The sequence below is a fragment of the Paenibacillus sp. EB106-06-01-XG199 genome (assembly GCF_058791575.1).
This window is the reverse complement of the sequence record NZ_JBYTDQ010000015.1, coordinates 1-57,671: the sequence shown is the minus strand read 5'-3', so window position 1 is coordinate 57,671 and position 57,671 is coordinate 1. Positions and strand designations below refer to the sequence as shown.

The window sequence follows — 57,671 nt, the reverse complement described above, 5'->3', positions numbered from 1 at the left end:
GTGCACACAGGTTTACGAGGCGACCCCCGGGGGAGTTATCCGTTTCATGGCCATTTTTCTGCTGGTGTATGGCTTAAGACTGGGTCTGGAAACCCTGGGACGGGCGGCCCAGATTTTCCTCCCTTTCTTTACGGTTTTTCTGATCGGTCTGCTCGCTCTGCTGATTCCCGATATGCGTATAGAGCAGATCTATCCGATTATGAATACACCGTTTCCTGACTTGCTGCACACGGTCTTTTTCGGGGTATTTTATCCGTTTGGGGAATTATGCGTATTTTTAATGGTGTATCCCTATGCCAAAAAACAAAGCAATACAAGCCGGGATATATTCATCGCCCTGGTCATCGGAGGGGTTGGACTGAACCTTATTTTGTTTCTTTCCCTGACGGTGTTGGGCGCTTATTTCTCCGAGCACAACTTCTATGCAGCCTATATTCTTGCCCAAAGGATCAACATCGGCAATTTTCTGCAGCGGCTTGAGGCATTAATGGCTACCACATGGATTATTAGCACCTATTTCAAAACAGCGCTTTACTTCTACGCCTTTGTCTTAGGGACCGCCCAGCTGCTGAAGCTGAAATCATACCGTCCCCTAATTTTTCCGGTGGCATTTTTGCTTTACGGGCTGACCCATCTGATTGCAAAAGATATTATTTTCTACGTCAAAGAAGTCCCCGCCTACTGGGTAGACTGGGACTTCACTTATTCCATCGTATTCCCGCTAATGCTGCTCATTGTCTATCACATCAAAAAACGCATCTGAACTTACGCCCGTCCCGTACTGTAGCTCTCCTCCGGCCCAAGGCAGGTATAGGGCAGCGTACGAACCCTTACGGGACCCCAGAATTTCCGCATAACTGGATGCATGAGGCTGCTTCGGGACAGGACAGCTTCAAGCTGACGATAACAAGCAAAAACCTTATTCTGGTATACAAGAATTCAGGCAGTCCCGAATTTGGAAAAGCGGACATTCTCGTCGATGGCAAACTGGTTATCACTGCTGATCCGCATGAGAACAACTGGACACATTGCAACCCGGTTATCCTGTACCAGAATGAGCTTAACTTGGAGCATGTGATAGAAATAAGAATGTCCGCTGGTGATGAGGACAAATGCTTCACGATCCTGGGCTTCGGCTATAACGTATAAGAGCTGAATATCTGTACAACCCATCAAGACAAATATCAAAAAGAATCAAACAACCCGAATAAGGCGCTGTTTGATTCTTTTTGATAGTCCTCGTACAAATCAGCCAGCGGGCCATTACCACTCAATAAGAAACGGCCTTAACCGTGGCATCAATCAAGTCGTTGCTGCTCATTTTCAATGTATGCAATAAACCGCTTGGCAGTTGGAGAAATATGACGATCCTCTCTCCACTTTAAGCCTATTTCCCAATACCAGCCCTCATCAGTAATCGGAATCCACACAAGTTCATCCAACATCAAGCCCATAGTCTTAGGCAGGACAGATACACCGAGATTTGACTTAATAAATCCGGCTACTGTGATTAAGTCCTCGGCTTCATACGCCGAATCAAGGACAAAACCAGTATGTTGGAAACGTGACATAATCGTCGCTTTTAATCCGCAGTTATTCTTCAAACCAATGAATGGTTCGCCCGACAGCTCTGCCAAACTCAAAGCCGGACGATTCGCTAAATGATGCTGGGAGGATACAACAATAAACAATGGTATATTTTGCATAACCACCCATTTATGATTGTCTAAAGTAGATTCCTTCGAGGTAATCATAAGATCCGAGTGGCCTTGTTCCAAATGATCATCTATATCTCCAAGATTTCCTTGTGTCAATTCAAAGCGGACTTTGGGATAGTCTAATTGGTAACTTCGGACTAAATGGGGAATTAAGTCAACGCCAAGAATATTGAGATAGGATAAAGTAATAACCCCCGTATCCGGATTAGACCATTCTTCGATTTCTTTTACGCCGTTTTCAATATTTTGCAATGCTTTGCCGACCCATCTAGAGAACATTGCGCCATTACGGTTCAGCTTCACATTTCGCCCATTGCGCTCAAACAAGGGAGCGCCGATTTCGTTCTCAAGTTTGGCAATCGCATGACTTAGCGCTGGCTGGGTAATGCCGAGTGCCTTTGAAGCCATCGTCATGTGTTCTAACCGTGCAACAGTCATAAAGTACTCTAATTGTGTAAGCTCCATAACATGACCTTCTTTATATTAATATTATTCATAAGTTTTATGAATATAATAAATTGGACGTTATAAAAGAGTCAAGTGTAATATTATATCCAGCTCCTCTTGAACATTACATAAAGGTTTAAGGGACAGAGCGCTGAACACACAAATTCAGTTATTCATAATAAGGAGGTAAAGATATGAGTAGATCATTTGAGTACTCGGCCACAGAATTTAAAGGCAAGAAAGTGCTTGTAACGGGCGGAACAAAAGGAATGGGACAAGCTGTTGTGAATAGACTTGCAAGCAGCGGAGCAACAGTCCTGACAACGGCCCGTTCCGTTTCTGCTGACATGGCACATTCGGTTAAATTCGTTCAAGCTGATCTTGTGTCACCTGAAGGGGTAGAGCAAGTGATTACAGCAGTGAAAGAACAGCTTGGCGGTATCGATATTATTGTCCATTGTGTAGGCGGATCAACTACTCCGCCAGGTGGCGCTCTTGTTCTTAGCGATGACGATTGGCTGCAGGCCTTAAATTGGAATCTTCTGGCTGCAGTCCGGCTTGATCGCGGCCTTATTCCATTAATGCTGGGAAATAAATCAGGTGTTATTCTTCATTTCACCTCAATCCAAAGAAGGTTGCCCCTTTATGAAACTACATTAGCTTATGCAGCAGCTAAAGCTGCTCTCGCTAATTACAGCAAGGGACTTTCTAATGAATTTTCTCCCCGTGGCATTCGGATTAATTCATTGTCTCCTGGTTTTATTCAAACTGAGGCAGCAGATGCGTTAATTAATCGGATGCAAACTACAACAGGAAGCAGAGAAAGTGCGCTCCAGCACCTTATGGATTCGCTCGGAGGTATTCCAATTGGCCGGCCGGGATTACCTGAAGAAGTCGCTGAGCTGGTTGCATTTTTGGTTTCTGACCGTGCAGCATCTATTACAGGAAGCGAATATGTCATTGATGGCGGTACCATTCCGACAGTTTAATTGTTCAAACTAAATCCCTGCTGCGATCAGTACATTTATTGATGCATCAAATAAGCTCGATCTGGAATCATTTGTAAATTTATTTTCAGAAGATGCCGTTGTGTTGGATGAAGGAAAAAAACGGATTGGCCAAAAAGCGATTAAAAAATGGAGTGATCAATTTTTGGAGCAAACGTAACGTTAGAGCCAAAAGCAGTAAAAGAAAATAAGGATGAGGTTGTTGTAACATGCAAGTTGGATGGAACTTATGACAAAACAGGTTTACCCGATCCGTTATTGCTGGAATATCACTTCAGCATTGTAGATGATAAAATTGTGAGCTTATCCATTCTCTAAGATTGGCGATGTCTTCATAGAGGCCGGCCAGCGGATCGCCCTGATACAACCAACAAAACGAGCAGCCCGGCTTGGGCTGCTCGTTTTGTTCAGCTTGTTTACATAAGCCTTAGTCATTTAAATCCACAATAACCATTTTCGCCCCATATGCTATGAGAAATTGAACTGCTTCTTATGGTGCAAGGACCTTATCCAAGAGACGGATGATCATCACTACTGATTCGGCGCGGGAAGCAGCTTCGTTCGGTTTGAACGCTCCGTTGCCTTTACCCGATATGATACCTGCATTAGCAAAGGCATTGATTTGCTCTGCTGCCCAGTTCGTAGAGACGTCGGAAAATTGCGTCGATGTGCTAGTAACATAGTTCGTAAGACGAGCCAGCATAGTCACAATCTCCGCACGGGTTATCTCCTGCTTGGGATGGAACGAACCATCGGCGTAGCCCATAATCACTCCATTAGCTTGAAGCGCAACAATCGCTTCCGAAGCCCAATGCCCTTGCGTATCGGAGAACCCGGTCCCCCCCGAAGCTGTCACACCAAAGGCTTTTACAAGCATTGCAGCAAACTCAGCGCGTGTTACTTTGGCGTCAGGACGGTATGAACCATCCGCATAGCCAGTTACAATCCCCATCAGGACCGCGCGTTCAACGAACGCTGCACTCCACAGAGCTGCAGGTACGTCCGGGAATTTAACAACAGAAGCTGTTCGCTCTTTCGCCACGATAGCTTTAACCTTATCAATGTTTACTCTATCGTTGAACACAGGTTTCGCTCCGGTTGGCTTCGCAGGCTCGGCAGTTACAGCTGGTGTCGGCGTCGGTGTCTGTATCGGTGTTACTGTCGGCATTGATGTTGATGTTGGTGTCGGTGTTGCTGCCGGTGTCGTGCCTCCATTGTTGTTGCCTGTGGCCGCCGCTACCGAAACCGAAATCTCCTTCTTGATTCCCCCAAAAGATACTACGATTGAGGCCGTTCCTGTGCCAGCTGCTGTCACTACCCCTGTTTCACTCACAGTAGCCACAGAAGTCGCACTCGATACATAATTCGTATCCAAGGTCTTAAGGGCAGTAGAAAGATCCGAATACTTCGCCGTCACCGACAAGGCTTGCGTTTGACCTGCTTTCAAAGAGAGCGAAGCAGGGGTTACAGCCAGATCAACTAAGGTCAGAATTGGAACCTCAGTAACCACAATTGGAATCGCAATTGATTTGCCGCCGAACGAAGCCGTGATCGTTACCCCTTCACCCGCTGCAACGCCCGTAATAACACCCTCACCCGATACCGTGGCAATGGCAGGGTCCGAAGTCGTCCAAATGACCTGATCCGTTACAACTGTATTCACTGCATTGTCATATACTGCCGTGATAACAGAAGCAGCAGTCTGACCCGCTTGCAATGTGTGAGTGCCTGGATCGGCTGTCAGCTTAAGCAGAACAGGAACCGTACCTTCGGCCTGAACGGTTACAGAAATATTGACTGGCGACATGTTGCCGTAACCCGCCTGGATTGTAGCCCCGCCAATTCCAACAGCGTGAATGATGCCTTTGGCATCTACCGTAGCTACACTCTCATTCGAAGAAATCCATGTTGCTTGATTCGTGACATCGGCAAAGGAGTTATCGCTATAGGTAGCGGTAAGTACAGTCCCACGCTCGTCACCGACATTTAACGTCAGTTGGGCCGGTGATACTGCTACGGAAGTCACCTTTAGCTCATCCTTCTTCTCAATCGTGTAGTTGTCGATCAATTCTTCGCTTTCCGTAGTACGGGCTTGAATTATAATTTTATCATGGCTAACTTGAATTGCAGAGTATACCGGAACATCATCGTCAAACATGAAATTCAGATACTCATATTTTGTTCCATCGTAGAACTTCCAGCCAGATGCGCCTCCGTCCAAATAGACAGTCCCCTGCTCTCCGTTCAACAATGGCTTCCCTTCGCTCATTGGATAGGTGCGCGCGTACACGTGGTCGTGGCCTTCCAGCACCAAGTCTACTTTCAATTCTTCCAAAATAGGGGCAAAATATGTTTGTGTATATTCGATCATATTGCCGCGTCCATCTTCGGTATGATAAGCAGGTTTATGGAACATAACAATCTTCCATTTTTTATTGCTTTTCTGAATATCCTCACGAAGCCATGCTGCTTGCTTGTCCATGGTTACTTCGTCTGCTTCGGAGTTCAGCACAATGAAATGCACCTCACCTGAATCGAACGAATAGGCATACTCCTTCTGGATATCAGGCCCATTATTTGGAAGATCTAATCCCTTGGCAAAAATATCTTTGCCTTCCCCTTTAACATCATGATTCCCCATTGTGTAACTAGAAGGAATAGAGGATGCGTAGATCGATGAAGCTTCCCAGAACTGGTTCCACTCATTCAAGACCGACCCATCGTCAACCATATCGCCGCCATGCATAATGAACTGGGTGTCCGGATAATGAGTTAAAGCATTGCTGATCAATTGTTGATAAATTGCAAGCCCATTATCACCTTTGGTATGCGAATCGGTTACAAATACAAAAGAAACGGGATGATCCGGTACTGCCTCCAATGTCTTGTAATCGTACCATGTGCTCCAATGTCCTTCATAGCCGACTCTGTAATGATAATCCGTACCTGACTCGAGGCCAGTAACCAATGATTTATGGAACTTAATTTCGCCCAGAGGCCCACCTGCGACTTCATGAATGACCTCCACATCAGAAAGCGCAAGCTGCTCTATCGCTTTTTCTGGTGCATTAGTCAAGTCACTATTAACCAAATCGCTATCTTTCACATATTGGATAGATGTTTCTTGAACTCTAGGTGCCGTCTGCCACCCTACACTCATCATCGTACGCATATCTTCAGTAACAAAGGTTTGTACATATTTGGGATTGTCTCCACCAAACTGAGAAACAACGGTCATGCGGATACTCTCGCTGGTACCGCCATCCTTGACCGCTTGCACTTTCCAGGTGCCAATTGCAAGGTTAGCTAGTGACGTATGGATCTCCCCCTTGGCATCCGTCAAGCCCAACCCTTCGGTAAGATCCTTCTGCTGTACATCAGCGGATGGTATGTAACCGGTCTTGGTTCCATCCGGCAGATACACTTTTACGAATCCGGATGTATTTCCTGTTGCGGCGAAAAATTGCCCGTTTTTCTCTGCCGCCAGCAACACTGCGGACGAACTATCAGCGCTCGTATATATAGTGGAACCCTCAGCTGTTACGGTCACATAAGTCTGAGGGCCGCTTGCATCGGTAAAATCAATTTCCGCTCCTTCTACCGGATCTCCTGCGTGAGTTGTGACAGTGATTATATTCTGTGTTTGCAGGCCTGATCCCTTAACTTTTAGAGTGTACGGAAACCCGATCTTATAATTAACCGGTGAGGCAAAGGAATTCACCGAAGTGCCGCCTCCATACCCAAAACCGCCACCCACCATGGCAATCTGCTTATACTTCTCGCCACGTTCCATCTTCGCCGATCTACTCACGTCGAAATCGATGATTACCAGAGCATCTGCATGGTCCCCTTGCAGTCCCTCTGCACTAAACTCAACATAACCGCCTGCATTATCGATGGTAGTCTGCACATTGCTTAAATCGGAACGTGCGTTAATAGCATTCGCTTGCAGTGTCTCCGGATCGAACTTGATCTTAGCATGCACGTGCTTGGCTTCGCCTACATCCTTTGCCTTGAGCTTCAACCGGTAGGTCTCGTTGCTGACAGCTTCCGTTGGAGCTTCTAATGTAAACATGGCGCCATGCTCAATATTAAAAGCATAGTCTGCTGCTGCCGGATTGCCGGCCAGATCTTTAACCTCTGCCAGCACTTGATGATAGCCGCCGCCCAGCGGTATATCCGGGTGATAGGTTATCACCTTATTATTCAGATCATATGCATAGGCCGACGGTGCAACAGACTGGCCATCCACAGTTAACCGGATCGAGTCTGGATCGATACCCGACTTAGTATCATCCGCTGACAGGATAATATCGGAGACGGGGGCGTTCAAGATTTGATTGGGAGTGGGTGTAGTTGGACTTAATACGGGGACATCCATATCTTCACCAACCGGTTCATCATATATGAGCCTTACGTCATCAATCCAAATCGAGCCTTTATTCTTTTTGCTCATTTGTCTTTCTTTCATCTGGATGTAGAACGCCAGGGTGCCCGGCAGCGTCAAATCAGCCCCTATTTCAGCCTCTACATACTTCCAGCCGCTCCAGTCTATACCTATCTCTTCACTCCTAATCTCATACGTTTTAGATTTTCCAGTGGCTGAAACGTAGAACTTAGAGGTTAGACCATGTCCTTCGTTATTGGCGTATACCCACATCCCGATTTTTTTGGGAACTCTGTTTGTTAACGCCAACTGCGTTGCAGGCCCTACCGCAACTTGGGATGGATTATCTGTTACGCCAATGAAATCATAATCAATCCGCAAGGACTTTACCCCGTTACGAACGTATTTCGGATTCGTTTCAAGTGCCATACTGCCGCTATAAATGCGCGCACTGTCAAAGGTTAAGTCAGCTAAGCTAACCTTTTCGAAATCTTCTGCCATGACGATACCGCTAGGCTCCGCTGAATCCCCATAGACGGTCGATGACAATGAAAGGGAGGGCGGGATGAGCGGGAGCAGAACCGCCATTGCCAATACGCCGCTCAATACTCTCCTTACAAATGGATGATGATACCTCACTAACTTTCACGCTCCTTGTTGTCTGTTCTTGTTAACTTCTAATCCTTTTTTTAAATAAAATTTTAAAGGATAAGTTATTACAGCATAACGCTGGAACATGTTCGTGAGATCATCGCAATGTAAGCAAGAAAAATTATTGAGGTTATCAAAACTCTTTTTGAATACCCTAATACCGGCTTGTTGCATAGTTAAACCCTTCAATTGGGCATGAACCGGTCCCGCCCGTGCTTTCTCCTTGGCGCTGATGTCATTGTCGAAGATAGTTTTCTATGAAAATCCTCATCCAATAACATTATTTCTGCTTTTTTGCTGACAGCCTGCTTTCCAAGCTTAACATCAGCGTATGGCAGCCAACCATCATACCAGGTTCATTTCGGCTATGACAGGTTCCGCGATCTATAGCGCTGCGCATTACTGGTTTATAAGCGGAGAACAAGATCGAACCGATCTACTTGTAGCTACTGTCCGCTCCTACGTTATGAACGGTTTAAGGCTCTGATCGAAACTGCATTGAACTGTTACCAGAAGAAAAAGAGCCGCAGATACTTCTCTGGGCTCTTCTCTATCATTCTGAATAATTACCTCATGTATACATCTTACTAAAACACCCGCTTCTTCTCCCGCTCATCAATCAATATCTGCACCGATTCCTTAAATCTTAGCGCATGCACAATCTCCCGCTCGCGCAGGAACTTCAGACTGTCCTGCAGGTCGACGTCATCGGTCATGTCAATTAGCCATTGGTATGTAGCCCGGGCTTTCTCCTCAGCGGCAATGTCTTCATAGAGGTCAGCCAGCGGATCGCCTTTGGCTTGGATATAGGCCGCGGTGAAAGGAACACCCGCGGAGTTCTGATAGAACAGCGCATGATCACGCTGCGCGTAGTTAGGACCAAGACCCGCAGCCTCCAGCTCCTGCACAGATGCATCCTTGGTCAGCTTGTAGATCATGGTGGCAATCATCTCCAGATGGGCAAACTCCTCCGTTGAAATGTCCGTGAGTACGCCGATAACCTTATCGGGAATCGCATATCTCTGATTCATATAACGAAGTGCTGCCGCCAGCTCCCCGTCCGCCCCTCCATATTGCTCCATCAAATACCGCGCCATCCGCACATCGCATTTGCCGACACGTACCGGGTACTGCAGTTTTTTTTCATATATCCACATTCGGGAATGAACCCTCCTTATAGTTTTATTCGCCTAGCCGCTTCGCCGGGATCAGCGTACCGCTATACCTGCCAAGGCCAAGGACTCTGGCTCCATTCCCACGGACATTTGGAGTAGGCGCGGCCAAAGTTCTGCAGCGGGCCGTACAGCTCCTGAAATTGATTGGCCAGCCGGGTGCGCTCCTGGGTCAGCTGATTGAACTGTTCAATCGCTCTTAAGTCCTCCGGATGGGTATCCAGATACAGGTTAAGCTCCACCAGGGCAAAATCCAGAACCTGCAGCTGCTCCAGCATTTCATAGTAACGGGGCTCGCAAGGATTTGCTTCCATCGTCCTAAATTCCTCCTTTGCCGGCTTTGGATTCATACGGGCTGAACAACGCGGGCCAAAGTGTACCCGCCCTTAGTGCTTCAGGTAACGGAAACTGCGGCAATCCCGGGGGCTGAAAGGCAATAAATTGGTTAGGCGGCACAACATACGTTTTGAACGGCACCGGCGGACAAGGGTCAAATGGTCCCCTATACGGTGTCCATACACGTTCCTGGGAGTTCAATAGATACACCCTCCTCAAAGTTTTGTTAGCAAATACTTCCTTGATTCAGCTTCGTACAAACCACGCTTAGAAAGCATTCACTTGATTTACTTTTCTTCTGAACGCACATCTCTTCGTAACTAATTTATGACTGGCTGGGGTGGAATCAGAACGCCCACGCAAAAAAACCGCACCTTTGCAAAGAGAAAGATTTCTCCATGCAAAGATACGGTTATTAAAATGTCATGCTGCAATGAACCGGCAAAATCATCAAAGCTTATTCCTTTTCTTCATCTGTCCCGGTATCGTCCTCTTCACTGACAAGTAGCTTTTCCCGGTGGATATTGATTCTTGTAATCCGCAATCGGGTGGATTCTTCTACTTCAAAGGTGACATCGTCCACAACAACCCGCTTACCCTTGGACGGATTGCCCTCCAGCTCTTTGAACAGCCAGCCGCCGATGGAATCGACCTCATCATCCTCAATAATCACACCCGTAAGATCGTTGACATCCTCAATCAGCATCCGGCCCTCAACTGAGATATAATCTCCATTGCGCTCGACGCTCGGACGTTCGTCCTCGAATTCATCATGCAGATCACCGACAATTTCTTCAAGAATCTCCTCAGCAGTCAGAAGTCCGGCTGTACCCCCGTATTCATCGACAACCAATGTAAGCTGGGCTTTGTTCTTCTGCATCAGGCGCAGTGCATGGCTGATCTCCATCGACTCCGGTACGTTCAGAATCGGGCGGACCAGCGAAGCCAGATCATTCTGCTGCTCTAAAGGTGCGAATAACAGATCGGTAATGTGGATGAAGCCGATAATCCGGTCCTTATCCTCGTTGGCAACCGGATAACGCGAATGTTTCGTCTCCGTAATGATCCGCATATTCTCTTCCAGTGTAAGATTGCTATAGAGCACATCCATATCGGTACGCGGAAGCATGACTTCACGGGCAAGCAAATCGGAGAATTCAAAAATGTTATCCATCAGCTTCATCTCGTCTTTATCAATGACACCGCTCTTGGCGCTCTGATTCATCAGAATCCGGATTTCCTCTTCCGAGTGAGCCGCCTCGGCTTCACTGGCCGGTTCAACCCCCACCAGTCTAAGAAGAGCATTGGCGGATGCATTCAGCACCCAGATAAAGGGCAGAAACAGGTTATAGAAGAACATTAGCGGTGCAGAGAGCAGCAGCGCGGAGCCTTCAGTTTTTTGGATCGCCAGGGACTTTGGAGCAAGCTCACCCAGCACAATATGTAAAAATGTAATAATGGAAAACCCGACAATGACAGACACAGTGGAAATCAGTGTATGATCGGTAACGCCGAGCTGAAACATTAGCGGTTCGACCAGCAGCTCTGAAATGGCCGGCTCACCAACCCAGCCGAGACCCAAAGAGGCGAGGGTAATGCCGAACTGGGTCGCTGACAGGTAGGAATCGAGCTTTTTGTTGACCTTCAGCGCGTATCCAGCCATCTTGTTGCCTTCACTAACGAGCTGGGTCAGCCGGGACTGTCTCACCTTTACCAGCGAGAACTCCGCCGCTACAAATATACCATTCAACAATACAAGCACCAGAACCAGCAAAAGATTAAGCAGCAATCTTCCTATGTCAAATTCCGTATGCACCACTATAACAACGCCTCGTTTCTACAGAGTGATCGCTTTCCTTGATTTAAAATCTACCTCTGGATAATACATATCAGCCACCAAAAGGTTAGGCCCGCAGCAGCCGGCTTCATCACAGTGGCAATTCACTTTCTGATTAAGCGGATGCTTAGTCTGCCACTCGGCGAAAATGTCATCCAGCTTGCTGGTGCTGATGTTGCCAAAGGCGGAAATATCGGCAAAATCCGTGACAAACACATCACCTGTAAATAAATTTACATTCACACGGTTTCTTCCGTCCGGATCATTGCGCAGCGTCACATTCTTCTCGGTACGCAATCTGCGCAGCAGCTTTTGATCCTGCTCCAGGAAGCTGCAGGCAAAAAACGGCAGAGTGCCAAACAGCATCCACATCTCCGGATCGCGGTGATCCAGCAGGGAATGAATGGCATTACCCATCTCCTTCAGAGACAGCACAGGGAGCGAAGAGGCAAAGCTGGAAGCGTACATCGGATGCACCTCATGCCGTCTTGCGCCCATATCGCCAATCAGCTTATGAATTTGAGGCAGCTTGGTGTGTGTACGGTAGTTAATCATAGATTCTGCTGAGATCAGCATACCGTCTTCACTGAGCCGCCGTGAATTCTCAAGCATCGTGTCATATAAACGATACGCCGCTTCACGTGACACCGGATGGCCGCTGTTGGCGAAGCCTACCTCATGGAAGTCGTCTCCGTTCACATAATTGAATGAGATATGCATCACGTCAAGATACGGCAGCAGCTGCTCGTAACGGGCGTAGGGCATAGTCAGATTGGAGTTGATCTGCGAACGTATGCCCCGCTCACGGGCATATTTCAGCAGCGGTACGATGATATTCTCTACCGTCGATGCGCGGAACATCGGCTCCCCGCCGGTAATACTGATCGTTTGCAGATGTTCTACCTGCTCCAGGCGGTCCAGCATATTCTTCAGCGGCAGCATTTCTCCTTCTTTCATCGTCAGGCTGTCGCCAACCGCACAATGTTCACAGCGCATGTTGCATAGATTGGTAACCGTCATCTCCACACTGGTCAATACATGCCGTCCATGCTTGCGCAGTGAAGTAATCGGATCCCATGGATCGTAGCTCGGTGACAGTTCACGGACAGTTGTGGAGGATGGTTCTAATATACTCATTTCTTATTGCTCCTTTAGTGCGTATTCCTTATTATTAACCCAAAATAAATCAAAAAGAACGTTGACTTAACCTATATCATACCACGAGCAGCAAAAAAACTGCACTTTCCGGCAATTATGCCGCTCCAAGCGGTGTAATTGCCGGATCCTTTTGTTGCGGCCCGGGGAACCTTTCTTTAGGAAGAGTATAAAAAACAGCGGGGAAGAAAGCAGGCCGCACCGCTGCGTACCCAGCTTTCTTCCTCGCTGCGAAACGGCAGGAAGCCGAAAAGACAGCTCCCTGCCGCCAACATCCGTTAGGTCACCTTCACCATTGATTGATCCTCATCTGACACGCCGATGATCACAACGGAAAGTGCTCTGCCAAGATCCCGTTCAAAGGGAATAACCGCCTCACCTTCGGGGCCGGCAAATACCCGCACAACCGGCCTGTGAGGGATACTGGGATCAATTTTAACCACGACGCCGCTCTCACCGGTGCTCAGCTTCACTGTGAGCCCAAGCGGGTAGATCGCTACACGGTCTCTGAACAGCTCCAGCTGGTTTTGCTCATACAATGTCCCTGATCCGACATACAGCGCCTCTACTGCCTGATGCGGCAGCATCGCTTTTTTATAGATCCGGTTCGAGGTCATGGCATCATAGGAATCGGCTATCCCCAGCCACTTGGCGTATTCATGAATTTGCGGACCGGTCAGCCCGCGGGGGTAACCGGAGCCGTCAATACGTTCATGATGCTGCAGGGCACAATGCGCCGCGAGCAGCGGGATATTCGGCTCATCCTTGAGAATGCGGTATCCGATTTCAGTGTGAGCCTGCATATGGCGGAATTCCTCGTCGCTGAGCATCCCCGGCTTCTGGATGATTTTGACCGGAATCTGCGTTTTGCCAATGTCATGCAGCAGCGAGCCCAGCCCAATTACCCGCAGCTCCTCTTTGCTGTAGCCATGGGCAATTCCAAGCACCAGCGTATACAGACAGACATTAAGCGAATGGACATACAGATAGTTGTCAGCTGTATGCATATCCGCCAGCATAATCATCGGGTCCTCCAGTGATGACATGTCTTCCAGAATGGAGTCCATCATCTTGGAGAATTTTTTGTCGAGATGATAGAACCCTTTAGTTATGCCGGAAGCACCGGACATATCCTGAAACTGGCTCCTAATGACCTTCAGCGCCTGATTGCGCGTCTCATCATGCAGCATTCCAGTAATTACGATATCTTCCGTGATGGCATCCTCTATATAGATATAGCCGATGTCGATCCTAGCCAGCCGCTTAATTAAGGCATCCGTAAGTTCTATTCCGTCCGCTAACAGAACAAGTCCATCATCATTATAAATTTTTTTACCCAGCTTCATTCCCGCCTGAAGCCGATTCACGGATACTAAACGCACCTTGGCTCACTCCTGCCTTTAACGGTAAATTACTATTCTGTTTCAAAATCCTAGGGTCAACACGCTGTGTCTATACCGTTGCCTTGAGCGATCCGGCAAGAAATTTGTGATGAACGGTTACATCCTTGCCGGTACCAAGTTTTTGGAGATTAACGCATAATAAACAGCCAGAAAACAGCTGCGAGGATAAACCGGTAGATCGCAAAGTGCGTCGGTCTGATCTTTTGAATCAGCTTCATGAACAGAATTACGACCACATAAGCGACTATAAATGAAATTACGAATCCAATGGCAAAATCCCAGATAGTATCACTTGTAAAATACTTGTACGAATCCAGCAGCTCATAACCCGAAGCCGCACACATAATCGGAATGGCGATGAGGAAGGAAAAATCCGCCGAAGCCTTATAGCTGACACCGCTCAGCATACCGCCTGAGATTGTAGATCCGGAGCGGGAGAAACCGGGCCAGAGTACGGAAATAATCTGATACATGCCGATAGCCAGCGCCTGCCCGTAAGATAGATCATCAAGCTCATGCGCAGTTACACGGATCTTGCGTTTGTTCACCCATTCTGCAACGATCATTAGAATCCCGCCGGCGACCAGGGCCCATAACACCGTCGTAGCCCCGAAAAGCCCCTTGATAAAGTCACGGGCAAAAAATGCCACGGCCAGCGCCGGAGCAATTCCGAGAATGATATGCACCAGATTGAGACGTGAAGCAGGCATCACACCGCCTCTGCCTTGACGGCTGCGTCCGATCCCCAGCAAATTCAGAACCCGCTGGCGGTAGACTAGCGCAATGGCCAGAATCGCACCGAGCTGAATGACAATTTCGTATGTCTTCATTATCGGCTCTTGCTCGTTATAGCCTAATAGTTTCGTGGTAAGAATCATGTGGCCTGTCGATGAAACCGGAATAAACTCCGTAATCCCCTCTACAATAGCCAGAATAATTGCTGTAATAGTATCCATCTTAGCCTCCTGTTCTTGAACATATGAAACTTGTTGCAGCTTGTTGCTCTAGATTTACATATGTAGGTGGTGCCACATTAAGTCGCTCTGCTCTCCCAGCGGACGAGCATACATTCCTCAAGACTTCCCGGACGCTGCAGCTCCATCCGCAACAGATCGCGCAGAAAATGTGGCAGCAGATACACTGTATCACGCCCGTTAGCGATACTCTCATATCCGCTCCGAAAAGTGAACATGTCCAAAGTCCCTACTTCATATTCCCGGCTTTCCTCCAGCGGTTCTCCATCGACAAAAACGGCAATATCGTTATCATAAGGCATGACCGCCGGATCGTACAAGATTTTTAATCCATCCACAGCCAGGCTTCCCAGCACGTTCCCCCGGAAACCATAGCCAAAGATTGCCTTATTACAGAACTCGTCTGACAGGCTTTGTTCAAGCGCCGTGCGGATGTCTTTGCCGGCAATCTTGATAGTACAAGGATTAATCGGTGAGGGACAGAGCGCATGAAGCATCCCTGCAGTGATATTCCCCTTCGGAAGCGGCCCGAGCAGCTGTCCGGTGTTGACTAATGAGATCGGACTGCCTGTGAAACGCCGCACCGCCTGCGCCAGCAGATTGCCAAAGGGTGATTCGCCCTGCAGATCCAGCGGCAGCCCGCGGTCACTGATCGCCACCGTTTCATCAAGCACTTCAAGACCACGCTGCAAATTCATCTTTACGGCAGGAGCAATAACACCCTCGCTAAGATTGGGATCAACAGCAATGCATCCGCCGTTCAAGAACTTGAACGAATCTCCAGGAGCTGTCCGTTCAAACACAAGCCTTCCTACATAGCGGCCGAATTTCCCCGCACCGCATACGGCGGTCCCGTTAATGAGGAGCGGCGTTTCCAGCATATGATGCGTGTGTCCGCCGAGGATCGCATGCACACCTTCCAGCTTCTCCGCCAGCGCCCGGTCTGCAGGCAGGCCAAGGTGAGAGAGAATAATGACAAGGTCGACCTGCGGGGCCAGAAGACGGCACTCCTCACGCAGCGCCTCCTCAGGGTCCATGACATCCCAGCCCATCAAGGAATAGAAGGAAGTGAAAGCTGCCGTAGCTCCCGTAATCCCGATTCTGATGCCTTCCTTTTCCACAATCGTATGGCGTTTGATCCAGTGAGGAGGTTCTCCTGTCGACGAATCCAGGAAATTACAGCACACCACCGGGCACTGTAGGCCGGTAAATACCGCAGACAATGTCTCTTGCGCATCTCCCTGCGAGAAGGTCAGTCCTTCGTTGTTACCGATGGTGACAGCGTCGTATCCGGTCAAGTTAAGAATATCAATGTTCGCCTGGCCCATAGTCCCTTCGGTTTCCACAGCTGCCCGGTCCATATGATCCCCGATATCCACGAGCAACACGGGATCTTCGCCTGCCTCAGCCTTTAGAAGTTCTATCTGCGCAGCAATCGGACTCATCATTTCGAAGTGGCTATGTATATCATTCGTATGAAATATGGTCAATCTTTGCGGCGCGGATTCCATCAGCTTCTATCCCTCCCACCTGTTTAGCCGTTCTGAATGTAGCGGCAGGTGTCTCATCTTATAAGACCTAGCATAACATTTTCAGGGCTAATATGGTATATTTGAATCATTATCAGAACCTACGAGGTGAATAAACCATGCATCTAACTATACGTCTTTTTGCCGGGCTGGCCGAGGTAATCGGCTCTTCCACCCTGTCCTTTCACATTCACGATAACTCCGTAACTGCGGGCCGTTTAAAGGAGCTTCTCTCTGCCTCCTACCCTGATGCGGCGGCACAGATCAGCGTTTCTTTGGTAGCTGTTGACCATGAATACGCTCCTGATGATACTGAGATCTCCGAAGCCTCCGAAGTCGCCCTGATACCTCCCGTTTCCGGAGGAGAAGCCGAACCCTCAAGGAGCGAGACTGAAGATGGTCTGTTCAGTATTACCAGCCTGCCGCTGAATGCAGAAGCTCTTCTGGATAAAGTGCTTGACAGCGATCACGGAGCTTCCTTGGTCTTCGTCGGAACTACGCGTGAGATGACCGGAGACCAGCGGACAACAGCGCTCCATTATGAGGCTTACATCCCGATGGCGCTTAGCAAGCTGCAGGAAATCGGCAGGGGGGTTCAGGAACACTGGAACGCCCGTTGCGCCATTGCGCACCGGATAGGACTCGTAGGGCTTAAGGAAGCCAGCGTTATTATTGCGGTGTCAGCGGCGCATAGGGATGTCTGTTACGAAGCGAGCCGCTATGCTATCGAGAAACTGAAAGCCTCCGTTCCCGTGTGGAAAAAGGACATCAATGAATCTGGAGAACAGTGGCTCGGTTCTGACCTAAATGCACAGAAATACCAGATAGATTAACCAGTAATTCAAAACCATTGAATATTGCCGACTTTGTTGCTATGCTGGGAAAAATAGCTAATGTAAGGTGGCATATTCATTGAGAGTACACGTCATGGATCTTAAACCGGGTGATTGCCTGCGGATGGACACCTTTAATTCAAGAGGGCTGCATGTATTACCTAAAGGATCATCTCTCCAGATCGAGGAGATAGCCAAGCTGATACAGCATGGCGTTGATTATGTTGATATCGAGGAGGCGCATGTAGAACCGGTCCCAATCAGCAGGTCTTCCATCATTCAGGCCGTAGCCGCCAACTTTGATACAAGTATTGAAGGCTTCGAATCGGTATATACCGAAGCGTTAACCAAAGGGAGCTTTAATCAAACCGTAGTGGACGATATTCTCCAGCCGTCACTGAACTCCTTAGATAAACACAAGGATGTAGTCTCTCTGCTGCTTCTGCTGGACCGGGATGATAATTACACTTATAACCATTCACTTCAGGTGGGCATGCTTTCTTATTATATCTCCTCATGGCTGGGGTATTCCAAGAAAGAGTGCTACGAAATCGGCCGGGCCGGATACTTGATCGATATCGGAAAATGCCGGATCTCCCCCTCCATTCTGAATAAGCCGGGCAAGCTGTCCCCGGAGGAGTATGATCAAGTCAAATTACATACGATTTACGGTCACGAAATTATCCGCAGCTCCATGAACGATCCTCATACCGCATTGGTTGCCCTGCAGCACCATGAGCGTGAAGACGGCTCCGGGTACCCCAACAGCCTTACGAAATCAGACATCCACCCTTATGCCCAGATTGCTGCCGTAGCTGATATCTACAGCGCAATGACCACTCACCGTGTTTATCAATCTAAGCAAGAACTGATCTCCGTACTGCGAGAAATCAACAATCTCAGCTTCGGCAAGCTTAACGGCAGACCTGTACAAGCCTTTATCCAGCATTTAATGCCTAATTTCATCGGTAAACGTGTGCTGCTGAGCACGGGAGACATGGGTGTCATTGTCATGAACAATCCGCTGGATGTTTTCCGCCCGCTTGTGCAAAGCGAAGGCATATTCCTTGATTTGTCCCGCGAGCGCAAAATCGCGGTGGTTGAAATCTATATGGAATAGTTAACTTTGGTTTAAATATCCCCACCAAGAAGAGGTTCCCTTTCGCCAAGACCAAGACGGCTGAGGGAACCTCTTCTTTATCATCCATAGTTTAGTGCTTGTGAGCAGCTCACACTTTTACTCCTGAGTCCTACAATTCCTCACCATTGGTGGCGATGACTTTTTTGTACCAGTGGAAGGAATCCTTTCTGGAACGATTCAAGGTACCGTTGCCGTCGTCATCCAGATCAACGTAGATAAATCCGTAACGCTTGGACATTTCAGAAGTGGACATGCTCACCAGGTCAATCGGCCCCCAGCTGGTATAGCCGATCAGCTCAACGCCGTCCAGCACGGCTTCCTTCATTTGAGCAATATGCTGTCTTAAGTAATCAATACGGTAGCTGTCATGGACTGAGCCGTCTTCCTCAACCTTATCATACGCGCCAAGACCATTTTCCACGATGAACAAAGGTTTCTGATAGCGGTCATACATCGTATTCAGCATAATCCGCAGGCCGATGGGATCAATCTGCCAGCCCCATTCCGAAGCCTTCAGGTAAGGGTTCTTCACACCGCCGAACAGATTGCCCTGTGCGCGTTCTCCTTCCGGACTTACAGATACGGTCAGCGTCATGTAATAACTGAAAGCCACATAATCAACGGTGTGAAGTTTCAGAATTTCATCGTCTCCCGGCTCTTTATGAATAACCACATTGTTTTCCTCGAAAAAGCGCTCCATATACTTCGGATATTCCCCGCGGGCATGCACATCCGTAAAGTAGAGATTCATCTGGTTCTCCTGCTGATTCTTCAAGACATCCTCAGGATTGCAGGTATTCGCATAGCTTTCCATCCGGGCCAGCATACAGCCCATCTGCGAACCCGGGATGATCTCATGTACCAGCTTCGTGGCGAGAGAGCTGGCGACAAACTGGTGATGCAGCGCCTGGTAGATCGTCTGCAGCTTGTTCTCTGCCCGGTCGATTACAACGCCGCCGCCCGTGAATGGACTTAGCGTCATCATATTGATCTCGTTGAATGTGATCCAATATTTCACTTTGTCCTTGTAGCGCCGGAATACGGTCTCCGCATAACGGGTGAAGCAAGCGATAACCTCGCGGCCTGCCCAGCCGTTATATTTCTGTGTCAAGCCCAGTGGTGTTTCGTAATGGGCCAGTGTCACAAGCGGCTCGATGCCATATTTATGCAGCTCGTCAAAGACATTGTCATAGAATTGCAGTCCCGCTTCATTCGGCTCGGCATCATCGCCGTTCGGGAAGATGCGCGCCCAGTTGATCGACAGACGGAACACATTGAAGCCCATTTCGGCGAACAAGGCAATGTCCTCTTTATAACGGTGATAGAAGTCCACCCCTTCACGTTTCGGGAAACGTGCGCTGAATTCCCCGGACAAAATCTGTTCAATCCGCTCGGAGGTGATTTCTATAGCATGGTCATTTGTACGCTCGGGCTTAGGCACGTAGGCAACCATATCCGCACTGGACAATCCCTTGCCGTCGGCATCGTAGGCCCCCTCCAGCTGATTCGCGGCTGTAGCGCCACCCCATAAGAAGTTCTGCGGAAATCCTTTTTTGATCACTGTCATGATTTAATCTCCCTCTTTATTAATTGATAATGGTCAACAGCAGGTCGCCATTTTGTACTTTGGCTGCAGTAGTCTTGAGCACATCCAGATAATTTGCAGAGTTGGTCACGATCACTGGTGTTGCAGTCACAAAGCCGGCTTCTCGAATCGCTGCTACATCGAATTCCAGCAGCAGTTGGCCCTGCTCGACCTTATCTCCCTCTTGTACCTGTTTGTCAAAATGTTTTCCTTTGAGCTTCACGGTATTGACCCCCACATGAATCAGCAGCTCGGCGCCGCTCTCGGAGGTAATGCCAATCGCATGCCCTGTCGGGAATACAGTTGTTACAGTCCCCTTCACCGGAGAGGTCAGCCGGCCTGAATCCGGTTCAATGACGATCCCCTGGCCCATGGCTCCGGAGGCAAAAGCTTCGTCCGGCAAAGCTTCCAGCGGCATAAGTGTTCCTGTCAGCGGGCTGACCACCATCTCCTTGTCAATCCGCGAGGGTGACGATGCGGCAACAGGCCCGGGAGCCTCCTCAGCTGGTACTGCAGGATCATCGAATCCGAACACATACACCAGAATAATCGCTAATACAAAAGCAACAACGATACCGATGATAACCCAGGAGAATCCGTCGCCAAAATAGGTCGGCAGAGCCAATAGGCCCGGTAAGGAGAAGCTTATGGCTTTGGCCCCGCCGATAGCGATGATCGCACCACCGATGGCTCCGGAGATGCAGGCATAGATGAACGGTTTCTTCAGCTTCAAGGTGACGCCGTAGATCGTCGGCTCGGTGATCCCGAACACTGCAGCCAGTGTTGAGGAGCCGGACAATGCTTTTAGCTGCGGATTCTTTGATCTCAGGAACACGCCGAATACCGCACCCGCTTGTGACAAGACTGCAGCAGTAAGGATAGGCAGCATAGTGTCATAGCCCAGTGTGGCAATATTGCTGAGCATAACCGGCACGAAACCCCAGTGTACACCGAAGATTACGAACACCTGCCAGAACGCTCCGGCAATGGCACCGGCAACCAATGGACTTAAATTGTAGAGCCAGGTGTAGCCCGAAGCCAGCCCATCACTGATCAATGAGCCTACAGGACCGAAGGCCAGGAAGGTCAGCGGAATAACGATAAGCAGTGCGAACATCGGAACCAGAATATTTCTAACCGATTCATGAATGAACGAGCGGAACCACTTCTCTATATAGGACTGTACCCAGACCGCCAGAATGATCGGAATGACACTGGATGAATAGTTGATCAGTACAACCGGTATGCCCAAGAAGCTGAGCGGGTCCGGTGCGCTGACTGCGGTTATCACTGCCGGATAGACTAAAGCGCCTGCTACAGCAATGGAGACAAATTGATTAGCCTTGAACTTGCGTGCAGCCGTCACTGCCAGAAATACCGGCAGGAAGTAGAATACGCTGTCCGAAGCCGCATTCAGAACCAAATATGTTCCGCTGGCTGCATTAATCCACTCCAGAGATAAAATTAAGGCGAGCAGCCCTTTGAGGATCCCTGCCCCTGCCAGTGCCCCGAGAATCGGGGAAAAGATACTGGAAATGATATCGACGGCTTTGCCCAGAATACTGGTACTCTCTGAAGACTCGTCGGCTTTGCCGGATTTTTCGGCATCCTGGAGTGAGGTTTCCTTCATAATCTGCTCGAACACCTGGCTTACATTGTTGCCTATGACTACCTGAAACTGGCCGCTGTTCTCCACTACAGTGATAACACCTGGAGTTTTCTCCAATGCGGCTTTATCTGCCTTCCTCGAATCCTTCAGCTTAAATCTTAATCTTGTGGCGCAGTGGAACACGGAATTCACATTGTCTTCGCCGCCTACAAGCGTAATAATCTGTTTGGACAAGTCTTTGCTGCTCATATTAGTTTGCTCCTTTACAGCTTTAGAATGTAGATCGTTGCAGCAAGTATAGGTTGTGCCAGCTGTTGACCTTATACTCCTGCAAACAAGAAAAACCTGAACTCACGGCAAAAAGGAAACGTCATCACACGCCCATTTTGCCATCAGTTCAGGTTTTGCCTGCCTTACCAGTAACACCCTGTCAGATGAACACTATTTTGTTTTCACTTTCAACCCAAGCTTTACTCCAGATTGTTGCGTTCCGTTACCCGCTGGATATGGATGGTCAGATATACGTATTCATCCTTGCTTAAGCTTTGGCTATAGGCCTTTTCCAGATAATCATTGATTTTGTTGGCGCATTCAAACGCCTTCACATAAGTCTGCTTAAGCTGATTGTACAAAAAATCCTCCCCGCTGCTGCTGCTCTCCTTCTTCAGTACGCGCATGGAGAAATATTGCAAATGGGTAAGGAACCGCGAATAATTCAGTGAGCTCTCGTCCAGAACGACCTTGTAGTGGTAAGTGACGATATTCAGAATATTCTGAACAATTTCCGTCATCTTGATCGTGGCCTTCATTTCACTGCCGTCCATTCTGGCATTTACCAGATGCAGCGCGATAAACCCGGCTTCATCCTCGCCCAGCGAAAGTCCGGTAGCCCTTTCAATGATCTTCAGCGCATCCATCCCAATGGAGAATTCCTTCTTATAGAAACGTTTAATTTCAAACAGCATCGCATTTTTCAGTGCAATCCCCTTTTCAAAACGTTGGACAGCAAAATGGATATGATCTGTCAGGGTCAGATAGAGATTGTCGCTAAGCTCTGTACCGAGAACTCCATTTGCATAGGTGACAATTTCATTGGCTAATTCCAGATGAGCCACCGGAATGTCATTCAGAAGTTCAGTCAGTCTGGCCGTGAATTGATTTTCGTTCAGCAAAAAGATTTTATCGACCTTTTCCGGATCTACATAGTCTCCGGCTACTTTATTGAAGGAAATTCCCCTGCCCATCACAATGACTTCCTTGCCTTTCTGGTTCTTGGTTAAGAGCACATTGTTGTTAAGTATCTTCTCTATAATCATCTGTTGATCACCCCCCCGACATTTAGTTTGTACAAAAAAAGCCTAAGCTGATCCCAATATCATTAAAAAAATGATACTCGCATCAACTTAGGCATTGCCCGCCTTACCGGTCACAATCCTTTATTACTGTTATTGTAGCACAAAAAAAAGCGATTTCAAGATTTTTGTGTTCTTTTAGTCAAAATTTTATTATTCCCGGTGATTCTGCATGGTTTGGATTAACCACCGCATGGCGAGGCTTAAAAAGAGGCAGTAATTGAGTTGTTTGCGAAATGCTCACTACCTTAGAGGAGGAATACCTATGCTACCGGTTCATCAGCGTCTAGCAGAGCTTTATACTGCAAGCTGCAGGCGCCCGCTAACGGCGGCCGAAGAAGCCGAGCAGCGCCATTGCCTGCAGGTGAACACCATGTATTGCTGGGAGATGGCAAGACTAACCCATGAAGCTGTTCTTGCTGCACATACGGAGGACACCGAATGGCAGCAGGAGATCAGCGCACAGATGTTTGAAGTGCGTATTTCCGGTAAAGTTGGGAAACGTCGCAATTAGGCATCCCTTCTTATCCGCTATTGTATATAGGATAATCCAAAAAAAGAGCAGCCCCTCCAGCAATTCTCATGGATGGGCTGCTCTTACTTCTATAAGAAGCGGAACTGCGCTTCGATTAAACCGTTATAAATGCCATCTCTCGCGGTAAGCTCGGCATGATTGCCTTCTTCCTTGATCTCCCCGTGATCCAGCACGATAATTTTATCGGCGTGGCGGATCGTTGACAGACGGTGGGCCACGATAAAGGAGGTGCGGCCCTGCAGCAGAATCTTCAGCGCTTCCTGAATTTTGATCTCCGTCTCGGTATCAATACTCGCCGTAGCTTCATCCAGGATCAGAATACGCGGATCGGCCAGGAGTGCCCGGGCAAAGGAAAGCAGCTGACGCTGACCCATGGACAGCGCACTCCCCCGCTCCTCCACCTCAGTTTCGTAACCGCCGGGCAGTTTCATGATGAAGTCATGGGCATCCACTGCCTTGGCGACCTCCTCAACCTCCTTGTCGGTGGCATCCAGCCGCCCGAAACGGATGTTGTCGCGGATCGTTCCTGAGAAGATAAACGTATCCTGCAGCACGATACCGATCTGCTCCCGGAGACTCTGCAGGGTAACCTCACGGACATCCTTGCCGTCGATAGTAATATCGCCGCTCTTAATGTCATAGAACCGGCCGATCAGGTTAATGATCGTACTTTTGCCGGAACCCGTGTGGCCCACAAGCGCGATCGACTGGCCGGCCTTGACGTTCAGATCAATCCCTTTCAGCGCCGCACGGCCCTTTTCATATTCGAAGATGACCTTGTTAAAGCGGATATCCCCTTGAATCTTCGGCAGCGGTGTTGCCCCCGGTTTATCCTGAACCGAAGGCTGCTCATCCAGATACTCAAAGATCCGTTCTGAAGACGCCATAGCCACCAGCAGCTGATTGTACATCTGGCCCAAGCGGTTGATCGGGTCCCAGAAGTTGCTCACATACGTACTGAATGCCACCAGGTAACCGACGGTCAGCTCTCCGGATTGGATTAAGTATGCCCCCAACCAGAACAGGATCATGGTGCCGAACCCGCCTGTTATTTCAATAATCGGGCCAAAAGCCTGGTTCATCGCTGAAGCCTTGTTCCACGATTTCCGGCTGTCCATATTCATGGCATCAAAGTAATGCATATTTTCCTGTTCCTGTGTGTAGGCCTGAGTGACCCGGATACCTTGGATCGACTCATTTAAATGTGAATTGATCCGCGAGTTCTTCATCCGCACATCCTGCCAGGCAATCCGGATCTTCTGCCGCAGCTTGGTTGAAACCAGGAACATAACCGGCACCGTAACCATCACGGCAAGCCCAAGTTTCCAGTTAATCAGCAGCAGAATCACGGTAATGCCGACCAGCTGTACACAGTCGATCATTAAATTGACGACTCCGTTGGTGAACAGATCCTGCAAAGAGTTAATATCATTCGTTACCCGTACCAGTACCGAGCCGGCCGGACGTTTATCGAAAAAGTTAAAAGATAACTTCTGGATATGCCGGAACAGATCCGAGCGCAAATCATAAATAACCCGTTGGCCGATAACATTAGTATATTTGATCCGGTATACCCCTGCGATCCACTGGATCAGGTACAGTACAATTACACTTACCGTAAGTGTGTACAGTAACGTTAAGCTGGGGTTCCCCTCTTTCGGAGCAATTGCCTTGTCAATAGCCATACTGGTCAGAAAAGGGACCGTGAGCTTCGTGACTGTGCCCAGAACCATCAGCGCGGAGACGAGCGGAAGCATCTGCTTCGCGTAAGGCTTCATATATCCGAACAATCTCGTGAACTGCTTCCAGTCAAAGGATTTGTCGATCTGGTCGTCATCCTTGTATACAAAGCGTTCCTCAAGCGTCTGTTCCTCGGTTTTATTGTGCTTTGCACTAGCCGCTGTGGCTTGTTTGGCTTCAAGCTTCATGCTGAATCCCCTCCCCTCTCACCGTATTCCGGGACAGATAATCGGCGTATTGAATCCGGTATACATCCTGATACGGGCCGGGAACTTCAATCAGCTCCGCATGCGTTCCCTTTTGAACCATCCGTCCTTCATCCATCACGATGATCTGGTCGGCATGACGCAGCGAGGAAATCCGGTGGGCAATAATCAGAGTGGTCCGTCCGCGCATAACCTCTTGGAAGCCAGTCTGGATCTCATGTTCTGTCTCCATATCCACGGCACTCGTGGCATCATCCAGAATGAGGATACGCGGATTCTTGAGCAAAGCACGGGCGATAGCAATCCGCTGCTTCTGTCCGCCCGAAAGTCCCATCCCCCGCTCGCCGACAACCGTGTCATATCCATCAGGCATCTCCATGATAAAATCATGCGCTTTGGCAAGCTGTGCCGCCCGGATGATTTCCTCCATGCTCACATTCTTGAGGCCGTAAGAGATATTATTACGGATAGAAGAGGAGAACAGGAACGTCTCCTGAAACACTGTCGAAATCTGCGAACGCAGGCTGCGAATATTATATTCCCGGATATCCACGCCATCCAGTGTAATGCTTCCTTTATTTACGTCATAGGCGCGCATCATCAACTGGGTAATCGTCGATTTGCCTGAGCCGGTACCGCCAAGGAACCCGATAACCGCACCCGGCTTCGCTTCGAAATCAATGTCCTTTACAGCCGGCATTTTATTCCCGTACGCAAATGTAACATGGTCGAAAATGACCTCGCCCCGTACCTCGGAGGATACTAGCTCGCGGGCATTCTCCTTATCCTTTACATCAATCTGCTGGTTAAGCACTTCAAGTACACGTTCTCCCGAAGCTTTGGATTGCGTATAGTTGTTGATATGGAAGCCAAGACCCCAGACCGGACCGATAATATACCAGATCAGACTGAAGAAGGCGACCAGTTCACCCAGTGACATGTGGCCCTTGATGACCAGCGTTCCGCCGACACCGAGCAGAATGGCTATACTGACGGAGGCCAGAAGCTCCATGACCGGGAAAAATTTGCTCCACAGCTCGGCGGCAAAAATCTGGTTATCCTTATAACGTTCATTACGGTGCGAAAATTTCTCAACTTCATAAGCCTCTCTGGCAAACGATTTGACCGTCCGTACCCCTGTAATATTCTCTTGAACAGCCGTGGTCAGAGAGCTGAGGGCAAGCCGCATCTCCTGAAAGGCCGGATGAATTTTCGATTCGAATCTGAGTGCTACTGCAGCCAGAAAAGGCATAGTGATCAGTGTGACGAGCGTAAGCTGCCAGTTGATCGTGAACATCATAATAGACCCAAACAGCACCATAAAAAATACATTCAGCAATTGGGCGAAGCCGAAGCCGATGAAATTCCGGATCGCTTCAAGGTCCCCGGTCAGCCGGGACATCAAGTCGCCAGTCTTTGCCGTATCATAGTAGCGGAAAGACAGAAATTGCAGCTTCTCATAGCAGGCATTGCGCAGCCGGTAGGCCAGAAAATTACCCAGCCGTCCTCCAAAAAAACCATGCGCAAACTGCAGGCAAGCTTTGACGATTACCACGGCCAGTACAGATAGAGCGAGTACGGGCACCTCAGTAAACTTCAGGGGAACAATCACATCATCAATTAACCTTCGTAGCAAATTCGGGGTAATAAGCCCCACTGCAGTTGCGGCAGCCAAGCATAAAATCGACAGAATCAGATAGTGCAGCTTCTCCCGATAAAAACCCCGCAGTTGCCTGAGAACATCCATATCTCTCCTCCTTAAAGCTTTACGAAGTAAAGCTTACTTCGTAAGCATGAACTTGGCTTTACGAAGTAAAGCTTACTTCGTAAGCATGAACTTGTTCCTACTGGGCGGCGCCTGCCCCGTAAGATACATTTGGCTTGCGATGCAAATCTCACATCGCAAGCCAGCTTTTTTAGCGCTTCCATTTTAGGGACTTTAAGCAGTTTATCACCCATATTTTAATGCGGCAAAGGGTAGAATACGCCGTTTTCCACGTTTTTCCCGAATAAAGGTGGCTTATATGATGATAAAAGGATACCTATAGCTTTAATTGCTTCCATTTCCTCGCAAATACTGTTCAATTAAGCAAACACAAGATTCGGGGTGTATTTTTATGCATATTTCATCCATTTCCGTGAAGCTTGTTACAACAAAAAAAAACGCAACAGCCAAAACATGGGGTTCATGTTCCAGCGGTAGCGTTTTTGCATTGCATTTTGCTGTTTCCTCAGCTGTACAGCTCTTAGTTCTTTGCAGGCCGGTAGCAGACTACTGCCACACCGGAAGAGAAACGCTTAGTCTGCACCAACTCAAAACCCTGCTTCTCCAGCCCTTCTCCAAAGAGACGTTTGCCCTTGCCCAGCACCACCGGAAACACCATCAACCGGTACTCATCCACGAGACCCAGCGAGATCAGGGACTGCACAAGCGTGCAGCTGCCAAACACGAGAATGTCTTTGCCGGGCTGCTCTTTCAGCTTCGTGATTTCTTCCACCAGATTGTTCTTAATCAGAGATGAATTGTTCCACCCGGCTTCTGTCAGGGTTGTGGAGATTACATGTTTGGCATAACCATTCATCATCTCGCCGTATTCCCCGGTCTGCTCCAGCATATTAGGCCAGGCAGCCGCAAAGCCTTCATAGGTTACGCGCCCCAGCAGCAGCGCGTCGGCAGCTTTTAACTCCGCGAATTTAAACTGATCCTGCTCATCCGAGCTGTATTGAAAGGTCCACTGCGGGTCCTCCATTACACCGTCAACAGTTAAAAATTCAGACACAATCAAGTTTCTCATGTGGGCCTCCTGGATACGTAGTGGGCAAAAGCAAAACATGTGCCCGGCAGCCCTGAAAAATGAGAACATCAGGGCTGCTGCGGACACACATTATGGTGATAACTATAAATACTAATTTAAATTGTGGGAAGGTGAAAACCTTAGTACAACAAGGTTATCCGATACTTCCTTCCATTTCGAATTTGATGAGACGGTTCATTTCGACCGCATATTCCATCGGCAGTTCTTTGGTGAACGGCTCGATGAAGCCCATGACGATCATCTGTGTGGCTTCGGCTTCCGTGAGACCGCGGCTCATCAGATAGAACAGCTGCTCTTCGGAAACTTTGGATACCGTGGCTTCATGCTCCAGCACGATATTATCGTTCATGATCTCATTGTATGGAATCGTGTCCGAAGTAGACTGGTTATCCAGAATGAGCGTATCACATTTGATATTCGATTTCGCACCATCCGCCTGACGGCCGAAGGAAGCGAGTCCGCGGTAAGTTACCTTGCCGCCGTGCTTGCTGATTGATTTGGATACGATCGTGGAAGTCGTGTCCGGTGCCAAGTGAATCATCTTGGCGCCTGCATCCTGGTGCTGGCCTTTGCCTGCCACGGCAATCGACAATACGGAACCTTTGGCTCCGCGGCCTTTCAACACAACTGCAGGATATTTCATCGTCAGCTTGGAACCAATGTTGCCGTCCACCCATTCCATGGTGGCATTCTCTTCGGCAACCGCACGTTTGGTTACGAGATTGTAGATATTTGGTGCCCAGTTCTGAATAGTAGTATACCGAACACGGGAGTTCTTCATACACAGAATTTCAACAACGGCACTATGCAGGGAATTGGTGCTGTAGATTGGTGCGGTACAGCCTTCTACGTAATGCACGAAGCTGTCTTCATCCGCGAGGATCAGCGTACGCTCGAACTGACCCATGTTCTCGGAGTTAATACGGAAGTAAGCCTGCAGAGGCACTTCGCATTTCACACCCTTAGGTACGTAGATAAAGCTGCCGCCCGACCACACGGCACTGTTCAATGCAGCAAACTTATTGTCTGTCGGCGGAATGATCGTGCCGAAGAATTTCTTTAACAGCTCAGGATGCTCACGCAGCGCAGTATCGGTATCGGTGAAGATTACCCCTTGGTCTTCAAGGCTCTTCTGCATGCTGTGATAAACAACCTCAGATTCATATTGTGCCGATACACCGGCGAGGAACTTCTGCTCCGCTTCCGGAATACCCAGCTTATCGAAGGTTTCTTTAATCTCGGAAGGAACTTCCTCCCAAGTTTTTCCTTGCTTCTCGGAAGGTCTTACATAGTACTGAATGTCTTCGAAATCCAGATCATCCATGTTGCCGCCCCACTGAGGCATCGGCATCTTGCGGAATTGCTCCAGAGCCTTCAGGCGGAAGTTCAGCATCCATTCCGGCTCGTTTTTGATTGCGGAGATTTCCTTCACAATTTCGGCCGTAAGTCCTTTACCAGACTGAAATATCGACTTGTGCTCATCACGGAACCCGTACTGGTATTCCTCCATATCAGGCGCTTTCTTAGCCATGGTGTCAGCCTCCTTGTTATCTAATGTTGTTGGTGTTCTTCTTCGACGTCTATTCCTTTGCGAAGCGCGTTCCATGCCAGTGTGGCACATTTGATCCGCGCCGGAAATTTATTAACACCGGAAAGGGCTTCTATGTCCTCATAGTCTCCGAAATCTACTGTCTCACCCTTCATCAGGGAGGAGAACTTGTCAGCAAGCTCAAGCGCATGCTCTATAGTCTGTCCTTTGACAGCTTCCGTCATCATGGAAGCCGACGACATGCTGATCGAACAGCCTTCGCCGCTATACCGGGCATCTTTGACGATGCCGTCCTCTACCTTAAGCTGCAGCGTAATGCGGTCGCCACAGGTCGGGTTGTTCAGCTCAATCTTCACAGCGTCGTCTGCAAATGAACCACGGTTCCGGGGATTTTTATAATGATCCATAATTACGCGTCTATACAAGTCATCCAAGTTCATAGGCGAAATACTCCTTTGCCTTGATTAAAGCTTGGACCAGCGCATCTACATCCTGTTCCGTATTGTAGAGGTAGAAGCTGGCCCGTGCCGTTGAGCTGACCTCAAGCCAGCGCATCAGCGGTTGGCAGCAATGATGGCCGGCGCGGACGGCAATACCTTCCGCATCCAGCACCGTCGCCACATCATGCGGATGCACATCACCCAGATTGAATGTGACTACACCCACCTGACGATTACGCGGGCCATACAGCGTCAAGCCGTCAACTGCTGCAAGACGCTGCTCCGCGTAAGCGGCAAGCTGGATTTCATGACGGTGAACTTCATCCAGTCCGATCTCCTGCAGGAAATCAATTGCTGCTCCCAATCCGACGGCACCGGCGATAATCGGTGTCCCGCCTTCGAACTTCCAAGGCAGCTCTTTCCAAGTAGATTCATAAAGACCGACGTCATCAATCATCTCGCCGCCAAACTCAACCGGCTCCATAGCTTCCAGCAATGCCTTCTTGCCGTACAAAGCACCGATGCCGGTCGGGGCCAGCATCTTGTGACCGGAGAACGCATAGAAATCGCAATCCAGCTCCTGGACATCGACCTTCATATGCGGAGTGCTCTGTGCTCCGTCCACCACGATAACTGCACCCTTGCGGTGAGCAATAGCTGCAAGCTCTTTCACCGGATGGGTAACCCCCATAACATTGGATACATACGCGATGGCTACGATTTTGGTCTTGTCCGTAATCGTATTCTCGGCATCCTCCAGTGTGATCGTTCCATCCTTCTGCAGCGGTAGAAATTTCAGGGTTGCCCCAGTCTTTTTGGCCAACTGCTGCCATGGAATAAAGTTGCTGTGATGCTCCATCTGGGTGATAACAATTTCGTCGCCTTCACTAAGAACAGCAGGGCCGTAAGAAGAAGCCACTATATTTAACGCTGTCGTTGTGCCGCGGGTAAAGATAATTTCCTTCGTGCTGCGGGCATGAATGAACTTTGCAACCTTCTCGCGGGCTCCCTCATAAGCATCCGTAGCCCGGCTGCCCAAGGTATGCACACCGCGGTGGACATTGGCGTTATCCCATTCATAATAGGATTTCACCGCTTCAATGACTTGGCGCGGTTTCTGTGAAGTTGCCGCACTGTCCAGATAAACCAGCGGATGGCCGTTAATCTTTTGATTCAGGATGGGAAATTGCTCCCGGATGTTACTGTTAATCATTGGCCTAACTTCCTTTCCACAAGAGATTGGAGCTGATTGCGCAGTCCCTCCAGTGGAATTTGCGACACTACAGGTGCCAGGAAGCCGTATATGATCAGTGTTTCTGCATCGTGCCGTGTAATTCCGCGGGACATCAGGTAATACACTTGCTCGTAATTGACCCGTCCTACGGAAGCGGCATGGCCGGCTGTTACATCATCTTCATCTATAAGAAGGATCGGGTTGGCGTCGCCGCGTGCTTTCGGGCTCAGCATCAGAACCTTCTCGGTCTGCTGTCCATCGGCTCTTGTCGCGCCTTTTTCGATCTTCGTAATTCCGTTAATAATAGAAGTCGCAGAATCCCGCATAACAGCACGGGTAATCATGTCACTTGGCGTATTCTTGCCGAAGTGCTGCGCCTGAGTCGTATAGTTCAGCTTCTGTGAACCCGACCCTACCGCGATCACTTTGGCATCGGAGCTTGAGCCATTGCCCTTCAGCACCGACTTCGTGTCACTCGCTGTATCGCCGTAATTCATTTCACCGACAATCCACTCAATAGTTCCATCGTTCTCAACCACTGCACGGCGGTAGGTCACATCCGTAGTGTCCACGCCAAGCTGATGTACCGAGGCAAAGCGCACTTTGGCGCCTGCACCTACAAATACTTCAACCGCACCGTTATGCAGTCCGGCTTCCGTTTTGTCGGATACATAGTTATCTACGTAGGTTACTGAGCTGTTCGATTCGGCAACCAGCAGAATATGCGGAACGAAAGCAGCTTCTGCGTCGTCCGTCAGCAGCACCGCTTGCAGCGGAGTGTCGATAACCACATTCTTGGGAACATAGAGGAATACTCCGCCGTTCCACAGGGCGGCATGAAGTGCAGCAATGGAATGCTCGTCTGGCAGCACAGCCTTATGCAGATAACGCTGCACAAGATCTCCATGCTCTTTGACTGCTGTCTGCAAATCGGTAAAAATCACGCCTTGCGCAGCAAGCTCAGGAGCAAGCCGTGTATAAACAGCGCCTGAATTGCGTTGAATAATCAGACTGCCTTCCTCCTGACCCTGAATTAGGGCCGTTATGGAAGCAGGGGCTTCACTAAGTGCTGTAAAAGGCTGGCTGGCTTTGTAGGTTCCATAGTTGTTCACGTTCCAGCGTTCAATCCGTGTCTTTTCCAGTTTCGGCAGCTCCAAGCCTGCTGCCAGTTCCAGCGCCTTTAGCCGGCTGTCCTTCAGCCAGCTTGGCTCGCCGCTGCTCTGCGATAATTCGCTGAGACGTCCGGCATCCACCGGAAGAATGGTTTGCGTCGTCATAAGTGGTTTCCTCCTTCCTGGCGTCTCTTTAAGCTTCCTGTCCTACAGTTTCATCTTCAATGCCTAGTTCTTCTTTAACCCATTCATAACCTTCTGCTTCCAGACGCTGCGCGAGCTCAGGTCCGCCGGATTTCACAATGCGGCCCTGCATCATAACATGCACGTAATCAGGCGTGATGTAGTTCAGCAGACGCTGATAGTGGGTAATAACCAGGAAACCGCGTTCCGGGCTGCGCATCGAGTTTACACCTTCAGCGACAATTTTGAGTGCATCAATATCAAGGCCGGAGTCAATTTCGTCAAGAATGACGATCTTCGGATCCAGCATCATCATTTGGAGAATTTCGTTGCGTTTCTTCTCGCCGCCGGAGAAGCCTTCGTTCAGATAACGGTGCAGGAATTCCGGATTCATATCCAGTTCCTTCATCTTAGCTTCCATCTGACGGATGAAACGGATGAGGGAGATTTCACTGCCTTCTTCACGGCGCGAATTAATGGCGCTGCGCAGAAAGTCGGAGTTGGTTACTCCGCTGATCTCACTTGGATATTGCATAGCCAGGAACAAACCGGCGCGCGCGCGTTCATCTACTGCCATCTCCAGCAGGTCTTCACCTTCCAGCACAGCTGTGCCTTCAGTTACTATATACTTTGGATGACCCATGAGCGCGGAAGCCAGTGTACTTTTACCTGTACCGTTCGGACCCATGATAGCGTGAATTTCGCCGCCCTTCATCTGAAGATTGATGCCCTTCAGAATTTCTTTTCCTTCGATTGTCGCTTTTAGTCCTTCAATGACAAAATCTGCTGCCATAATAATTATTCCCTCCACTCATCAATTTGCAAAATCAGAAAGCTGTATTAAAACAGGGGGTCCCTGTTTACCAGCACAATTAGATTTTATATCACATTATAATTATTATAAAGTGAATCACAATGATTATCAATGATTCTCACTAATTTTATTACAAAGGAAGTTTTTTTACAAATATCTATTTTCAATTTTCATCCCCGTCATCCACGTTTAGCGCTTTCTCAGCCTGTTACTGTCCAAGGGCAGAGATGATTTCCTCTTTCCTGATCCGGAACTCTTCGTCGCCCAGAACCGGGCGCATGTTTCCGGCTTCAGGCGGGGACTCCAGTTCAATCCAGGAGCGGCAGCCTGAATACTCCGGCCGCACTTGAATAATGACGGGAGCCTCTGGCACGTATACACGTAGCAGCAGGACATGAAGCGGTTCCTTCGCTTTCCAGCGCAATCTTTCGGACGCAAGTCCTTCGCTCCAGATGTGATAGGGGTACAGCCGTTCCAGCTGATTCAAATCACGAACCTCCAGATCAGCAGCCACTTCAGCGTATGCATTCAATGAAATCACAGCGGAGTCAGCGCCGCCTGCTTCCAGTGTCTGGCCGACGAGCGGGCGGTATGACTCCTTCAGCAGTTCGGCACGCTGGTGTTCATAAGTGGGATAGAGATAGAACGAAGGGCTTTTAAGTTCAAAACGCCGTGTTTCTTCCTCTATCCCCCCTTTACGCATCAGCATAATCATCCGTCCTTCTGTCAGCGCTTGTATGGCTGAGGCCCATTCTTTTAAAGCTACGGGGTTGGCGTTCAAGGACATTCACTCCTTCCTTCCAGTTATCCTGTTCAAAATCATTATCTTCACTATAAATTATATCCATTGCCGCAGGAGTCTACAAATTTCGCAGACTGCCAACGCTCATGCCGCAGTAACACAAAAACAAAGCCCCCGCACAGGAGGCTTTGCAGAATTTCAAATGTAATTTCGGGTCAGGCTGAAATCAGCCCAGGAACGAGCGCAGCATCCATTGCTGCTTCTCCAGGTCGGAGCGGATCTTGATGAACAAATCGGCTGTCGGCTGATCGCTGGCGTTCTCCGCAAGCTCAATGCCTTCCGTAAGTTCTTCGGATACCGTAGCAAAATCTTCAATGAGGGATTGGACCATGCCCCGGGCATCTTCTTTGCCCGTTGCTTCCTGAATGGTGGCAATCTCCAGATATTCTTTCATTGTAGCTGCAGGGCTGCCTTTGATACTCAGCAGGCGTTCAGCAACTTCGTCCATTTTCAGCGTAATATCATCATAAAGCTCTTCAAATTTCACATGCAGGGCGAAAAATTGTTCGCCTTTGACATACCAGTGAAAGTTATGAACTTTAACATACAATACGTTCAGGTTCGCAACTTGACGGTTGAGGACTTGTTCCAATGATGCAGTGTTTACTTTATTAGATGCTTTAGCCATGATATGATCCCATCCTTATCCATAGTTTAGCCGGCTGCTTGTCCAAGGTCCGGCCTTGCAATTGTCTATACTTACTTTACCCTTCCAGCGGTTAGCCGAAACAAAATGGTGGCCACACCTGCAGTGAAAACGAGCTCTCTCCGAGGGCTTAAACCAACTCCTTATCCGTAGGATGACCAAGATTGCCCGCCTTATGCCCTTTAACTGCCCGCATAAGTGGAAACGGCTTCGCCGTCCTCAAAAAGACGGTATCCGTTTCAGCTAGAAATAGAAGGATAATTTATAGCGTAAAGCATATAAATGCTTATATTTCAACAAAAGGGCCCCCAGAGGGCCCCGTGCAACACGCCTAATCATTACGTTCATTACCGCTCAGAGCATGCGGAGCAATGCCTCACTGCCTGCCATCCCCGGCACAATCCCAAGATTTTCCGCTTCTATAGTAACAGACTCCAGCGGAGCTGCCAGGAGCTGCGCCAATGTGCGTACGCCTACGGCCCGTGCGGCAATAATCTGCCGGTCACTAAGCATCTTATTCAGCAGTCCCACATCCAGCGCTCCGCACATAATATACCCTCGGCTTGTGCTGATGGTGAGCAGCGTTGTTTTAGGAAGTTTCACCTCGACTCCAACAAAGGTGTGATCTCCGATCTGAATAGGTTCTATGGTAACCAATAGCAGCGCCTCCTTTTTTCGTCATCCACGCTCTATGTGTATGCGGAGCCCTTTTGCTGTGTGTGGACGATGGTCCTATATCCCAATAAAATACAGAGACTTTAAGCCTTATTTCCAAGCAAAGAAGTATATGATTATTGTTTATTTAATGGTATAGTTTATTTACTTTAGGAATCGATTTAGTAAAAAGCTGGGGGATTTATGGACAAAAAACTACAACACACGGACGGAAATTATTTATTTAACGTCGACATCCTGATTAATGCCCGTACCAACCCGCTTGCACTGCAATATTTACTTGAAATGTTGAACAACAGCGACAAAATCACAGATTTCAACATTAACTCAGGTCTTGAGCTGGGAAGAACCATTGACAACCTTCTACGTTCTGCGAAGATAGCTCTGCAACAAGAGTCAGCCCCTCCAGTTCCATTTAAATTGCCAGTGAAGCCGGCGGACAAACAACCGGAAAAAACCGCAGAGGATAAGCCCTCAGTGGAAAGCCGTGCGGATGCTTATGGTAAGATCAGACAGTACATTCAGAACAATCAACTGGTCCGTATCCGGACGAACCGTCATGGCAAGCAGATGTCCATGCCCTGCCGTATCCTTAATTTTGATGAAGCGGCCAACTCGATAAGCATCTACCACGTGGATGAGAAACAGGTCTATACCTTTAACCTCAATGAAATTGACGAATTTCATTAGCACGAACCTGTGAAGCACAAACAAGCACCCTACCGGAATGGCATTCCGTGAAAGGTGCTTGTTTTAATTTGCTTATGCCATCCGGTTGACTTCAGTCAGTTCTTGCGGGAAAGGGCTTCCCAGGCCAGACATATCCAGCCGGCAATAAAACAAACGCCGCCGAGCGGGGTAACCGCTCCAAGGATTTTGATCCCGGTAATACTCAGTACGTACAAGCTGCCGGAGAAGAGAACAATTCCTGCGATCAGCAGCCTGCCGCTCCAGCGCAGGCGGACACTCTCTCCCCATTGTCCTGCAATAATCGCGACCAATATCAGTCCCAGTGCATGAATCATATGATAATGCACACCGGTTTCATACACCTTCATGTAATCCTCGCTGATCGAAGCCTTCAGCATATGCGCTCCGAATGCGCCGATCCCCACTGCCAGCATAGCCAGCAAAGCTCCCCAGGCGATAAATCTCCGTTGCATAATCAGAATACAACTCCTTATTATTGGACTTCCCCTATCTTACCTTATCGGCAGGGGGCAATTCCAGCGGAGTTCCGGGATTATTTCAATGTGGGACTTGCATTTGAAGCGTTCTTATGAAAAAGTGGATAGTATCAAGAAACCATTCTTTTACAAGGAGCGCATTTTTATTATGGACTATAATTCTCCACCAAAATCCGACGCACAGGAAACCGGGCAGAACAGCCTATTTCCAGGGCAAAATGATCTGTTAAAACCAGAAGTACCTTACACCTACCAAGCGAATAAACGTGATTTCCAACATTCCGGCCCCGGTATCGCCTCTTTCGTGATCGCACTGGTCACGTTTATCGGTTATGCCATTACTTTTGTGGTGGTAGGGAAGCAGGCTTCTTCCATTCTTAGTGAAAGCAACAGCGGCATCAATGAGTCTGCAGGAACCTTCATGTTTCTGGGAGTGACCGTTTTGATACTTGCAGCTGTTAATGTAATCGGAGCAGTTGTCGGAATTATCGGGCTGACTCTCCGCAACCGCCGCAAAGTGTTCGCCGTCATCGGCACCATTATCAATGCTATCATCCTTCTGTTGTTCATGCTGCTCATTTCTACCATTCTGGTCAATGCCGGCTCCTACTGATTATCCCGCTATTTACTTTCAATAATAGAGAAGAGCCACTCCCGGAGCTGTTCGTGGAGTGGCTCTTCTTTTATTTAATATTGCAACTTAAGCTGAAATGCAGACACTGCTAACGGCTTACGATGGAATCCAGCGACGCGTAAACATGTGGACCGAAGCCTTCCGAGGCCTCTCTCTGTGGAATATTGAGCTTGATCATGTAGCCCTGGCCATCAATTTCCTTGACGATCGTTTGCCGGGTCAGGCCGGAACCTGTTGCGGTCAAATATAAACGCAGGCCAGACATTCTGAGGTCACGCTCTTCCTTGCTGAGTGCTGTCACCTTTCCAGTGGCAGACAATTCCTTTTGGGCTTTCTGCTCCAAAATATCGAGATTAAAATCAGAAGGTAATTTCTCAATTTGGGCGTAATAATCAGGATCCACCTTCATAGATAACCGGTTGCTTGCCGAATCAAAGGTAAAGATATCAAATACATAAAGCGAATAACCTTCTCCTTCCGCAAGCGTGGCAGTCTTCTCTTCCGCCATGCCTTCCAGCGTAAGCTTCATGGTTCGGGTCTCCGGCAGTGTGGTCACCGGGGCTGCCCCTTCTTCCGCCTTAGACAGCTTGGAAAGAATCCGCTGGACGACAGAAGGATCACCCTCCACCGGCTTTTCTACATATTCAAAAACTACAGGGTCCTCCATCTCAAGACCTTCAAGCACACTCTCGGTGCCAGCACCCAGTTCGAAAGCGGTAGGGCCCTCTTCCGTTTCTATTTCAATCGAATGACTGTCAATTTGACCGACATAGCTGCCGGTTCCTTGGATGACCTGTGCTTCAGCAGTAGCGGTAGGACTAGGTACAGGCGCTGCTGTGTTTGCCGCAGGTGAAGGAGAAACCGTTGCCGAAGGCTCACCCGGAGCCTCAGCAGGAGTGTTGCCTCCGCAAGCGGTTAATGTCAGCATCAATACAGCGACTGCCGCAATAGCCGGTAATGAACGTTGTGATTTCATGTTGACTGCCTCCTCATAGACGTGCGGTATGGTCAATATCTGCTTGCTACCCTTATTAACGTTTAACCCATAGTCGGGGTTGCATAAACTTTGCCGAAATTGATGGGGAGCGCACTAGAAGTATATGCGGCGGCATTTCTTCAGTTCATCATCCGGTACCCGGACAGCTTTTTCATTGCGCACAGTAGGCAATTTCCCCATTAACCACAGTCATCTGTACTTTCACCTGCAGCAGTTCTTCGGGATCGCTCAGCACGTCACGGTCAATTACCGTGAAGTCCCCCTGCAAGCCCGGTGCGATACGTCCGCGTTCACGCGCTTCTCCCGCGGCAGCCGCACTGCCCGTTGTGAACAGACCTACCGCCTCCGGGATGCTCAGCTTCTCACCCGGCAAGTAGCCCTCATGGGATTCCCCCGGCTTGCGCCGGGTAACGGCAGCGTGCAGGCCAAGAAATGGATTCAGCGGCTCAATCGGCGCGTCACTGCCACCGGCACAGGTAATTCCGGCCTTCATCAGCTTATTCCAGGCATACAGATGCCCTGTTCTTGCCGGGCCTACCCGTTCCAGCACCCAGGGAAAGTCACTGGCCACAAAACGCGGCTGGATATCGGCAATGAGCCGAAGTCCGCGCATTTGCTCCACCAGCGCGCCATTCAGCACCTGGGCATGTATGAAGCGGTCCGGCAGGTCGGCTTCCGGAGACAGCCGGTGATGGTCCATCGCAGCCAGCGTCATCCGGGCAGCCGCATCTCCGATCGCATGCACAGCTACCGGGAATGACAGCCGTCTCGCCGCACCGACAATTTCATTCAGCTTTTCCTGTGTATGGATCGCGATGCCGCATGTATCCGGGGCATCGCTGTAAGGCTGCTCCAACAGTGCAGTCCGTCCGCCGATGGCACCGTCGGCGAACAGCTTGACCGCACCAAGCCGCAGCCACTCATCACCGCTGCCTGCCTGCAGCCGCAGCTCCTCCACCTCCTGCAGATAGCCATAGTACAGCAGCTGGTGTGTGCGGAAGAACAGGCCTTCTTCGCGCAGCTCACGGTGAATCTGCAGCATCGTCTCCACACTGTCCAGCAGCCGCAGATCCTCGGTATGCACGGCTGTAAGCCCCAGGGAGAGCGCGTCAGCAATTCCCCTGCGGACCGCATTCTTCTTGGCGGCATAATCGGGCGCCGGCTGCACGGCATTAAACGGCTGTGAGGCATCCTCATAAATCCAGCCGTTCAGCTTCCCTTCAGCATCACGGCCGTAGGCTCCGGAAGCGAAGTCTGGAGTGGATTCGGTCACGCCCGCCCGCCTGAAAGCCTCGCTGTTGCCGAGAAAGGCATGAAAGCAAGTGCGCGTAAGGAATACGGGATGCCGCTCTGTCACCGCATCCAGCTCGGATATATGCGGCGCTGCAGCAGGCCGGAACTCATTCTCGTTCCAGTTCAGCCCGAGGATCCATTCCCCGGGAGGCGTAAGCTCTGCACGTCTGGCAATTGCATGCAGCATCTCTTCTTTGGAGGTCATACCTGTGAAATCCAGCATGTCCAGCTTCATCCCGTGCATGCCGAGATGCACATGCGCATCGGTCAGACCGGGCAGCACATGGGCTCCGTCCCAATCGACAACGTTGTATTCTCTGCCGCTAAGCTGCAGAATTAAATCCCTGCCCTCTCCAACAGCCGTGATCCTGCCATCCTCCACATATACAGCGTCATCGCCGGGTTGGCTGCGAAATGGCAGAACGCCATTTTTAAATAAGGTTGCGGTCATGTACTTCTGCTCCTTTGTTATAACATCTTTTATATTAAAAGCATGTTTCTTTCAATTTATAGGCATGAGCCGGAAGCATGCAGCTGCGGAATTAATACTATGGTGAAGAGCCTTATTTACGTTCTAAAAAGGAGTGGTTTCCTTGAAAATCGATATCGGCTGCGGTTCCGCTAAAGAATTGGGTTATCTGGGAATCGACTGCATTTCATACCCCGGGGTGGATCTGGTCTGCGATATTAATAAAGGCATTCCGCTGCCGGACAATACTGCCGAATTCATTATGGCCAGCCGCGTTCTGCCCTATGTAAGCAATCTATTTGCGGTGATGAAAGAGATTCACAGGATCAGCATCCATAAAGCTGTTGTCTGTATTCTTGCACCTTATGCACATAGCTTCCCTCACGTCTCCAATCCTTTTTTCAAACAAAAATTCGATGAGTACACTCCCCGGTATTTCACAAACCGCTTTTTCCAGCCTTCCGCAAGTCCGCTCTCCCCGGTCATTCCCGATTATCCGGTCCCCTCTCCGCCCTTCGATTACAGACTGCTGCGGATGGAGCTGTTCTATCAATACCCGTTTAACGACTCGCTCTATGAAGCAGAGGAGCTTGAGATTCTCAAGACGCTGCAATCTAATGTAGTTCATGAAATCATGTACCACTTTGCCGCCATTAAGAAAGAAATCACCCCGGAGGAGCTCGAAACCATGAGCAGGAATCATTATCCTGAACCGCGTGTGCTGCTGGAACGGCGGCTTCTCTCTCAGCATAGACAAGATTTCAGCAAGTAGAAATATAAATATGTATTTTTAAAAAAATCCGCCGTGGACAAACAATTATGCCAGTCACCCGTCATAGGCTAATATAACACAAGAAATTTGGCACATCGTCTTCACCCTAAAGACGGTCTGCTTTTTTTCGCCTAAGCAACCGCGCAGTTCAGCAACCCTGAAGGAGGTGAAAATCATTCCTCTAGTCGTCCGGGCTACGATTAACGCAACCGGCGCAATCACATTTACCGGCAACACACTTGGACTAAGCCGCTCCGAAACGGCTGGGGTTCCCGGTACACTGGATAGTATAGGTGCATTCAGTACGGTCAACACGGCCTCTGTATTCGGCACCTACCCTGCCGGTACGACCAGCCTGTACCAGAACAACAGCTCAGCCGCCATACTGACGCTTCCCGCAGGAAGCACAGTGCTGTACGCAGAACTGATCTGGGCCGGCTCCTATATTAATGGCTCGGTTAATCTCGGCGCCTTCATCAATAATCCGGTCTCCTTCACCACACCCGCAGGAAGTACGACCAGCGTAACTCCAGATGCAGCCACTGCCAATACTATAGATCTGGGAAACGGCGCCTCCGCCTATGTGCGCTCAGCCAATGTCACCAGCATTATTCAGGGCGGCGGTGCCGGAACCTACACGGTCGGCGGTGTCGTAGGCACCTTCGTTATCACTGGTGATACAACCGCCAACCATGCCGGCTGGACACTTGGTGTGATCTACCAGAATCCCGCCCTCCCTTTCCGCAATATGTCGCTGCGGGCAGGAGCTGTGCTTGTACAGGCCACTTCAGCCCCGGTTGTCACGACCATTACGGGTTTCGCCACACCGGTCACCGGCGCTCTGGGCGGACGCATCTTGTTTAGCGCGCAGGAAGGCGACGCGAACCGTTCAGGCGACCAGGCGCTGTTCGGCCCGACCTCCGCCACACAGGTGGCCTTGTCGGGTCCCAACAACTTTGCCAACAACTTTTTTGCTTCGCAGATTAATAATGACAGCGGTGCTCTGAATACGACCGGAACCTTCGGAAGCCGCAACCAGACCAACGGCAGTCCAGGCACCAATATCATCGGTGGACGGCAAGGCTGGGACATTACCAACGTCGACGTTTCGGCAAGGCTGGTGAACAACCAGTCCTCTGCACTGCTGACGCTGACCACCTCTGGCGATGCCTATGTAGTCAACGCGAATGCGCTCCAGATCAATATTAACGCACCGGTAATCACGCTGACCAAAAGCTCCAATGTGGCAGGTCCAATTGTCGGTGATAACATAACCTATACCGTTACTATCAACAATACAGGTACTGCCAGCGCTACGAGTGTGGTACTGTCGGATACACTGCCAACCGGCTTGACCTTTGTAGCCGGAAGCGTTGTAGTCGCCGGCGTTTCCAGACCTAGCTATGATATTTCAGCCGGCATTCCCTTAGGGTCACTGGCACTCAGCTCTTCTGTAACGGTTACATATCAGGCCAGAGTGACCTCGCTGCCGCCCAGTCCGCAGACGATTGCCAACTCTGCCAATGCCGCATTTACATTCCAGAGTGTAGCCGGCGGCCCCATTGTTTCGGGTGTTATCCCTTCCAATAGAGTAACGGTTCCAGTGTACTCGCCGGTTCTGGGTATGGTCAAAAGCGCCAACACCGTCAACGCAACCGTTGGCGATGAGATTACCTATACCGTGCAAATCTCCAACACGGGAAATATCGGTGCGTCCACGACGCTGACCGACAACATCCCTGCCGGAAGCACCTACGTTCCCGGGAGCTTTACCGTCAACGGGACTCCCCTGGCAGGCAATCCCGTCACGGGCATCGCAATCGGCACGATTTCCGCCGGAGGAAGCTCCACCGTTCAGTTCAGGGTTGCAGTGAACAGTCTGCCGTCGCCGCCGCGGTTAACCGACCAGGCCACTGCAGCCTATACCTTCCTGGTGCCTGACGGTCGTACCGTGGCCGGTTCGGCGGCATCGAATACGCTGACCATTCCGGTAACACTGCCCAATGTTGCAGTGGTCAAAAGCACCAGCTTCCCTGACGTTGCGGTAGGGGACACTTTGACCTATACCTCCGTCATCAGCAATAACGGGATTTCGGCGGTAACACATGTTGTCCTGTCCGATCCGATTCCTGCAGGCACCACCTTTGTTCCGGGCAGTCTGACTGTTTCCGGCTCATCCCGTCCGGCCGCAGACCCGGCAACGGGAATCTCTGTGGGGGCAATCCCTCCTGGCAACAGTGCAACCGTTACCTTCCAGGTGGCGGTCACTTCTGTACCGGGAACAGGACAGCTGTCCAACCGTTCTTCGGCATCCTATAGTTCCGGACTGTTTACAGGTATTTCCCAATCCAACATCACGACAACATCTGTGTATCAGCCTGTCATTGGTATTGTCAAAAGCGCAAGTCCCGCCAGTGCGACTGTGGGCGGCAACGTTCTTTACACCCTTCAGGTGCAAAACACAGGGAATCTGGCAGCAACCGTCACCCTAAGCGACAATATCCCCGCCGGCTCTACCTTTGTAGCGGGAAGCGTTACAGTGAACGGTTCCGTTCGTCCTGCGGATTCTCCGCTCGCCGGAATTCTACTGGGGGCCGTGGCTCCCGGTTCTACCGTAACCGTCAACTTCCTGACCACGGTACAGTCACTGCCTTCTCCGGCGGTATTGAGCAACCAGGGAAGCGGCAGCTATACCTACCAGTTGCCCAGCGGGCGTTCCCTCAGCGGGGAAAGCCTCTCCAATACGGTCAGCATCCCGGTTTCCGCACCGAACATCACCTTATTCAAAACAGCCAATCTTTCCGCCATCGCTGTCGGTGAGAATATAACCTATACCGTAGCGGTATCCAATCCGAGCGGGGTGGCTGTAAACAACGTCGTCCTGTCTGATCCCATACCCGCGGGAGGGGCATTCGTGGCTGGGAGCGTCACGGTGAACGGGGCTTCTGCGCCATCCGCAAATCCGGGGGCGGGTATTGCTCTTGGCACCATCGCGGCAGGGGGCAATGTGATCGTCACCTTCAAGGTGAACGCTGCCTTCCTGCCAAATCCCGCTGAACTGGTTAACCGGGCCAGTGCTTCCTTCACGGCAGGAGCGTTCAGCGGAACTGCCCTGTCCAATTCAGTGACAACTCCGATCTTCATTCCGGTCATCAATCTCGTTAAAAGTGCCAATAGCGCCCAGGCTTCGGTAGGCAGTTCCCTATCCTTCTCGATCCTGGTCAGCAACACCGGTAATATCGCCGCCAGGCTGAACCTGACTGACAGTTTACCGCCGCAAGCAGTATTTGAACCGAACAGCGTCATCATTGGCGGAACACCGCTTCCCGGTTTTGACCCGGTGACCGGAATCCCGGTAGGTCCGCTTGTGCCGGGCGATAGTGTCACCGTCAGTTTTCTGGTCACCGTGACGGCGCTGCCCCCGGGCCAGCAGTTGCCCAATTCAGCAGCTGCCGCAATTAGCTTCACTCTGCCAGACGGACGGCAGCTCGGAATAAATGCCGTTTCGAACACGCTCAATGTTCCTGTCTCCGCTCCCAATGTCAGTATAGTCAAAAGCGTGAACGCCATTGATGCCGTTACGGGTGACATTCTTAAGTTCACCTCGGTGCTGACGAACACCAGCATCGCGGCTGTCAGCAACATCATTCTCAGCGATCCTCTGCCTGAGAATGTTGCCTTCATTCCCGGAACCGTAATTGTGGGCGGCGTTTCCCAGCCGCAATCAGTTCCGTCCGCCGGCATTCCAATCGGCAGTCTGGCCCCAGGGGCGTCAGTCGCCGTAATATTCGAGGTGAGGATAACAATGCCGATTCCTTCACAGATCAACAACCAATCGACCGTCAGCTTTACCTCCGGTGTATTCTCCGGTTCTTCATCTTCCAACGTAACCACGACACCGGTAATACAGCCGCAGATTTCCCTTATCAAAAGTGCCAATGATCTTAATGCAACAGTTGGCGATACCATTATCTACACGATTGTTGTCAGCAATACAGGCAATCTGGCTGCCAATGTTACTTTGACTGACAACATTCCCGCAGGGACTACCTTTGATCCCAACAGCGTCATCGTTGACGGCTTCCCGCAGCCGGGAGCCGCACCCGATACCGGTATTACCGTCGGCACCGTAGCTCCGGGAGCCAGTGTTACTGTCAGCTTCACTGTCTTTATTGTTTCCTTGCCTTCACCACAGCAGCTTGTCAATCAGGCCTCCTCCTCCTTCACTTTTACTCCGCCTGACGGCCGGCTGCTTACGGGTACGGCTGTATCCAACACGGTAACTATCGCGGTCTCCGCTCCCAATCTTTCCGTAGTGAAGAGCACTCCTGCAACAGCAGCTGCTGTTGGAGATACTATTGCCTATTCGGTAAGCATTACCAATACCGGAATCGATCCCGTAAATAATGTATTGCTCAGTGACCCTGTGCCTGACGGATCCTCATTTATACCCGGCAGCGTATCAGTAAACGGAGTGCCTTTCCCAAATGCCAATCCGTCTTCCGGGGTTTCAATCGGGACGTTGGCCTCCGGCGCAACCGCAATCATCTCTTACAGCGTAACGGTCATTGCCGTTCCCGCTGACGCCTCTATTGACAACCAGGCGACCGTTTCCTATACCTCAGGTATTTTCTCAGGTACTACTTCGTCGAACCCGGTAGCCATTCCCGCCTTCCAGCCAAATATCTCTGCGGTTAAAACAGCCAATACGACAAATGCTACAGTCGGTGATACCGTTACCTATACCTTGACTGTCAGCAACACCGGCAATTATGGAGCCGTTCTAACTGTAACGGACAATATTCCGGCAGGTACCACCTTTGAGCCCAACAGCGTCCTGATCAACGGGCTGCCACTGCCGCAGGCCGATCCTACTACTGGCATCGCCGCAGGAACTGTCGCTGCGGGAGCCACTGTCGCTGTCTCCTTCTCAGTAGTGATTACGTCCCTGCCGTCACCGCAGGTCCTCGTCAATCAGGGGACCGCTGCGTACAGCTTTACATTACCTGACGGACGCACAATCACTGGTTCGGTACTCTCCAACACAGTCACAATTCCTGTTTCCAGCCCCAATCTCGCCGTGCTCAAATCCACTGCGACAACGGCAACTACCGTGGGGGACACGATTACCTATTCTGTAACATTGACCAATAACGGGATCGCAACTGTAAATAACGTCGTCTTTACGGATGCACTTCCTGCGGGTACCGCCTTTGTGCCGAACAGTGTGCTGGTGGACGGCATCGGACGGCCCGGGGCTTCACCCTCTACCGGGGTAACCATAGGCAGCATCGCTCCCGGAGCTTCAGTGACCGTAGCCTTTACTGTAACCGTAACTTCGCTGCCGGCAACCGGACTGCTGAACAATCAATCCTCCGTCAGCTTTACATCTGGAGCACTTTCCAACGTAGGATTTTCCAATATTGTCACCACACCAGTCTACGAGCCCATAGTTGCAGCAGTCAAAAGCGCAAGCTCCGTCAACGCTACCGTAGGGGATACCATTACCTATACCGTGCTTGTGAACAATACTGGCAATTATGCGGCGACGGCTACTTTAACCGACACCATCCCTGCCGGTACAACGCTTGTAGAGAACAGTGTGCTTATAAACGGCTTCCCTTCCCCGGGAGCCGATCCGGCAACAGGTATCCCACTCGGTTCTATTGCTGCCGGCACCAGCTTGACAGTCACTTTCTCCGTTCTGATCACTACGTTGCCGCCAAGCCAGCAATTGACCAACCAGGCTACCATCACCTTTGCGTATACCCTGCCGGACGGCCGGACCTTCAACGAATCAGCAGTCTCCAACATCAATCAGATTTCCGTTTCATCGCCTAACGTATTGGTATCAAAGGCCACTACTGCTACAGATGCCGTAGTAGGTGATACCGTTCCCTACACAGTCACCGTTACCAATAACGGGATTGCATCGGTCACCAATGTCGTGCTTAGCGATCCGATACCACCGGGAGCTTCCTTTGTCACAAGCAGCGTAGTTGTCGACAGCACTCCTCTGCCGGGAGCGAACCCGGCCAATGGAATTACCCTTGGCACTCTGGCTCCGGGAGCTTCTGTCCAAGTCTCCTTCAATATTGTTGTTACTGCGCTGCCAAATCCGCCGAGCCTTAATAACCAGGCGTCCGTGAGCTTTACCTCCGGTGCTTTCTCCAGTGCTTCCTATTCCAATAACCTGATTACTCCGGTGTATCAGCCGATCATCAATATCCTAAAGAGCGCGGATACAACCAATGCAACCGTCGGAGACACTGTCACTTACTTCTTTAGCGTCACAAACACCGGGAACTTGCCGGCTGTGGTTACCCTTACGGACTCCATCCCTGCAGGAGGTGTATTTATTCCGAACAGTGTGCTGGTGAACGGTGTGCCGCAACCGGGAGCCGATCCGGCAGCCGGAATCAACCTTGGAACGGTTGCCCCTGGAGCTACAGTCGTCATGACAGTCACCCTGCAGGTTACCGTGGCTTCTCTGCCTTCACCGCAGCGACTCGTCAATCAGGCAGCCGCAGCCTTCACGTTCTCACCGCCAGACGGACGTCTGCTCTCAGGCTCTTCCTTGTCCAATGTACTTGTGATCCCTGTATCGTCTCCGGACGTCACCGCAGTCAAGAGCACACCGGCTATCGATGCCGTAGTCGGCGACATCCTTACCTATACAATTGTCGTGACGAACAACGGTATCGTCGCCGTCAACAACGTTGTGCTGGTTGACCCGATTCCGGCCGGAAGCCAATTCGTTGCGGGCAGCGTTACTGTAGACGATATCGCCCGTCCTGGGGCCAACCCCGGATCAGGCGTTGTCATCGGCACGATTGCTGCCGGAGCATCAACGACTGTAACCTTCAAGGTTCAGGTAATCGCGACATGACCCCTGGCTCATTTCCTCAACCTGTCGTGACGAATCAGTCCATGGTACTGTTCAGCTCGGCAGCGGGTATAGACGCTATAACCTATTCCAATACTGTTCATACCCCGGTCCTCAGCCCCGTACTTTCCTTATTCAAAAGTGCGGACAAAACCAGCGTCTCCCTTGGGGAGACGCTGGTTTACTCGCTTGTTGCCAAGAACAGCGGTAACGTGGCTGCACGGGCAACGATCAGAGATATTCTCCCTGAAGGCGTATCCTTCATTGCTAACAGTGTGCTAAGAGACGGAGTCCCCCTTCCCGGGGTATCTCCGTCTTCCGGCATACCGCTGGGAACAATTTCACCGCAGGCACAGGTCCGCATCGCCTTCCAGGCCATTGTCGTTTCGCTTCCCCCTTCACTGGAGCTTCGTAATGAAGCCAGGGGATTTTATTCTTTCACTACACCGGAAGGCAGGCTTGTGCAAAGCGAAATCCGCTCCAATCCGGTAACAGTTTCTTTGCTTTCCTTCCAGCTCTCTACCCTTCTGGCCGCAAGTACTCCAACTACATTTACCGGAGATGTAGTCACCTATACGTTGCTGCTCAGGAACGAGGGAGCACGGCTGCTGAACGATATTATCGCATTCATTCCCGTGCCGGATGGCGCCATTTTCGTTCCGGGAAGTGTTGTCGCCGGGGGTATCTATTATCCCGATGCTGATCCGGCAGAAGGAATCCGGCTGGGGTTCCTAAGTACAGACACAGCCGCCGAAATTTCTTTTCGCGTACGGATCACGTCGATCCCTGAGAACTCCCTATTAACAACGCAGGCGCGCACCACGTACCAAGTAGATGAGGTTACAGAGGTTACCGAGAGCAATATCATGGAAATATCCATAGTCCAGGCAGGCGTTACGGTCAGTCTGAAGGTTGATCGCTACAGCGCGGCGCCTGGAGACAACCTGCATTACAAGTTCACCGTACAAAACAGCGGAAATCTGGCAGTAAATGCTGTACTGGTGGAGGCAATTCCTGCAGGAACATTGTTCATCTGGGACAGCGTTATAGTTGACAGTGTGCCCATGAAGGGGATTAGACCGGGAGAATTCATCCCGCTGGGCACGATAAGAGCCGGCTCTGTGGTCCTCGTGGAGTTTCTTGTGTCTATCCCTGCGGCCACTGACATCAAGCAGACCCCGGCGGTGCAGAACCAAGGCAATCTGCAATATACCTTCACACTGCCAGACGGACGAAATGTAAGACAGGCAGCCCGCTCAAATGCGGTCACTACCTTGATTCTGTCGCCGGTCATATCCATTGAGATGAGTGGTGAACCGCCAATTGTCGAGCCTGGTGGGACTGCCCAATTCAGGATTTCAGTGACCAATAGCGGCAATTATCCTGCTGATGTTTCTGTCATCCGGATCGTGCCCCAAGGAAGCCTAATTGAGTCCGACATCGTTACGGTCAGCGCCCTTACCTCACCCGAATCCTCTTACCGGGGTACGGTGGCGCTGGGCACAGTGCAAGCTGGTCAGACGGTCCATCTCACTTATTTTGTCAGAATCAATGACGATTTCATGGGCCGGGCCCTTCAAGGCTCCTCGACCGCGCTGTACCTGTTCACGATTGACGGCCGGAGATATTCCGGGGAATCCCGGTCCAACAGCTATAGGCTTATTATTGAAGAGATCAGTGAATAAAGGATCAAAGGTCCAGGCTCCGCAGTTTATACCCATTGATATCTTCACATATCCTCCCTACCCCTGAATATACTTTAGTTACAGCATGCCTCAGAGTTACTCTCTTTAGGAAGCATGTGCTTGCGCCCGTACCGATTTATATTCCATGGGAGGTGGTCATCCTGTCGCAATCACCAGGTCCATATGCGTTTGTCGTGTCAAAAGAAGACTGGTCCCTTCACCGCAAAGGCCATCAGGATCAGGAACGTCATCAGCAGAAGGTCAGGGAAGCCATTAAGGATAATCTGCCCGACCTCGTTACCGAAGAGAACATTATCATGTCGGACGGAAAACAGATTGTAAAGGTGCCGATCCGCAGTCTGGATGAGTACCGGATTATCTATAACTTCCGGAAGCAAAAGCATGTCGGCCAAGGAGACGGGGAAAGCCAGGTTGGCGATGTGCTCGGCCGTGATTCGCAATCTGCCCAACCGGGCAAAGGTGACAAAGCTGGAGATCAGCCGGGCCAGGATACGGTTGAGGCTGAAGTGAACCTCGAGGATTTGGAGGACATTCTGTTCCAGGACCTGGAGCTGCCCCACCTAGCCCCGAAGGATAAAGAAGAGATCGAGGTCAAGTCCATCGTCTTCAACGATATCCGCAAAAAAGGCATGATGTCGAACATCGACAAGAAGCGCACCTTACTGGAGAATCTGCGGCGCAACGCCAGCAACGGAAATCCCGGCATCCACAGCATCAGTCCCGATGATCTGCGCTACAAAACATGGGATGATATTACCGTCCCTCATTCCAATGCAGTCATCATTGCTATGATGGATACCTCCGGATCTATGGGGACCTTCGAAAAATACTGCGCGCGCAGCTTCTTTTTCTGGATGACCCGCTTCCTGCGCCGGCAATACGAAAAGGTCGAGATTGTGTTCCTGGCTCATCATACGGAAGCCAAAGAGGTCAGTGAGCATGATTTCTTCACCCGGGGTGAAAGCGGGGGCACGATCTGCTCGTCAGCCTACCAAAAGGCGCTGGAGATTATCGACAGCCGGTATCCGCCGGCCAAATACAACATCTATCCTTTTCATTTCTCGGATGGCGACAATCTCACCTCGGATAACGAACGTTGCGTCAAGCTGATCGGGGAGCTGTTGAAGCGCAGCAATATGTTCGGATACGGCGAGGTGAACCAGTACAACCGCAGCAGCACGCTGATGTCCGCCTACCGGCATCTGAAGCAGGAGCAGTTCATGCATTATGTCATTAAGGATAAGAAGGAAGTATACCAGGCGCTCAAGACCTTCTTCGGCAAAAGAGATTTGGCCAAATCGTGAGGAGCCGGATTTAGATGCTAAAAATGCAGCGCGTAGCCTAAGCGGATACGCGCTGCATTTTTATACTGCACCTAGTCCCTAACTGAAGATCCCTTCCCTAAATACAAGCTTTTTCAGGGCTACCATTAATCATTCCTGTTTTTTTGCAATAAATTCAGCAATTTGGATAAAACTCCGATCTGTTAGTATATTCAGGTCTCCTTGCAGCACCACGTTAAACTTTTTTTCAATATTAACGAGAATCATGATGAAATCAAGGGAATTAATATAATTGGACAACTCCAGATCACCTTCCAAGCTGGTCAGCAATCCAGTTTCACCCGGTTTTCCTGCTTCTTCAGCTCTTTGCAAGAGATGAGCATTAATGATTTCAAGTAATTCCTGAGTAATTGTATCCATAGAATGCATAGTAGACGCTCCTTTGTATGGACCTAGTATGTGTTAACACTATCATCGATCTGTATAATCCCGTTCATCTGTGTACTCTTCATCACTTCGTTAAAAAGGTTTCGTAAAACTTTAACTCGGCATCGTAAATATTGCTGATTCGATCCGGCAATTCGGCGAATTGTTCAACTTTAAACTGGTTGGAGTATACATATTTGCCCACGATCGCTCTAATCATGCTCCACTCATTAGTAATACTCTGCAGGATGGCACTTAAAGGCTCCTGCTCCATCTGCAAAAGCTTCAGCTTGTAGCTCTCCGCTTGTTTCGCCAATATGATTGAATTCAGCTTATCGAGTTGCTGTGCAGCATGATCTAAAGATATGTGCGCTTGCTGCATCAATCTCCCATACAACAGCTCCGACACTTCCAGCAGCTGGTCTAGACCTTCTGTAATTACATTCATATTTGCCTGAATGAGTTCCTGGTATTGTTCCGCTTCGCCTGAAATCATGGAAGCAGCTTGATTCAGCTTATAAAATTCATAGTAGGAATCCAGCTTCATTTGTCCTTGATTGAATTCATGATCAAATTCAATATAAGCCCGCTCCAAATCTTCCATCCGAATTGTTTTTTTATCATAGGACAGGTTCTCCATCTGCAAATGTTCAATAATATGAAAATGGCCGGTACAATCATTATATCCATGAACTAAGATAGTGTGTGGCAAATGCTTCTTCCGAAAAGTGTCTTTGCGAACCGGCAATTCGTAACAATCAACCCATAGTACGACAGGTCTCCCCATGTCTACTGCACTCTTAATTTTGTCAACGACCGTTCCGGCAAACTGTTCCTTCTCGACTGCGATTCCAAGCGCTGCAAGAGCTTCAATAAGACCCTTATTGCTTCTGTAAGAGATTCCGAAAAGAGTGCCTTCCCCTGCCCGGGCCGTTTCATACACAACCCAATCGTTAATCAGTAACGGCAATATACTAAGCTGAAAATGCCGTATAACCGGAAACAACGAATTATACAAGCAGCTTTGATAATAGATTTCGTTAAAAGGTTCTATCGGTTCAATGATTTTTGGCATCCCTTTTTCCCCGCTTTCACTTCAAGCACGCACTCAGTCCTCAACCTTAGAATTCGAGTATTCCAGAGTTTCCGCTATTTTCTCAAGCGTCCGGTCCCGTTCAATATTTAATTGGTCTACCGCCACACCATGCTTTTCCAGCTCAACCTCCACCCGGATAAGCAATAAGGAGTGTCCCCCCAAGTCGTAAAAATTGTCATCCACCCTCATCACATCACGTTCGAACAGTTCTCCCCAAATGCTTGCCAATAATTTCTCAAGTTCGGTGTATTCACCGGATTCTCTTCCTGCCAGCTGTACAGTCTTGAAGGGCTGTTGTTCCTGTAGCTGTCCGTTTACAGGCACTTGACTTGCATGAGCAGAGTTCATCTCCCCCAGAATCACTCTGGACCGATTCGAATCCAGGATTTGGTCAAGCGCAGCCAGCGCGGCACGAGGTGAGATATGGCTAACCAGATTGTCGCTTTCTTTGACGCCGTAATTAGCAGCCATGCCGACTTCCTTCCAGGCCGGCCAATTGATAGAACAAGCCGTCAACCCTAAGCCGGCTCGGTAGGCGGCGAAGGAATCCATAAACCGGTTAGCAGCCGTGTAGTCCCCTTGACCCGTTCCCCCGGTAAGTGAAGCAAGCGACGAGCACAGCACAAAAAAGTCCAGGTCATCGTCCTTCGTAAGCAGGTGTAAGTTCCATGTGCCCGTTATTTTAGGAGACAGGACCGCGTCCATTTGCTCATGGGTTCTTCTGAACAGCATACCGTCTCCTGCGATGCCTGCCGCATGGAAAATGCCATTAATATTTCCGAAGCTGGCTCTAATCTGCCGGAACAGCATGTCCAATTGAGCGAAATCGGAAACATCCGCACTGTAAGAATGTATGGAAGAACCCAGGCTCTCCATTTCCTCTATGCTCTCAACGATGCGTTTACGTTCAGGATTATTCCCCGCTTTAATGGAGCTCCATTCTTCACGGCTTGGCAATGGCGTCCGGTTTATGAGGACCATGGAGATTTGCTGTTGTCTCGCCCAATGTTTGGCCACCTCTAAACCAATTCCCCCGTGTCCTCCTGTAATAACATAGACGCCATTGCCCCGAACGACAACGGCTTCGGTTGTTCCAAGCTCCGCTGCCTGAATGCTTTCGATGTATCTGACACCGTTTCGGAATGCACATTCTGCCGCTTCTCGGATTGGGGATAAAATCACCTCAAGTACAGGAGGTTCAATCGTTTCGTCCAGATCAAAGCTGCGGGTGTACAGGTATGGATGCTCTTGGTGAATCACCTTCGCCATCCCGAGCACTGCGGCGCCGACCGGATGAATCTGTTGCTCTTCTCCTGTCACGGCATTGGCCCATCGGGTAAGCACGGTAATCACCGCTTCTTGCCTCCGCTGCTTCTTGAATAATGCTTTCGATAAAGAAACCAAGCTGTAGACGCTGCGAGCGAGACGCTCCTGCAGCTCCAAGGTATGGTGCGGCAGCCGTTCCTCGGGCTCAAAGGCATGGATGATATGCCCAACCTTGCCTACTTGCTCAAGTAACAGGAGATAGTCAGCATCATTGCCCGAAATCACATATTCACGATCCGTTACTTTGCTGTACCGGGAACCATAATAAACTTCAATATAATCCCGGTCTTGTCTTTCCAGACATGTACGGATCTGGCTGGACAGCGGAGCTGTTGTCCGGAAGAACACCGTTTTCCCGTCAATGGGTTCCGTTCGCTTGTCATCCATGTCCCGGCGTACCCATTCCGGCTGATAATAGTGCCCCGCTTCCTGCAAAGATGGTAAAGCTTCGCGTCTCTCAACCAGTTCTATGTGCTTCTCCGGAATGCTGATCCAGCATCTGCTTTTCGTATAGCTGTAGGTCGGCAAACTGACTTTATAATAAGAACGGGCCGGATATAACAGTTTCCAGTTCATCTCAGCTCCTTGTATATAAGCCTGAGCGAAATCATGAAACGTTCTTCCCGCATCGGACAAATCCCTGCTAATATTGGTCAAAAGTTCTTTGACCTGCTCGGAAGCGGAACCCGTCGCAGTTTCAGAATCCGGCCAGGTGGCTTTGTTAGCGCTGACGTTATGGCTGCCGTAATAAATATGATGCTCTTCCATCGTAACGAATGGGGTTTTAAGAAATCGCTCCAATTGCTGAAGTAGTTCTTCTATGCTGCAAGCCCTCAGCACCAAGCGGTGAGCGTAGTGGCCTCTCCCCGTGTTAACGGTATAGCAAATATCCCCGATTCTATATTTGCTGACAGAACCCGATAGGAAATCTATATATCTTCTCACCATATCTAACAGGTTCGTTTGTTCCATAGCAGATAAGGTAAAAATATGATGTAAATGGTCAGGGGAAGTCTCTGTTCGTTCAGGTGCCTCCTCTAATACCACATGGCAATTCGTTCCGCTTAAACCGAACGAACTTACCCCGCATCTTCTTTTTGCACCTGGTGAACGCTCCCACCGGATTAACTGGTCTGCCACATAAACGGGCGAATCAATAAACGATATATTAGGATTAGGCACTTTAAAATGCAGCATCGGCGGAATTTTTTGATGCTCTAAGGCGAGAACCGCCTTAATAAATCCGGCGATTCCCGCTGCATGATCCAAATGGCCGATATTCGTCTTGACGGAACCGACGGCGCAAAATTGCATCTTGGAGGTATGCTTGCGGAAAGCATTATTTATTCCTCGGATTTCGATAGGATCTCCCAGCTTTGTTCCCGTACCATGGGCTTCCAGATAGGAGATGGATTCAGGATCGATTCCCGCATCCTGCCATGCCCGCAGAATAACCCGCTCCTGAGCGGCCGGATTCGGTGCTGTGAGTCCTACCGAGCTGCCATCCTGATTCCATGCACTGCCCTTCACGACCGCATAAATATGATCATGATCGGCCATCGCTTGATGCAGAGGCTTCAGCAGAACAGCCGCGACTCCCTCTGCACCATTCGTTCCATCCGATTCTGCATCGAAGGTTCGGGTGTACCCGACTGAGGATTCAATTCCCATACTGTAGTCATTCGACTGACTGGCCGGTAACATGACAATTTTGACGCTTCCCGCTATCGCAGTATTGCATTCGCCTGCGCGGATAGAGCGGCATGCCAGGTGAAGTGCAGACAAAGAGGAAGAGCATGCAGTATCCACCACACTGCTGGGGCCTTTAAAATCAAATATATAGGAAACCCTGCCGGCGATAATCGATTTCAGGTTACCTGAAGTTGTCAGACCCACAAGCTCCGGAGCGGACATTTGCGCAAATGCTTTGTATTCATTGGGCCCGTCGCTCGATAATCCGACAAATACTCCGGTTTCGCTGCCAGCTAGCTCCCTTCCTCCGTACCCCGCATCCTCCATGGTGGCATAGACAGTCTCCAGAAAGAGCCTTTGGTGCGGATCCATTAACTGAGCCTCGATAGCCGGCAGAGAAAAAAACTTATAATCGAACGTGTCGATGCTGCCAAGGTAAGAAGCTTTCTTAAATTCCTGATGAGTGATGCCGCTTTGCTTCAGTGCATCTGTAATATCTTTTTGGCGTGCTTGCGGAATTTCTTCAACCAGACACTTTCCTTCAACCATACTATCCCAAAACTCATTTGTATTTTTGGCGCTCCCAATTTGGCAGGACACACCAATTACTGCAATATCCTTACTTGAGATTTGTTCAAACTTGATATTCTCATTCGTTAATAACACTTCGGAAGTATCGAAGTCGACTAGTTTTTTTTTCACATTGCGCCCTCCAATTTGAAACCTGCTCTGATGTATAACAATCCGTAGAACAGAAGAGAAGGACATTCGCTTGTCTTCTCCTCTCTTCTCCTGTTCATTTCACGTCTCTTACAGACTGGCCTTTTTTTCGCATTGTTCCAGCATTTTAGCCAATAAGCTTACGAACTGGCGAAGCAGCCTCTCTACAGACGCTTGTAAAATCCTGCCCTGGTTGTACTCACATGTCATGGACTGGACAATGCCAGCCTCTCCACAATTGAGCACGAGATCAAACTGCTTTGCAAAGCCTGACGGCAATAGGTCAGCGCCTGTAAATGCACAAAGGATTTGGCCTTCTTGCGGCTCATAAGCAGCATACTTCACCTGTTCCCAATGAAGTCGCCCTTCCGTTTTCAGGTATCCGTCTACTATTGCAAAAACTTCCTCCAGCTCTTCAGCTTCCCGGAACGAAACCTCAACCCGGCATACATCGCCGCCTTCTATCAAGCAAGGCAAAGTAACCGTTTCTGTCTGTGCGTATTCCGACATTAAATAGGCAAAAGCGGTCAACAGCACAGACATCTTTTGAATGCTGTAGTGACTCGAAATGCGTTCCAAGCTTTGACTCGTATGCTCCGAGAGCTCAAAGCGCAATACATCGCCCGGAATGTAGACTCCTTGCCCGGCCATACCTGACGTTGGGAATGCGAGGGGGAGGTGCTTCCATGTAGATGCTTGTTTTTGCGCATGAACCGTTTCGATATACTGAGCCAATTGACGCACATTCGGGTTTCCGAACAAATCCGCTACAACAAGTACGCCCGGATACTTTTGCTGTAACTTGGCATATATATCTACAATCCGCAATGAGTTTCCACCCACATGGAAGAAGTTATCCATAACCCCAATGTCGTCTTTGTGAAGAACCTCTTGCCATACTTTCAAAATTTCAGACTCAATCTCAGTAGCAGGCGGCAGTTTTTCTTCTTGAACATCCAAGACCACATCTGGAACAGGCAGAAGTGTCCGGTTCACTTTGCCGTTATTATTGAGCGGAATATAGTCCAATTCCACAAAATAGGACGGGATCATATAGTCCGGCAGATGTCTGGACAGGTGAGCATGTATTTGGGCTACAGTCAGCGGCATGCTGCATACCAGATAAGCGCATAGATATGCCTGCCCTTGCTCGTCCTTCCGGTCGACTACGACAGCTTCACGGATATGCCCATGCGCCAGAAGGCGCGCCTCGATCTCTCCGCATTCGATCCGGTAGCCGCGGATCTTCACTTGGTGGTCGATCCGGCCCAGGTACTCCACGTTGCCGTCCGGCAG

At 49.8% G+C, this 57,671-nt stretch carries 44 protein-coding genes (1 of these 44 running past the window's edge); 13 read left to right on the top strand and 31 right to left on the bottom strand.

Annotated elements, in window-relative coordinates; all coding sequences use genetic code 11:
* Together AC3WT9_RS31835 and AC3WT9_RS31830 are read left to right on the top strand one after the other, a co-directional pair.
* Positions 1-763: the 3' portion of a GerAB/ArcD/ProY family transporter gene (locus tag AC3WT9_RS31835; RefSeq protein ID WP_341091381.1), read on the top strand. The gene continues 329 nt to the left of window position 1, outside the view; the window shows 763 of its 1,092 coding nt (coding positions 330-1,092); the start codon falls outside the window, past its left edge; its stop codon occupies positions 761-763.
* Positions 764-861: 98 nt separating this feature from the next.
* Complete coding sequence (locus AC3WT9_RS31830) at positions 862-1,149, top strand: hypothetical protein (protein ID WP_341091379.1); 288 nt, start codon at positions 862-864, stop codon at positions 1,147-1,149.
* Between the two features lie 149 nt (positions 1,150-1,298).
* Here AC3WT9_RS31830 and AC3WT9_RS31825 read toward each other — a convergent pair whose 3' ends face one another.
* Positions 1,299-2,183: a LysR family transcriptional regulator gene (locus AC3WT9_RS31825; protein WP_341377875.1), complete on the bottom strand. Its 885-nt coding sequence runs from the start codon at positions 2,181-2,183 to the stop codon at positions 1,299-1,301.
* A 176-nt stretch (positions 2,184-2,359) separates the two neighbouring features.
* Between AC3WT9_RS31825 and AC3WT9_RS31820 the strand changes: the two genes are divergently transcribed.
* Positions 2,360-3,154 (top strand): SDR family oxidoreductase, encoded by a 795-nt coding sequence (locus AC3WT9_RS31820; protein ID WP_341091377.1) that lies wholly within the window; start codon positions 2,360-2,362, stop codon positions 3,152-3,154.
* Positions 3,155-3,167: 13 nt separating this feature from the next.
* Positions 3,168-3,332, top strand: coding sequence for an SgcJ/EcaC family oxidoreductase (locus AC3WT9_RS31815; protein WP_445745022.1), 165 nt, complete (start codon positions 3,168-3,170; stop codon positions 3,330-3,332).
* A 330-nt stretch (positions 3,333-3,662) separates the two neighbouring features.
* Here the strand turns inward: AC3WT9_RS31815 and AC3WT9_RS31810 are convergent, their stop codons facing one another.
* The 9 genes from AC3WT9_RS31810 to AC3WT9_RS31770 form a co-directional block, all read right to left on the bottom strand.
* The gene (locus AC3WT9_RS31810) at positions 3,663-8,165 is read right to left on the bottom strand and encodes an S-layer homology domain-containing protein (RefSeq protein ID WP_492408695.1); all 4,503 of its coding nucleotides are present in this window, start codon (positions 8,163-8,165) and stop codon (positions 3,663-3,665) included.
* 632 nt (positions 8,166-8,797) lie between these two features.
* Positions 8,798-9,367 carry a manganese catalase family protein gene (locus AC3WT9_RS31805; protein ID WP_341091374.1) on the bottom strand — a complete coding sequence of 190 codons (570 nt, stop codon included), beginning with the start codon at positions 9,365-9,367 and terminating at the stop codon, positions 8,798-8,800.
* 62 nt (positions 9,368-9,429) lie between these two features.
* Positions 9,430-9,696 (bottom strand): spore coat protein CotJB, encoded by a 267-nt coding sequence (locus AC3WT9_RS31800; RefSeq protein WP_038588588.1) that lies wholly within the window; start codon positions 9,694-9,696, stop codon positions 9,430-9,432.
* A 4-nt stretch (positions 9,697-9,700) separates the two neighbouring features.
* Positions 9,701-9,919 carry a spore coat associated protein CotJA gene (locus tag AC3WT9_RS31795; protein WP_341377872.1) on the bottom strand — a complete coding sequence of 73 codons (219 nt, stop codon included), beginning with the start codon at positions 9,917-9,919 and terminating at the stop codon, positions 9,701-9,703.
* 256 nt (positions 9,920-10,175) lie between these two features.
* On the bottom strand, positions 10,176-11,534 hold the full coding sequence (locus tag AC3WT9_RS31790) for a hemolysin family protein (protein WP_438496475.1): 1,359 nt from the start codon (positions 11,532-11,534) through the stop codon (positions 10,176-10,178).
* A gap of 21 nt (positions 11,535-11,555) precedes the next feature.
* Positions 11,556-12,692, bottom strand: a complete 1,137-nt coding sequence (yfkAB, locus tag AC3WT9_RS31785; protein ID WP_341091373.1) for a radical SAM/CxCxxxxC motif protein YfkAB — start codon at positions 12,690-12,692, stop codon at positions 11,556-11,558.
* A 296-nt stretch (positions 12,693-12,988) separates the two neighbouring features.
* A complete protein-coding gene (locus AC3WT9_RS31780) occupies positions 12,989-14,092 on the bottom strand; it encodes an HD-GYP domain-containing protein (RefSeq protein ID WP_341091372.1) in 1,104 nt (367 codons plus the stop codon).
* Between the two features lie 149 nt (positions 14,093-14,241).
* Positions 14,242-15,069, bottom strand: a complete 828-nt coding sequence (locus AC3WT9_RS31775; protein WP_038588572.1) for an undecaprenyl-diphosphate phosphatase — start codon at positions 15,067-15,069, stop codon at positions 14,242-14,244.
* A 77-nt stretch (positions 15,070-15,146) separates the two neighbouring features.
* Entirely contained in the window at positions 15,147-16,598 is a 1,452-nt protein-coding gene (locus AC3WT9_RS31770; protein WP_341377871.1) for a bifunctional metallophosphatase/5'-nucleotidase, read from the bottom strand.
* Between the two features lie 137 nt (positions 16,599-16,735).
* Between AC3WT9_RS31770 and AC3WT9_RS31765 the strand changes: the two genes are divergently transcribed.
* Positions 16,736-17,449 (top strand): molybdenum cofactor biosynthesis protein, encoded by a 714-nt coding sequence (locus AC3WT9_RS31765; protein WP_341091370.1) that lies wholly within the window; start codon positions 16,736-16,738, stop codon positions 17,447-17,449.
* Positions 17,450-17,528: 79 nt separating this feature from the next.
* Positions 17,529-18,569, top strand: coding sequence for an HD-GYP domain-containing protein (locus AC3WT9_RS31760; protein WP_341091369.1), 1,041 nt, complete (start codon positions 17,529-17,531; stop codon positions 18,567-18,569).
* A 130-nt stretch (positions 18,570-18,699) separates the two neighbouring features.
* On the opposite strand, the gene AC3WT9_RS31755 is transcribed toward AC3WT9_RS31760, so the two are convergent.
* The 3 genes from AC3WT9_RS31755 to licT form a co-directional block, all read right to left on the bottom strand.
* A complete protein-coding gene (locus AC3WT9_RS31755) occupies positions 18,700-20,157 on the bottom strand; it encodes a glycoside hydrolase family 1 protein (RefSeq protein WP_341091368.1) in 1,458 nt (485 codons plus the stop codon).
* A 19-nt stretch (positions 20,158-20,176) separates the two neighbouring features.
* Positions 20,177-22,033, bottom strand: coding sequence for a beta-glucoside-specific PTS transporter subunit IIABC (locus AC3WT9_RS31750; RefSeq protein ID WP_341091367.1), 1,857 nt, complete (start codon positions 22,031-22,033; stop codon positions 20,177-20,179).
* A gap of 221 nt (positions 22,034-22,254) precedes the next feature.
* Positions 22,255-23,100 carry a BglG family transcription antiterminator LicT gene (gene licT / locus AC3WT9_RS31745; protein WP_341091366.1) on the bottom strand — a complete coding sequence of 282 codons (846 nt, stop codon included), beginning with the start codon at positions 23,098-23,100 and terminating at the stop codon, positions 22,255-22,257.
* A 301-nt stretch (positions 23,101-23,401) separates the two neighbouring features.
* On the opposite strand from licT, the gene AC3WT9_RS31740 reads away from it, so the two are divergent.
* Positions 23,402-23,650, top strand: coding sequence for a DUF7667 family protein (locus AC3WT9_RS31740; RefSeq protein ID WP_341377870.1), 249 nt, complete (start codon positions 23,402-23,404; stop codon positions 23,648-23,650).
* An 89-nt stretch (positions 23,651-23,739) separates the two neighbouring features.
* Here the strand turns inward: AC3WT9_RS31740 and AC3WT9_RS31735 are convergent, their stop codons facing one another.
* The 11 genes from AC3WT9_RS31735 to AC3WT9_RS31685 form a co-directional block, all read right to left on the bottom strand.
* Positions 23,740-25,599, bottom strand: a complete 1,860-nt coding sequence (locus AC3WT9_RS31735) for an ABC transporter ATP-binding protein (RefSeq protein ID WP_341377869.1) — start codon at positions 25,597-25,599, stop codon at positions 23,740-23,742.
* Positions 25,589-27,364: an ABC transporter ATP-binding protein gene (locus AC3WT9_RS31730; protein ID WP_341091362.1), complete on the bottom strand. Its 1,776-nt coding sequence runs from the start codon at positions 27,362-27,364 to the stop codon at positions 25,589-25,591. Before AC3WT9_RS31730 ends, AC3WT9_RS31735 begins: the two co-directional genes overlap by 11 nt.
* A 499-nt stretch (positions 27,365-27,863) precedes the next feature.
* On the bottom strand, positions 27,864-28,412 hold the full coding sequence (locus tag AC3WT9_RS31725) for a dihydrofolate reductase family protein (RefSeq protein ID WP_341091361.1): 549 nt from the start codon (positions 28,410-28,412) through the stop codon (positions 27,864-27,866).
* Between the two features lie 154 nt (positions 28,413-28,566).
* Positions 28,567-29,964, bottom strand: coding sequence for a Fe-S cluster assembly protein SufB (sufB, locus tag AC3WT9_RS31720; RefSeq protein ID WP_341091360.1), 1,398 nt, complete (start codon positions 29,962-29,964; stop codon positions 28,567-28,569).
* A 20-nt stretch (positions 29,965-29,984) separates the two neighbouring features.
* Positions 29,985-30,422, bottom strand: coding sequence for a Fe-S cluster assembly sulfur transfer protein SufU (sufU, locus tag AC3WT9_RS31715; RefSeq protein WP_038588542.1), 438 nt, complete (start codon positions 30,420-30,422; stop codon positions 29,985-29,987).
* On the bottom strand, positions 30,409-31,635 hold the full coding sequence (locus tag AC3WT9_RS31710) for a cysteine desulfurase (protein WP_341091359.1): 1,227 nt from the start codon (positions 31,633-31,635) through the stop codon (positions 30,409-30,411). The genes sufU and AC3WT9_RS31710 overlap by 14 nt, the downstream gene beginning before the upstream one ends.
* Complete coding sequence (gene sufD, locus AC3WT9_RS31705; protein ID WP_341091357.1) at positions 31,632-32,933, bottom strand: Fe-S cluster assembly protein SufD; 1,302 nt, start codon at positions 32,931-32,933, stop codon at positions 31,632-31,634. The genes AC3WT9_RS31710 and sufD overlap by 4 nt, the downstream gene beginning before the upstream one ends.
* A 28-nt stretch (positions 32,934-32,961) precedes the next feature.
* Positions 32,962-33,744, bottom strand: a complete 783-nt coding sequence (gene sufC, locus AC3WT9_RS31700; RefSeq protein ID WP_341091356.1) for a Fe-S cluster assembly ATPase SufC — start codon at positions 33,742-33,744, stop codon at positions 32,962-32,964.
* A gap of 229 nt (positions 33,745-33,973) precedes the next feature.
* A complete protein-coding gene (locus tag AC3WT9_RS31695; RefSeq protein WP_341091355.1) occupies positions 33,974-34,552 on the bottom strand; it encodes a DUF1802 family protein in 579 nt (192 codons plus the stop codon).
* Between the two features lie 181 nt (positions 34,553-34,733).
* Positions 34,734-35,195 (bottom strand): Dps family protein, encoded by a 462-nt coding sequence (locus AC3WT9_RS31690; protein ID WP_038588528.1) that lies wholly within the window; start codon positions 35,193-35,195, stop codon positions 34,734-34,736.
* A gap of 372 nt (positions 35,196-35,567) precedes the next feature.
* Complete coding sequence (locus AC3WT9_RS31685) at positions 35,568-35,870, bottom strand: YunC family protein (protein ID WP_341091353.1); 303 nt, start codon at positions 35,868-35,870, stop codon at positions 35,568-35,570.
* Between the two features lie 201 nt (positions 35,871-36,071).
* Between AC3WT9_RS31685 and AC3WT9_RS31680 the strand changes: the two genes are divergently transcribed.
* Complete coding sequence (locus AC3WT9_RS31680; protein WP_341091352.1) at positions 36,072-36,578, top strand: hypothetical protein; 507 nt, start codon at positions 36,072-36,074, stop codon at positions 36,576-36,578.
* A 95-nt stretch (positions 36,579-36,673) separates the two neighbouring features.
* Here AC3WT9_RS31680 and AC3WT9_RS31675 read toward each other — a convergent pair whose 3' ends face one another.
* Positions 36,674-37,051: a DUF423 domain-containing protein gene (locus AC3WT9_RS31675; RefSeq protein ID WP_038588519.1), complete on the bottom strand. Its 378-nt coding sequence runs from the start codon at positions 37,049-37,051 to the stop codon at positions 36,674-36,676.
* A gap of 172 nt (positions 37,052-37,223) precedes the next feature.
* Between AC3WT9_RS31675 and AC3WT9_RS31670 the strand changes: the two genes are divergently transcribed.
* Positions 37,224-37,688 (top strand): hypothetical protein, encoded by a 465-nt coding sequence (locus AC3WT9_RS31670; RefSeq protein WP_341377867.1) that lies wholly within the window; start codon positions 37,224-37,226, stop codon positions 37,686-37,688.
* A gap of 109 nt (positions 37,689-37,797) precedes the next feature.
* Here AC3WT9_RS31670 and AC3WT9_RS31665 read toward each other — a convergent pair whose 3' ends face one another.
* Both AC3WT9_RS31665 and AC3WT9_RS31660 read right to left on the bottom strand, forming a co-directional pair.
* Positions 37,798-38,685 carry a DUF8580 domain-containing lipoprotein gene (locus AC3WT9_RS31665; RefSeq protein ID WP_492408684.1) on the bottom strand — a complete coding sequence of 296 codons (888 nt, stop codon included), beginning with the start codon at positions 38,683-38,685 and terminating at the stop codon, positions 37,798-37,800.
* 172 nt (positions 38,686-38,857) lie between these two features.
* On the bottom strand, positions 38,858-40,450 hold the full coding sequence (locus tag AC3WT9_RS31660; protein ID WP_492408682.1) for an amidohydrolase: 1,593 nt from the start codon (positions 40,448-40,450) through the stop codon (positions 38,858-38,860).
* A 142-nt stretch (positions 40,451-40,592) separates the two neighbouring features.
* Between AC3WT9_RS31660 and AC3WT9_RS31655 the strand changes: the two genes are divergently transcribed.
* The 4 genes from AC3WT9_RS31655 (at position 40,593) to yhbH (ending at position 51,136) form a co-directional block, all read left to right on the top strand.
* Positions 40,593-41,240, top strand: a complete 648-nt coding sequence (locus AC3WT9_RS31655; RefSeq protein WP_341377863.1) for a class I SAM-dependent methyltransferase — start codon at positions 40,593-40,595, stop codon at positions 41,238-41,240.
* 166 nt (positions 41,241-41,406) lie between these two features.
* Positions 41,407-48,129 carry a DUF7507 domain-containing protein gene (locus tag AC3WT9_RS31650; protein ID WP_492408680.1) on the top strand — a complete coding sequence of 2,241 codons (6,723 nt, stop codon included), beginning with the start codon at positions 41,407-41,409 and terminating at the stop codon, positions 48,127-48,129.
* Positions 48,126-49,811: a hypothetical protein gene (locus tag AC3WT9_RS31645; protein WP_492408678.1), complete on the top strand. Its 1,686-nt coding sequence runs from the start codon at positions 48,126-48,128 to the stop codon at positions 49,809-49,811. The genes AC3WT9_RS31650 and AC3WT9_RS31645 overlap by 4 nt, the downstream gene beginning before the upstream one ends.
* Before the next feature lie 161 nt (positions 49,812-49,972).
* Entirely contained in the window at positions 49,973-51,136 is a 1,164-nt protein-coding gene (yhbH, locus tag AC3WT9_RS31640) for a sporulation protein YhbH (protein WP_341097605.1), read from the top strand.
* Between the two features lie 129 nt (positions 51,137-51,265).
* Here yhbH and AC3WT9_RS31635 read toward each other — a convergent pair whose 3' ends face one another.
* The 4 genes from AC3WT9_RS31635 to AC3WT9_RS31620 all read right to left on the bottom strand — a co-directional run.
* The gene (locus AC3WT9_RS31635; protein WP_341377859.1) at positions 51,266-51,544 is read right to left on the bottom strand and encodes a hypothetical protein; all 279 of its coding nucleotides are present in this window, start codon (positions 51,542-51,544) and stop codon (positions 51,266-51,268) included.
* A gap of 82 nt (positions 51,545-51,626) precedes the next feature.
* Entirely contained in the window at positions 51,627-52,616 is a 990-nt protein-coding gene (locus AC3WT9_RS31630) for a BtrH N-terminal domain-containing protein (RefSeq protein ID WP_341377858.1), read from the bottom strand.
* Between the two features lie 33 nt (positions 52,617-52,649).
* Positions 52,650-56,357, bottom strand: a complete 3,708-nt coding sequence (locus AC3WT9_RS31625; protein WP_492408676.1) for a type I polyketide synthase — start codon at positions 56,355-56,357, stop codon at positions 52,650-52,652.
* 108 nt (positions 56,358-56,465) lie between these two features.
* The coding region (locus AC3WT9_RS31620; RefSeq protein ID WP_492408674.1) for a phosphopantetheine-binding protein at positions 56,466-57,671 on the bottom strand (1,206 nt) is incomplete at its 5' end.

What these genes read in the sequence shown, in the direction of transcription:
- AC3WT9_RS31775 (WP_038588572.1), bottom strand. Translation starts at nt 15,069, where the DNA reads ATGGATACTATTACAGCAATTATTCTGGCTATTGTAGAGGGGATTACG.
- AC3WT9_RS31735 (WP_341377869.1), bottom strand. Translation starts at nt 25,599, where the DNA reads ATGAAGCTTGAAGCCAAACAAGCCACAGCGGCTAGTGCAAAGCACAAT.
- AC3WT9_RS31805 (WP_341091374.1), bottom strand. Translation starts at nt 9,367, where the DNA reads ATGTGGATATATGAAAAAAAACTGCAGTACCCGGTACGTGTCGGCAAA.
- AC3WT9_RS31635 (WP_341377859.1), bottom strand. Translation starts at nt 51,544, where the DNA reads ATGCATTCTATGGATACAATTACTCAGGAATTACTTGAAATCATTAAT.
- AC3WT9_RS31820 (WP_341091377.1), top strand. Translation starts at nt 2,360, where the DNA reads ATGAGTAGATCATTTGAGTACTCGGCCACAGAATTTAAAGGCAAGAAA.
- AC3WT9_RS31645 (WP_492408678.1), top strand. Translation starts at nt 48,126, where the DNA reads ATGACCCCTGGCTCATTTCCTCAACCTGTCGTGACGAATCAGTCCATG.
- sufB (WP_341091360.1), bottom strand. Translation starts at nt 29,964, where the DNA reads ATGGCTAAGAAAGCGCCTGATATGGAGGAATACCAGTACGGGTTCCGT.
- AC3WT9_RS31710 (WP_341091359.1), bottom strand. Translation starts at nt 31,635, where the DNA reads ATGATTAACAGTAACATCCGGGAGCAATTTCCCATCCTGAATCAAAAG.
- AC3WT9_RS31680 (WP_341091352.1), top strand. Translation starts at nt 36,072, where the DNA reads ATGGACAAAAAACTACAACACACGGACGGAAATTATTTATTTAACGTC.
- AC3WT9_RS31825 (WP_341377875.1), bottom strand. Translation starts at nt 2,183, where the DNA reads ATGGAGCTTACACAATTAGAGTACTTTATGACTGTTGCACGGTTAGAA.
- AC3WT9_RS31755 (WP_341091368.1), bottom strand. Translation starts at nt 20,157, where the DNA reads ATGACAGTGATCAAAAAAGGATTTCCGCAGAACTTCTTATGGGGTGGC.
- AC3WT9_RS31730 (WP_341091362.1), bottom strand. Translation starts at nt 27,364, where the DNA reads ATGGATGTTCTCAGGCAACTGCGGGGTTTTTATCGGGAGAAGCTGCAC.
- AC3WT9_RS31675 (WP_038588519.1), bottom strand. Translation starts at nt 37,051, where the DNA reads ATGCAACGGAGATTTATCGCCTGGGGAGCTTTGCTGGCTATGCTGGCA.
- AC3WT9_RS31660 (WP_492408682.1), bottom strand. Translation starts at nt 40,450, where the DNA reads ATGACCGCAACCTTATTTAAAAATGGCGTTCTGCCATTTCGCAGCCAA.
- AC3WT9_RS31800 (WP_038588588.1), bottom strand. Translation starts at nt 9,696, where the DNA reads ATGGAAGCAAATCCTTGCGAGCCCCGTTACTATGAAATGCTGGAGCAG.
- AC3WT9_RS31740 (WP_341377870.1), top strand. Translation starts at nt 23,402, where the DNA reads ATGCTACCGGTTCATCAGCGTCTAGCAGAGCTTTATACTGCAAGCTGC.
- AC3WT9_RS31695 (WP_341091355.1), bottom strand. Translation starts at nt 34,552, where the DNA reads ATGTCCTTGAACGCCAACCCCGTAGCTTTAAAAGAATGGGCCTCAGCC.
- yfkAB (WP_341091373.1), bottom strand. Translation starts at nt 12,692, where the DNA reads ATGAGTATATTAGAACCATCCTCCACAACTGTCCGTGAACTGTCACCG.
- sufC (WP_341091356.1), bottom strand. Translation starts at nt 33,744, where the DNA reads ATGGCAGCAGATTTTGTCATTGAAGGACTAAAAGCGACAATCGAAGGA.
- AC3WT9_RS31830 (WP_341091379.1), top strand. Translation starts at nt 862, where the DNA reads ATGCATGAGGCTGCTTCGGGACAGGACAGCTTCAAGCTGACGATAACA.
- AC3WT9_RS31670 (WP_341377867.1), top strand. Translation starts at nt 37,224, where the DNA reads ATGGACTATAATTCTCCACCAAAATCCGACGCACAGGAAACCGGGCAG.
- AC3WT9_RS31690 (WP_038588528.1), bottom strand. Translation starts at nt 35,195, where the DNA reads ATGGCTAAAGCATCTAATAAAGTAAACACTGCATCATTGGAACAAGTC.
- AC3WT9_RS31725 (WP_341091361.1), bottom strand. Translation starts at nt 28,412, where the DNA reads ATGAGAAACTTGATTGTGTCTGAATTTTTAACTGTTGACGGTGTAATG.
- AC3WT9_RS31750 (WP_341091367.1), bottom strand. Translation starts at nt 22,033, where the DNA reads ATGAGCAGCAAAGACTTGTCCAAACAGATTATTACGCTTGTAGGCGGC.
- sufU (WP_038588542.1), bottom strand. Translation starts at nt 30,422, where the DNA reads ATGAACTTGGATGACTTGTATAGACGCGTAATTATGGATCATTATAAA.
- AC3WT9_RS31765 (WP_341091370.1), top strand. Translation starts at nt 16,736, where the DNA reads ATGCATCTAACTATACGTCTTTTTGCCGGGCTGGCCGAGGTAATCGGC.
- sufD (WP_341091357.1), bottom strand. Translation starts at nt 32,933, where the DNA reads ATGACGACGCAAACCATTCTTCCGGTGGATGCCGGACGTCTCAGCGAA.
- licT (WP_341091366.1), bottom strand. Translation starts at nt 23,100, where the DNA reads ATGATTATAGAGAAGATACTTAACAACAATGTGCTCTTAACCAAGAAC.
- AC3WT9_RS31630 (WP_341377858.1), bottom strand. Translation starts at nt 52,616, where the DNA reads ATGCCAAAAATCATTGAACCGATAGAACCTTTTAACGAAATCTATTAT.
- AC3WT9_RS31770 (WP_341377871.1), bottom strand. Translation starts at nt 16,598, where the DNA reads ATGGAATCCGCGCCGCAAAGATTGACCATATTTCATACGAATGATATA.
- AC3WT9_RS31665 (WP_492408684.1), bottom strand. Translation starts at nt 38,685, where the DNA reads ATGAAATCACAACGTTCATTACCGGCTATTGCGGCAGTCGCTGTATTG.